The organism is Kitasatospora sp. NPDC001309 (assembly GCF_042896295.1).
Lineage (GTDB): Bacteria > Actinomycetota > Actinomycetes > Streptomycetales > Streptomycetaceae > Kitasatospora.
The window spans coordinates 393,423-448,035 of record NZ_JBIAXC010000001.1; the positions used below are offsets into that span (position 1 = coordinate 393,423).

Genomic DNA, 54,613 nt, shown 5'->3' on the forward strand with positions numbered 1-54,613 from the left:
GTGGCGATCACGGCGGCGGTGGTGCTGGGGATGCAGGGGTGCCTGCCGTTCCTGGAGTCGGACGAGCACCGGACGGTGGCGTACGGGGTGGCCGAGCCGGTCGGGGAGCTGGTGGTCGAGGGGGAGAACGGCGGGGTCGTGGTGACCGGCACCGGTGACTCGGTGCACGTCGTCGAGAAGCAGAGCTACCGGGGGTCCGCGCCGAAGAGCACCCACGAGGTGAAGGACGGCGTGCTGCGGCTGGGGTACTCCTGCGACTCCTGCGGGGTCGGGTACGAGGTGCAGGTGCCGGCCGGCACCAAGGTGCGGATCAAGGAGGAGAACGGCGGGGTGCGGTTGACGGGGCTGTCCGCCGAGGTGGAGGCCGCGGTGGAGAACGGCGGGGTCGAGGCCACCGGGCTGACCTCCCCGACGGCGCGCCTGAGCGCGACCAACGGCGGCGTGCGGGCCGACTTCGCGGCGGCGCCGTCGGCGCTGGAGGCCCGGGTCGGCAACGGCGGGGTGCGGCTGCGGGTGCCGTCCGGGGAGGCGTACGCGGTGGACGCGCAGGCGGGGTCGGGCGGGGCGGACGTCGGCGTCCCCTCGCGGCCGGGCGCGGCGCACAGCATCACGGCGCGGGCGGAGACCGGCGGTGTGACGGTCAGCGGTGTCTGACCGGGCGGTGTCCGATCGGGAGGCTCCCGGCCGGGCGGTGCCAGTGGTTCTGCCGGTAGGGCATGATCTTCTCCGCGGGGACGGGGTCCCCGGGTACGGGGGAGGTACGACGGTGGAGCGCGCGGCGCGTTGGCGGAGCCGGACGGCCGGGCTGAGCCCGTACGTGCTGGACACCTTCCTGGCGGTCTGCTCGGCGGCGGTGTCGGTCTGGTCGGTCTACAACGACGACACCGACTGGCCCTGGTGGGTGTACCCGCTGGCGGTGTCCACCGCGCTGTTCCTGCCCTGGCGGCGCAAGGTCTCGCTGCTGGGCCTGATCGCGGGCGCCGTTCCCTCGCTGGCGCTGTCGGTGGTGGCGCACTCGGCGAACCCGCAGGTACCGCTGTACGCGGTGATCGGGATGTACACCATCGCGGAGCGCTTCCCCGACCGGCAGCGCTGGCCGGTGCTGGCGGTCGTGGTGGTCGCCAATGTGATCGGCACCCATTCGCCGAACGGCGCGCTGTTCAGCGTGCTGACCTCGGGCGGTTCCTTCGTCTTCGGCGCCCTGGTGCGCACCCAGCGGGAGCTGGCCCGGATGCAGGCCGAGCGGGCGCGGGAGGCGGGGGTGCGGGCGGCCAGCGAGGCGGCCCGGGCGGTCGCCGAGGAGCGGGCCCGGATCGCCCGGGAGATGCACGACATCCTGGCGCACGCGGTGTCGTTGATGGTCATCCAGGCCGAGGCCGGGCCGCTGGTGGTGCGCGACAACCCGGACCGGGCGATCCGCGCCTTCGACACCATCGCCGACGCGGGCCGCGACGCGATGGTGCAACTGCGGCGGGTGCTCGGTGTGTTGAAGGACCCGGAGGCGGAGCGGGAGCTGGCGCCGCAGCCCCGGCTGGCCGAACTCGCCGACGTGGCCGAGCGGGTGCGCGGGACGGGCCTGCGGGTGGACCTCGAACTCGCGGACGGGCTGGGCGGGTTGCCCGCCGACGTGGAGGCGGCCGCGTACCGGATCGTGCAGGAGGCTCTGACCAACACGGTCAAGCACTCCGGGGCGGACCGGGTGGCGATCCGGGTGGGCCGGGCCGACGGGGTGCTGGAGGTGGTGGTCTCCGACAACGGTCGCGGGATGCCGCCGGCCGCCGACCGTACGGTGGCCGGCTGGTCCGGCGGGCGCGGGCTGGTCGGCATCCGCGAGCGGGCCGCGGCCTGCGGCGGCCGGGCCGAGGCCGGTCCGGGGCCGGAGGGCAGGGGTTTCCTGGTGAGTGTCCGGCTGCCGCTGGGGCCGACGGGCGTGGTGGAGAGGGTGGGCGGATGACGCCGATACGGGTGGTGGTCGCGGACGACCAGGAGCTGGTGCGGGCCGGGTTCGGGATGATCCTGGACGCCCAGCCGGACATCGAGGTGGTCGCCGAGGCCTGCGACGGCGCCGAGGCGGTCGAGGCGGTGCGCGCGCACAACCCGGACGTGCTGCTGCTGGACGTCCGGATGCCGGTGATGGACGGCCTGGAGGCGGCCCGCCGGGTGTGCGAGGAGTTCCCGGCCACCAAGGTGATCATGCTGACCACCTTCGACATCGACGACTACGTCTTCGACGCGCTGTACGCGGGCGCCAGCGGCTTCCTGTTGAAGGACGTCCGCCGGGACGACCTGGCGCACGGGGTGCGCATGGTGGCCTCGGGCGAGGCGCTGCTCGCGCCCTCGGTGACCAAGCGGCTGATCGGCGAGTTCGCGGCCCGCCGCCCGGGCGGCCGGGAGCGGGCGGTGCGGCCGCCGTCCAAGCTGCTGGAGCAGCTGACCCTGCGCGAGCAGGAGACGCTGCAGCTGATCGCGCGCGGGCTGTCCAACGCGGAGATCGCGGCCGAGTTGGTGGTCAGCGAGCACACCGTGAAGACCCACGTCAGCAATGTGCTGAGCAAGCTCGGACTGCGCGACCGGGTGCACGCGGTGGTGTTCGCGTACGAGGCCGGGGCGGTGGTGGCGGGGGAGTCCTGAGGGGACTCCCCCTTGCGGGGGAGGGGCCGGTTTCGCCGGTACGGGCGATCCGCGACGAGGGGTCGGGCCGGGAGGCTCTGCGGTGTCGGAACGGACCACGGACACCGCAGGAGATCGTCAGATGAACGCCATCCGGAACACCCGCCTCACCGCTTACGCCGCCGTCGGCGCCCCCGCCCTGATGGCCCTGTACGGCGGCATCCGCCTGGTGCCCGGCTCCCGCGAGCCGGGCCTCGGCTGGACGCTCGGCCACACCGCGATGTTCGCCGGGCTGCTGCTGTTCGCCCCGGTCTTCCTCGCGCTGCGCCGACTGCTCGCCCCGCGCGGCACCACCGCCGGGCGGCTGGCCGCGAACGCCGCGCTGGGGACGGCGTTCGCGGGCCTGGCGGCCTCGCTGGCGCAGATCGGGATCGACCTGTGCGTCGGCCTGGCCGCGGCGGACAAGGCCGAGCAGTCGAGGCTGTTCGACCGGGTGCAGTCCGTCCCCGGGGTGCTCCCCGCCGTCTACCAGGTCGGCCCGCTGCTGTTCTACGTCGGCCTGCTGGCCCTGCTGGTCGCCGCCTCGGTCGGCGCGGCCCGGACGCTGCGCTGGTGGAGCCCGATGCTGATGCTGGTCGGCACCGTCGCCTCGGCGGCCGACCTGGCCTTCATCCCGCTGGCCGCCGCCTGCTACCTGGTGGCGCTGTCCCCGCTGGTGCGGACCGGCGCCGCCCCTGCCCTGGCGCTGGCCTGACCGTCCGGTGGCCCGGTGGCCCGGTGGCCCGTCGGCCCGTCGGCCCGTCAGCTCATCCGGAAGACCGGTCCGCGCGGGGTGAAGGGCAGTCCGGCTCCGCGCGGGACGAGGAAGGCGTGCTCCCGGCGCAGCCGCAGCACGTCGCACATGCCGTCGGTGATCACCAGGACCGGCGCCCCGGGCGGGAAGTCCTCGGCCCGCTCCAGCAGGTCGATGCCCGGCTGGAGGACGGTGCCGCCGCGCCCGTGCACCCGCAGCCGCCCGGCGATCTCCTCGACCGGGAGGTACCCGGCGTCGTGCGGGGCGGCGTCGCAGTGCACCACCCGGGCGGCCGGGACGTCCCGGGCGGCGGCGTAGGAGGCGATCGCGCCGAGGGCCTTGCCGAGCAGCGTCCGGTCCATCGAGCCGGAGGTGTCCAGGACCACCCCGAAGGTGCAGCGCGGCACCTCCTCCTCGGGGTGGTAGCGGCCGGCCCGGGGGATGTCCGGGGTGGCGGACTGCCGGCGGGCCGGGCGGGAGTAGCTGCGCACCGGCTCCGGGCGCGGCACGAACTCGTCGAACCAGCGCGCCAGTCGCGCGTCCCAGGGGAGCGGCGGGTGGGCGAGCGCGCGGATCTCCTCGACCAACCCGGCCGGGAGCAGCCCGCGTTCACGGCCGTGCAGCTCGAAGCCCTGCTGGAGGCCGCGCCGGTAGAAGTCGTCCAGGTCGACGTAGTCCCGCGGCGGCCCCAGCGGCTCGCCGAGGATGTCCGGGCGGTTCTTCCCGGCGAGGGTGGCGAGCCGGCGGATCCGGCGCTGGTCGCGGGCGATCCGGTCGTACACCTCCTCGGCCGACAGGCCCTTCAGCTGCGGGTCGTGCAGCAGCCCGTCGGGCATCTCGCCGACGTTCATCTCCAGCAGCCAGCCGTTGATGACGTAGTCGGCGGCGACGTTGAACAGGAACGGGTCCCGCCCGCCGCGGCGCTCGCCGTGCCGCAGGGCGGCGTGCAGGATCTCGTGGCCGAGGATGAACCGCCACTCCTCGTCGGAGTGGTGGCGCAGCGGGTTCACGTAGATCTCGGCGGCCTCGGCGTTGACGGCGGCGACGGCGATGCCGTGCGCCCGGGCGAGTTCGGCGTCGGCGACGACGGTGAGGCCGGCCGCGATGCCGCCGAGCAGCGGGTACGAGGAGACGAACCAGTTGAGCGCCCGGTTCCAGGGCCGTTCGGGCAGGCGCTCGCCGGTCTCGGCGTCGATCCGGCCGCCGGCCCGGTCCATCGCGGCGGACATGGTGCGGGTGAGGGCGGCCGCGAAGGCCGCCGGCCAGTCCTCGCGGGCCCGGCCGTGCCCGCGCCACTCGACCAGCAGCTGGTCGCAGTCGGCGGTGCCGGCCGTCCCGGCGGTGCCGGGCAGGGGCAGGCCGTCGCGGCGCCAGCGCTCGGCCAGCTCCTCCTCGTCCCCGCCCGGGTACTCCTGCGGGAGGGTGACCGGGGCGCGGCCGACCGGGAAGGTGGCGAGGAAGCGGTTGACCACGGCGCAGCGGGCGGCGACCTGGTACGGGTCGGGCTGGGTGCGGGTGCCGCGGTCGCCCGGGAGGTGGCCGAAGCCGAGGTGCAGCAGGCCGTGCGCCAGCACCCAGGCCCACTCCTCGGGTTCGGCCCGGCGGCGCGGGTTGACGTGCAGGGTGCCGTCGGAGTCGGCCACCGCCCAGCCGTCGGGCGGGGCCGTGGTGCACTCCTCGGAGCGGCAGACGTCGGCCCGCAGGGCGGCGAGGGCCGGGTTGCCGCGCAGCAGCCGGACGCCCTCCTCGAAGGCCACGGTGCCCGGGTCGGGCTTCTTCGCGGCGGCCTTGGCCGGCCGCTTCACCGGCGGGCCTCGACCAGTCGGGGCATGTCCCGGGCGGCCTCGATCAGGAACCAGGAGGGCAGTACCGGGTTGCCGTCCGCGCCGTCCGCGATCACCGTCTGGGCGACCTCCACCGAGATCTCGGCCAGCTGCACCAGCAGCGACTTGGCCCGGAAGGCGGTCTGCCGCTGCGCCCCGGAGGCGTGCTCCTTGCTGGCGGGCAGTTCCTTGACCAGCCGGCCGCGGAAGGCGTCGGCCAGGTAGTAGAGCAGGTCGCGGTCCTCCAGCCGGTGCGGCCAGCGGGCGTCGCCCTTGAGGATCGCCTCCAGGCCGTAGGAGTTGCGGACGATCTTCGCGTAGCCGCAGAAGGCGATCGCGTGCTGCGGGGTGAGCAGCCCGTACGTGACCACCTTGAGGGTCTCCTCGTCCAGGGTGGGGCCGAAGGAGTTCAGCGCGTCGGAGAGCATGTGCCAGGCGCGCGGGGTGGAGAACGGCTCCTCGGTCTTGGGCGGGGCGGACCACAGGTGGTCCGGCCGGTCGGTGAGGTGGTCGAGGATCCAGGGGTGGATCCCGGCGCCGGCCGCCCAGCGCAGCCAGTCCTCGGCGCTGGCCCGCAGGTGGACGTGGACCATGCGGTTGACCAGCGCGGAGGCCATCGGGCGGGCGAGCGCGCCGTCGGTGGCGCGGTTCCCGGCGCCGATCACGATGGAGCCGGGCGGCAGCTCGTAGGAGCCGATCCGGCGGTCCAGGATCAGCGAGTAGAAGGCCTTCTGGACGTCCGGCGAGGCCGCGTTGAGCTCGTCCAGGAACAGGCAGTACGGCTCGTCGCGGGCGATCTGCTCGGGCGGGCAGAACCGGGAGCGGCCCTCGGGGGTGAGCTGCGGGACGCCGATCAGGTCCTCCGGGGCGAGCTGGGTGCCGACCAGGCTCACGCACTCCAGGCCGAGCGACTCGGCGAACGCCCTGACCAGGGAGGACTTCCCGATCCCGGGGGCGCCCCAGAGGAACACCGGGCGGACGGTGGCCAGGCCGAGCAACAGCTCGGGGATCTGGGCGGGCGAGACGCTGACTGCTCCCTGCACGGGGCTCCTTCACGGCAACGGTGGGTGACCGGCCCAGTGTGCGGCGGGAGTTGACGGCGCGCATCCGGATTTTCGGTGGCTGCCGTGCCCCGCCGCCCGTACCGTCCGGGGTATGAACGCGAAGCGCCCCCTGATCGCCGTGCTCACCGGCGCGGGCATCTCGACCGACTCCGGCATCCCCGACTACCGCGGCCCGCAGGGGCTGTGGCGCAAGGACCCGTCGGCCGAGGAACTGGTCACCATCGGCCCGTACCGGGACGACACGAAGGTGCGCGCGCGGGCCTGGCGGATGCGGCTGGAGACGGCCGGGCTGGCCGCCGAGCCGAACGCCGGGCACCGGGCGCTGGTCGACCTGGAGCGCTCCGGGCTGCCGCTGCGGGTGCTCACCCAGAACATCGACGGGCTGCACCAGCGGGCCGGCCTGACCGCCCGCAAGGTGCTCGAACTGCATGGCAACGCCCGGGAGACCCAGTGCCTGAGCTGCCGGGTGGTCGGGTCGATGGCGCAGGCGCTGGCCCGGGTCGAGGCGGGGGAGCCGGACCCGGCCTGCCGGGAGTGCGGCGGCATCCTCAAGCCGCGGATCGTGATGTTCGGCGAGAACCTGGACCAGGAGGTGCTCGGCCAGGCCGACTCCGTCGCCCGGGCCTGCGAGGTCTTCGTCGCGATCGGCACCAGCCTCCAGGTGTTCCCGGTCGCCGGGCTGCCGTACAACGCGGTGCGGAGCGGCGCGAAGCTGATCATCGTGAACGCCGAGGAGACCCCGTACGACGCGGCCGCGGCCGAGGTGATCCGGGAGCCGATCTCCCGGGCGCTGCCGAAGCTGGTGCGCCGGCTGGTGCTGGAAGGGGCGTAAGGACCCTTTACGGACGTACCGGATGCATACGATGATCTTCCCGGCTTCCCCTCACGGCCTGGAGTGATCGAGCGATGACGACGACGGCGAAGTTCGACCCCTGGTCGGCGGAGTTCGTGGCCCACCCGTACGACGCGTACGCCGAACTGCGCGAGCACGCGCCGGTGACGTACCACGAGCCGACGAACCAGTGGCTGGTCTCCCGCCACGAGGACGTCAGCGCCCTGCTGCGCGACCGGCGGCTCGGCCGCACCTACACCCACCGGTTCAGCCACCAGGAGTTCGGCCGCCCCGAACCCGACCCGGCGCACGAGCCCTTCCACACCCTCAACGACCACGGGCTGCTCGACCTGGAGGCCCCCGACCACACCCGGATCCGCCGGCTGGTCTCCAAGGCCTTCACCCCGCGCATGGTCGAAGGGCTGCGGCCGACCGTCCGGCGGCTGGCCGGGGAACTCGTCGACGACCTGCTCGCGGCCGGCGGCGGCGACCTGATCTCCGCCGTCGCCGAGCCGCTGCCGGTCGCCGTGATCGCCGAGATGCTCGGCGTGCCGGAGGGCGACCGGCACCTGCTGCGCCCCTGGTCCGCCGACATCACCGGGATGTTCGAGCTCAACCCGAGCGAGGAGGCCGCCCGCCGGGCCGTCACCGCCAGCACCGAGTTCTCCGACTACCTGCGCGCCCTGATCCGCGAGCGCCGGGGGAACCCGGGCACCGACCTGATCAGCGCGCTGATCCAGGCCCAGGAGGGCTCCGACGCGCTCAGCGAGCAGGAGATGGTCTCCACCTGCGTGCTGCTGCTCAACGCCGGCCACGAGGCGACCGTCAACACCACCGGCAACGGCTGGTGGGCGCTGTTCCGCCACCCCGGCGAACTCGCCCGGCTGCGCGGCTCGGTGGACGCCCTGCTGCCCACCGCCGTCGAGGAACTGATGCGCTGGGACACCCCGCTGCAGATGTTCGAGCGCTGGGTGCTGGAGGACATCGAGGTCCGCGGGGTCACCGTGCCGCGCGGCGCCGAGATCGCCCTGCTCTTCGGCTCCGCCAACCGCGACCCGGAGCGCTTCGCCGACCCCGACCGCCTCGACCTCGGCCGCACCGACAACCCGCACGTCACCTTCGGCGCCGGAATCCATTTCTGTCTGGGCGCCCCCCTTGCCAGACTGGAGCTCACCGAGTCCTACGGCACGCTGCTGCGCCGGGCCCCGGGCCTGCGGCTGGTCCGCGAGCCCGAGTGGAACCCCGGCTACGTGATCCGCGGGCTCAAGGAGCTGTTGGTCGACGTGTGACGGGAAGCGGGGGAGAAGGCCGTGGGCAAGGCGACGGGGGCACTGCTGGGGCTGGCGATCGGCGACGCGATGGGCCGGCTGACCGAGTTCCAGGACGTCGAGCGGATCGCCGCCGACCACCCGGACTGGCGGCGACTCCCGCTGCCGCGGAAGGCGTTGGTCACCGACGACACCCAGATGACGCTCGCCCTCGCCCGCGGCCTGCGCACCGCTCTGGCCCGCGGGCCCCTGACGCCGCTGCGGCTGGCGCGCCCGGTCCGCGAGGAGTTCGTCGACTGGTGGCGCTCCCCGTCGAACAACCGCGCCCCCGGCATGACCTGCCTGCGCGCCTGCGAGCGGCTCAGCCACGACGAGTACCGCTGGCAGCAGGCCAGCGACGTGGGCTCCAAGGGCTGCGGCGCCAACATGCGGGTCGCCCCGCTCGGCCTGATCCGCGACCTGGACGCCCGGCAGCTCTCCGGCGCCGCCCAACTCCAGTCCGCGCTCACCCACGGCCACCCGACCGCGCTCGCCGCCAGCGACCTCACCGCCTACGCCGTGCGCAAGCTCGCCGAGGGCGTCCCGCCCGCCGGACTGCCCGCCGTGCTGCGGGCGTACGCGCTGGCCGGCCGCGAGCGCTACGACGAGTTCTGGCTCGGCGACCTCGCCGACCACTGGTACGGCGCCTCCCCGCAGGCCGTCATCGCCCGCGGCTGGGACGACTGCCTCACGGTCCTCGACCAGCTGGACGCCGCCCTCGCCGCCCCCGACGTCGAGGCCGACCCCTGCCTGGCCACCGGCGAGGGCTGGGTCGCCGAGGAGGCCTTCGGCACCGGCCTGCTCTGCTTCCTGCTGCTGCCCGACGACCCGGTGGCCGCCGTCCGCCGGGCCGCCTACTCCAGCGGCGACTCCGACTCGCTCGCCTGCCTGACCGGTGCCTTCGCCGGCGCCCACCACGGCGAGGCGGTCTGGCCCGCGGAGTGGGTCGAGCGGATCGAGCACCGGGACGAACTGCTGGAGTTCGGCGCGCTCTGGGACTGAGCCGGAACCGGGCGGAGGGGTGCCGCGTCGAAGGGCCATGACGAACAGCAGCAGCGGAACCCGTCGTCGCCCGCCCCGCCGCCCCGCGGCACTGCTCCTCGCCGCCGCGCTCGCCGCACCGCTGGTCAGCGGCTGCGGCAGCACCGGCCCCGGCACCGCCGCCACCGGGGAGCAGCGGGCCTCCGCGCCGGCCACCCGGCCTGCCGTCGACCAGGCCTCGGTGGCCGCCACCGCCAAGGCCACCGACGCCTTCGGCCTGGACCTCCTGCACACCCTCACCGCGAAGCCGGACACCGCCGGGCAGAACCTGGTGGTCTCGCCGTCCGGGCTGTCCACCGTGCTCGCCATGCTGCTGCCCGGCGCGCGCGGTGCCACCGCCGAGGAACTCGCCAAGGCCCTGCACACCGACCTCGACCCGAAGCAGTACGCCCTCGCCGTCGGCGCCCTCGACCGGCCCGTCCCGGCCACCGACGGACCCACCCTGCGCCGCAGCGACCAGGTCTGGACCCAGCAGGGCTTCGCGGTGAAGCCCGACTACCTGGCCACGCTCGCCACCGCCTTCGACGCCGGGGTGCGCACCACCGACTTCGGCAAGGACCCGAACGGCTCCCGCGAGGCCGTCAACTCCGCCGTGGAGAAGGCCACCGAGGGGCAGATCAAGGACCTCTTCGCACCGAACACGATCAACGCCGACACCCGGCTGGTCCTCACCGACGCGCTCTACCTCAAGGCGAAGTGGGCCTCGGCGTTCAAGCCCGGGCAGACCGCGGACCGCCCGTTCCACAAGCTCGACGGATCCGCCCCGGCCGTCCCGTCGATGAGCCAGGCCGGTGAGTTCAAGTACGCGGACGGCTCCGGCGGGATCGTCGGCGAGCCCTGGCAGGCCGTGGAACTCCCGTACCAGGGCGGCGGTCTGGCGATGGACCTGATCGTCCCCGCGCAGGGCGGTTTCGCCGCCTTCGCCAAGGGGCTGGACCAGCCCCAGCTCGACCGGATCCTCGGCGCCCTCGCCGAACGGCCGGTCGACCTCCAGCTGCCGCGCTTCCACTTCGACACCTCGAACGAGCTGAGCCCCGCGCTGCGCTCGCTCGGCGTCCACTCGGTCTTCGACCGGGCCGACCTCGGCGGCATCGCCGACCAGCCGCCGCTCGTCGTCAGCACGGTGGTGCAGAAGGCCACCGTCCAGGTCGACGAGGAGGGGACGGTCGCGGCGGCCGGCAGCGGCGTCGGGATCGGCGTCGCGGCGGCGCCCGCCCCGGACCGGCCCGTCCAGCTGCACATCGACCGGCCGTTCCTGTTCCTGATCCGGGACACCGCCACCGGGCGGCCGCTGTTCCTCGGCCAGGTCGCCGACCCCGGGGCGAGCTGAGGAGCGTCCGGCTACCAGGCGGGGTAGCGCCCGCCGAGCGCCGGGTGGCCCGGGTCGCGGCTGCCGAACAGCACCAGCAGGTCGTCCGCGACCGTCAGCAGTTCGGCCCGCCCCTCGACCGCCCCGACCCAGTCGGCGGGCAGCGCCGAGGCGCCGTACGCGGCCCCGACCAGGTTGCCGCAGACCGCGCCGGTGGAGTCGCTGTCCCCGGAGTGGTTCACCGACAGCAGCAGCGCGGTGCGCACCGGATCGGGGTCGAGGGTGGCCGCCAGCAGCGAGTGCACCGCGATGGCCAGGCACTCCTCGGCGATCCAGCCGAGCCCGACCCGCTCCACGGTGTCCGCCGAGGGCTCGGCCTCCTGGGCCAGCCGGACCGCCCGGGCCAGCGCCTGCACGGTCTCCTTGGACTTCGGCAGCTCGCGGATCTGCTCCACCGTCTCGCCGACCGCCGCCCACGGCTCCGTCCCGGCCGCCAACCGCTCGACCAGCGCCGCGAAGGCGCCCGCGGCGAGGTAGCCGGTCGGGTGCCCGTGGGTGAGCTGGGCGCACTGCACGGCCAGCCCGAAGGACTGCTCCGCCCCGAGCCGGGCCAGCCCGAACGGCGCCGCGCGCATCACCGAACCGCAGCCCTTGGAGCCGGGGTTGATCGGCCCCGGGCTCCCGATCGGGGCCGGCGCCTCGAACACCGGGTGCTCGGACACCCCGCTCAGGCAGGCGTTGCCCGGCGCCCGCCGCGCGTACAGGAACGGCCGGCCGAGCAGCCAGCCGTCGTACGGGCGCGGCTGCGGCTCGGTGTCCGGGGCGCCCTGGTACTGGGTCCGCAGCCAGCGCCGGTACGCGCCGTGCACCGCCTCCGGCACCGAGCCGCCGCCGCCGGACCAGCCGCGGACGAAGCCGCGGATCAGGCCCTCCGCGGTGAACAGCGTCATCTGGGTGTCGTCGGTGACCTCCACCGACCCGGCGCTCCCGGACGGCAGCGCGGTCACGCCCTGCGGACCGAACCGCTCGCGGATCTGGTGGAGCTGCTGGAACTCCACCGGCCAGCCCAGGGCGTCGCCGATCGCGCCGCCGAGCAGCGCGCCGCGCACCCGGTCCCGGTATCCGGACTCCGCTGTCGACTCCGTCACGTCGGATCCCCCTTCGTTCGTGGCGGGTCGTTTCTATCAGGCGGGCGGCCGGTTGTGGATCTCGCCCCGCCCGTGCAGGGCGGCGCGGTCGGCCGCGGCCCGCCCGGCCGCCCAGCCCTCGCCGTCGCTGACCCGGACCCGCTGGGAGACCAGCTTCGGGAACAGCCGGCCGACCTCGTCGTCCACCGCCGCCGAGCGGGCGGCCAGCGCGGGCAGCAGCCGCTCGTCGGGCAGCAGCTGCTCCTCGGTGCCGTCCTCGCGCAGGTGGCGGCCGGCCGCGGCGGCGCTGGTGGCCCGCTCGGTGGCGGCGGTCAGCCGCTCGCGGATCCGGGCCGCGTACGCCACCAGGAAGGACTGCCGGAACGCCTTGCTGCGCGAGTCCTTGCCGGACCCGGCCTTGTTGAGCGCGTGGGTGGCCTGCACCAGCAGCGAGGTGTAGAGCAGTTCGACGCCGTCCAGGTCCCCGTCGAAGCCGATCACGGTGCAGAAGCCGAACTCCTTGGCCCACACCACCCGGCACCGGTTGGCCGCCGCGACCGCGTCCAGCAGCATCGTCTTGGGCCCCTCGTACGGGTTGTCCACGCCGATCCGCAGCGCCGCCGGGGTGTTCCGGTCGGCCCCGGCGGCGGCCAGCAGCGCGTCGTCGATGCTGTGCTGGGCCATCAGCTGCTGGGCCTTGGCGGTCAGCGCCTCGGCCTCCTCCGGGAACTCGGTGGACTCGGCCTTGGCCAGCAGGGCCCGGATCCGGGCCAGCATCCGCGGCTCCCCGGCCGACGACCCGGGATGCTGCGGCCCGGCCGGGCGCCGCACCGGCCCCTGCTGCCCGGGGGCGGGGCCGACCGGGGCGATCGGGGGCAGTCGGCCCCAGCTGCGCAGCAGCTCCAGCAGGGCGGTGGCGAGCGCGAAGCGGTCCAGCCGGTGGCGGTGGGCGAAGGCGCCGAGGTACTGCTCGTCGGCGGGCCACCAGACCTCGGCCTCCAGCTCGCGCAGCTGCTCCTGCCAGCGCCGGTCCAGGGCGGCGGCGGGGTGGCGGCGGGCCTCGGCGGCGATCAGGTCCACCGCGAGGGCCAGGTGGACGGGCTTGAGCCCGCGCCGTACGACCCGCACCAGGTCGGCCGGGCGCCAGCCGGCGGACCAGCAGCGGCCCACCGCGGTGTCCGCGTACCCGAGCACCGACCGGCTGACCGCCGGCCACTGCCCGGCCGAGGCGGCCAGCAGCGAGGCCCCGGTGTCCAGGGCGAGGTCCAGCCCCTCGTCGGGGGCGGTGAGCACCGAGCGCACCGCCTGCTCCAGCAGCGGCCCGGCGTTCCCGTCGCCCTGCTGCGCGCGCTTGCCCACGGTGTGTCCCTGCTCTCCTCGACGGCCCCGCCCCTCCGGCCCATGATGCCGGAGCGGCCGGGCAGACCTAGCTACCGTTCGATGGCCTTGGCCATGATCTCCGGCACACGCTCCAGCAGCCGGGGGGCCGCCAGCCGGATGCCGAGGGTGGCGACCAGGGCGCCGTAGGCCGGGCCGAGCAGCAGCAGCGGCCAGCTCGGCCCGTCCGAGAGCAGCGCCCAGAGCAGGTAGCCGCCGACCGGCAGGGAGAGCACCGCGACGCCGAGCATCGAGCCGAACTGGTTGAGCAGGATCAGCCCGCCCTGCCCGGGGGCGGCGTTGCGCATCGGGTTGCTGTCGGCGGGCATGGTGTACGGCGCGAGCACGCTGAACACCGAGCCGAGCGCGATGCCGCCGCCGAGCACTGCCAGCGCGAGGCCGAGGGCGGACGGCAGCCCGCTCCAGTCGCCGGTGACGGCGGCCAGCACCAGCCCGAGCACCACGGTGACCGGCAGGGCGTACGACAGCACCGCGTACGCCCGGCCGCGCAGCTCGTCCCGGGCATCGGCCGGGGTGCGCAGGGTGGCGGCGACCATCCAGAACGCCGAGCCGTCCATGCCGAACAGGTTGAGCATCTGCAGCCCGAGGAAGGTCCCGGTCATCGCCAGCAGGTAGACGCTCGACCAGCCCTGCACCACCGACAGCAGGCAGATCACCAGCGTCATCCCGACGCTGGTGAACAGCGCGGCCTTGGCCCGCGGCTCGCGCCAGGCGTACCGCAGGTGGCGCTGCATCACCGCGCCGGTGCGGCCCTCCGGCAGGAAGCGCCAGCCGCGGGCGCTCTGCACCCCGCGGGCCACCTCCAGGGTGGAGGAGTCGGCGGTGACCATCAGCTCCTGGAGGCTGCCCCGCCACCAGCGCAGCAGCAGGACGAGCAGCGCACCGGCCGCGGCGAGCTGGAGCAGCGCCGCCCCGTACTCGCCCGCGCCGACGCTGCGGGGGGCGTCCACGGCGCTGACCGGCGGGATCCAGCGCAGCACCGCGGCGATCGGCCTGAGCGGGCCGAGGTCGATGTCCTGGCCGTGCTGCCGGCCGAAGATGCTCTGCGAGCCGACGTTGGCGCCCTGGACGAGCAGGGCGAAGGCCAGCCCGCCGAAGATCGCGAAGTCCTTGCCGCGCCGGCTGGAGAGCATCCGGGCGTTCCCGGCCGCGACCGCCCGGGACAGCGTGACCAGGCAGAGCAGGGCGAGCGGCACGGCGACCACCGCGGTGGCGGCCGCGGCGCCGCCGGTGGCGCCGGACAGCACCGCGCCGGTCACCAGCACCAGGCTGATCAGCGGGCCGGGCCCGATCAGCGAGGCCAGCAGCGAACCGCGCAGCAGCGGGCCGGGCCGCAGCGGCAGCATGGTGAGCCGGGTCGGGTCGGCGCTCTCGTCGCTGGAGAACAGGAACAGCGGCAGCGCGGCCCAGCCCAGGGTGAGCACGCCGGCCAGCATCACCCCGGTGTTGCCGGAGCCCTCGTAGCGACCGTTGAGCATCGCCATGCCGAAGGCGATCAGGCCCGCGAAGCCCAGGCCGAGGACGCCGCCGAGGACGTACACGGCCGCCCGGCCCCGGCTGCGGCGCAGCCCGTTGCGCAGCAGCCGCAGCTTGAGCGCGACCAGGCCGCGGACCACCGTCCGGTCGTCGGGCACGGCGGTGACGGGCGCGGTGGCGGCGGTCACCGGGTGTCCCCGGTGCGTCCGCCGCCCAGCCAGCCGAGGGCCTGGCCGTCGTCCTCGCGGACGCCGATCAGCTCCAGGAAGGCCGCGTGCAGGCTGCGTCCGCCGCGGACGGCGTCCAGCGGGCCCTGGGCGATCACCCGGCCCGCGTTGACCACGGCGACCCAGTCGCAGAGCTGCTCGACCAGCTCCATCACGTGGCTGGAGAAGACCACGGTGGAGCCGGCCGCCGCGTACCGCTTGAGCACGCCGCGGATGGTCTGGGCGGAGACCGGGTCGACGCCCTCGAAGGGCTCGTCCAGGAACAGCACGTCGGGGTTGTGCAGCAGCGCGGCGGCCAGCCCGATCTTCTTGCGCATGCCGGTGGAGTAGTCGGCGACCAGCTTGTCGGCGTCCCGGCCGAGGTCCAGGACGGCCAGCAGTTCCTCGGCGCGGCGGTCCACCTCGGCGCCGGGCAGGCCGCGCAGCCGGCCGGTGTACTGGAGCAGTTCGCGCCCGCTGAGCCGCTCGAACATCCGCAGGCCCTCGGGCAGGATGCCGATCCGGGCCTTGACCGTGACCGGGTCGGCCCAGACGTCGGTGCCGTGCACCAGCACGGTGCCCTGGTCGGGCCGGAGCAGGCCGGTGGCCATGGACAGCGTGGTGGTCTTGCCGGCGCCGTTCGGCCCGACCAGGCCGATGAACGACCCGGCCGGGAGCTCCAGGCTGAGCCCGGCGACGGCGGCCTGGGTGCCGAAGTGCTTCCACAGTCCCTGGATGCTGACGGCGGACGGGGTGCCCGGTCCGGGCCGGCCGTCGGCGGTCGGTTCGGAGGGCGACGGTTCTGACGCCTGCATGGCGGCCTTCTGTCTCTGGTCGTGGGTGGACGCGCGGTGGCGGGGCGCTCCGGAGCCAGCCTGGCACCGGTCCGACGGGCTGTCGCCCGCTTTGAGCATCCCCTGAGCCTGTCCGCCGAACGGGTGAGGCGCGCCGCCCGGCGACGGTCTCCGGGAGCTGCCGGTCCGATTCGGCAACTACTCAGTTCCCCGGTTCGTCCTGCACTATGAGGACCAGTGAGCGCGCGGGGGTGCCGCGGCGCCCGGGAGGTGGCGGATGTCCGTTCAACCGTGGGGCGAGTCCCGCCCCACCGACCGGTACGGCCGGAATGCGGCCGGCTGGCAGGCCGCGCCGACCCCGCAGTCGGTGATGCGGGCCAGCCACGCCGACCGGGACCGGACGGTGGACGTGTTGAAGGCCGGGTTCGCCGAGGGGCGGCTGTCCGTCGAGGAGTACGGGCAGCGCCACGAGGCGGCGGCACGGGCGGTGACCTACGGCGAGCTGGCCGCGCTGGTGGCCGACCTGCCGTCCGGGCCGATGGCGGCGCCGTTGCAGGCCGCGCAGCCCGTCCCGGCGACCTTCCTGGTGCCGCCGCCGGTGCCGCAGGCCCGGCCCACCAGCGTGCTGGCGGTGGTCTCCCTGGTGTGCGGCCTGACCGGCTTCCTGGCGTTGCCGGTGGTGCCTGCGGTGATCACCGGCCACCTCGCCCGCCGGCAGATCCGCGAGCGCAACATGGACGGGGACTGGGCGGCGGTGCTGGGCCTGGTGCTCGGCTACCTGGGCGGCGCCTTCTGGCTGCTGGTGATCATGTTGGGCATCGCCTCCTAGGTCGCCTAGGCCGCCCCGGCGGCCCCGGCTGCCCCGCTGGCGGGTGCCCGCCGACTGTGGTAGAGCGGGTGGGGACCGGCCCGACACCGGCCGGTCGCGTACGGGACACCGGGGCGACACCCGGCCGAAGGCCGCGACCTGCGGCGTTGCATTTGTTTTGACCGAGCCCCATGCGCTAGGTACGCTCTGACCTTGTGCCTGGGGTGTCCCCGGGTCCTTGTGCGTGCATGCACACCGGTCGCCGCGCCGAGCCGGAGCGCCTCAAAGCGCGCCGCGCGTAGAGCGCCGTCGCTGTACATCAGCCATGGGATTCCGTGTCGGAAAAAGCCCAACACACCCGACCGCGTGGGTCGACCACGGGGTTGTGTGCAAGGGAGACACCGCAGGTTAGTTCCACCAAGCCTTGGCACACAGAAAACGGAGAAACGGTGCCTACGATCCAGCAGCTGGTCCGAAAGGGCCGGCAGGACAAGGTCGAGAAGAACAAGACTCCCGCGCTGAAGGGCTCCCCGCAGCGCCGTGGGGTCTGCACGCGTGTGTACACGACCACCCCGAAGAAGCCGAACTCGGCGCTTCGTAAGGTCGCCCGTGTGCGCCTCACCAGCGGGATCGAGGTCACCGCTTACATCCCGGGCGAGGGCCACAACCTGCAGGAGCACTCCATCGTGCTGGTGCGCGGTGGTCGTGTGAAGGACCTTCCTGGTGTCCGCTACAAGATCATCCGCGGTTCGCTCGACACCCAGGGTGTCAAGAACCGCAAGCAGGCTCGCAGCCGCTACGGCGCCAAGAAGGAGAAGTAAGAATGCCTCGTAAGGGCCCCGCCCCGAAGCGCCCGGTCATCATCGACCCGGTCTACGGCTCCCCTGTCGTCACCCAGCTGGTCAACAAGATCCTGCTGCACGGCAAGCGCTCCACCGCCGAGCGGATCGTCTACGGCGCCCTCGAGGGCGTCCGTGAGAAGACCGGCTCGGACCCGGTCGTCGCGCTGAAGCGTGCGCTGGAGAACGTCAAGCCGGCCCTCGAGGTCAAGTCCCGCCGTGTCGGTGGCGCGACCTACCAGGTTCCGGTCGAGGTCCGTCCGGGCCGCGCCAGCACCCTGGCGCTGCGCTGGATGGTCGGTTACTCCCGCGCCCGTCGCGAGAAGACCATGACCGAGCGCCTGATGAACGAGATCCTCGACGCCAGCAACGGCCTGGGCGCTTCCGTGAAGCGTCGCGAGGACACCCACAAGATGGCCGAGTCCAACAAGGCCTTCGCGCACTACCGCTGGTAGTCCGTACCCCGTCACTAGACAGAGAGAGAACGAGCCACCATGGCTGCAACCTCCCTTGACCTCGCCAAGGTCCGCAACATCGGGATCATGGCGCACATCGACGCGGGCAAGACCACCACCACCGAGCGGATCCTGTTCTACACCGGCGTGTCGTACAAGATCGGTGAGGTCCACGATGGCGCTGCCACCATGGACTGGATGGAGCAGGAGCAGGAGCGCGGCATCACGATCACGTCGGCCGCGACGACCTGTCACTGGACCGTCGACGATGCCGACCACACCATCAACATCATCGACACCCCGGGTCACGTCGACTTCACCGTCGAGGTGGAGCGTTCGCTGCGCGTCCTCGACGGTGCCGTGACGGTGTTCGACGGTGTCGCCGGTGTCGAGCCCCAGTCCGAGACCGTGTGGCGGCAGGCTGACCGCTACGGCGTCCCGCGCATCTGCTTCATCAACAAGCTGGACCGCACGGGCGCGAACTTCTTCTTCTGCGTCGACACCATCGTGGAGCGCCTCGGCGCCACCCCGCTGGTGATGCAGCTCCCGATCGGTGCCGAGGCGGACTTCCAGGGCGTTGTCGACCTGGTCCGCATGAAGGCGCTGATCTGGTCGGCCGAGGCCGCCAAGGGCGAGATGTACGACATCGTCGACATCCCGGCCGAGCTGCAGGAGCAGGCGGACGAGTACCGCGAGACGCTGATCGACACCGTCTCCAACGTCAGCGACGAGATCATGGAGCTCGCCCTGGAGGGCGAGGAGATCCCGGTCGAGCTGCTGCAGGACGCGATCCGCAAGGGCACCCTGAACTCGGACTTCACCCCGATCTTCTGCGGTACCGCCTTCAAGAACAAGGGCGTTCAGCCCCTGCTCGACGCGGTCGTCAAGTACCTGCCGTCCCCGCTGGACATCGAGTCCGTCGAGGGCACGAAGCCGAACGACCCGGAGACCAAGATCTCCCGCAAGGCTTCGGACGACGAGCCGCTGGCCGCGCTGGCGTTCAAGATCATGTCCGACCCGCACCTGGGCAAGCTCACCTTCGTCCGGATCTACTCCGGCCGCCTGGAGTCCGGCACCTCGGTGCTGAACGCCGTCAAGGGCAAGAAGGAGCGCATCGGCAAGATCTACCGCATGCACGCGAACAAGCGTGAGGAGATCGAGTCGGTGGGCGCCGGCGACATCGTCGCCGTCATGGGCCTCAAGCAGACCACCACCGGTGAGACGCTGTCCGACGAGAAGAGCCCGGTCATCCTGGAGTCCATGGACTTCCCGGCCCCGGTCATCCGCGTCGCGATCGAGCCCAAGTCCAAGGGTGACCAGGAGAAGCTGGGTGTCGCCATCCAGCGTCTCGCCGAGGAGGACCCGTCCTTCCAGGTCAACACGGACGAGGAGACCGGCCAGACCATCATCGCGGGTATGGGCGAGCTGCACCTCGAGGTGCTGGTCGACCGTATGAAGCGTGAGTTCAAGGTCGAGGCCAACGTCGGCAAGCCGCAGGTCGCGTACCGCGAGACGATCCGTCAGGCCGTCGAGCGCATCGACTACACCCACAAGAAGCAGACCGGTGGTTCCGGTCAGTTCGCCAAGGTGCAGATCGCGATCGAGCCGCTCGAGCAGGCCGAGGGCTACGAGTTCGTCAACAAGGTCACCGGTGGCCGCGTCCCGCGGGAGTACATCCCGTCGGTCGACGCCGGTTGCCAGGAGGCCATGGAGTTCGGCATCCTCGCCGGCTACCCGCTCCAGGGTGTCCGCGTGAGCCTGCTCGACGGCCAGTCGCACGACGTCGACTCCTCCGAGCTCGCGTTCAAGATCGCCGGTTCGATGGCCTTCAAGGAAGGCGCGAGGAAGGCCAAGCCGGTCCTCCTCGAGCCGATGATGGCCGTCGAGGTCACCACGCCCGAGGACTACATGGGCGACGTGATCGGCGACATCAACTCTCGCCGTGGCCAGATCCGGTCCATGGACGAGCGTCACGGTGCCCGCGTCGTCTCGGCGCTGGTGCCCCTCTCCGAGATGTTCGGCTACGTCGGTGACCTGCGCAGCAAGACCTCTGGTCGCGCGAGCTACTCGATGCAGTTCGACTCGTACGCCGAGGTCCCCAAGGCCGTGGCTGAGGAGATCATCGCCAAGTCCAAGGGCGAGTGACCTCCCGATATTCGGGATGATTCACACCCCTTAGGCTCTTAGGAGGCGACCTGGGAGGATCCGTCCGGATCCTCCCAGGGCCTCCGGCCCCCAACCACGGGGCGGCGAGAGGTGCTTCGGGCACCCAGGCCGGGCCCGTATCAAAGACCAACTGACGTCAGCACGGCGTACAGGAACTGTCCTCAGGAGGACTCAGTGGCCAAGGCGAAGTTCGAGCGGACGAAGCCCCACGTCAACATCGGCACCATCGGTCACATCGACCACGGCAAGACCACGCTGACCGCGGCCATCACCAAGGTGCTGCACGACGCGTACCCGGAGATCAACCCCTTCACGCCGTTCGACCAGATCGACAAGGCCCCGGAGGAGCGTCAGCGCGGTATCACCATCTCGATCGCGCACGTCGAGTACCAGACCGAGGCGCGCCACTACGCCCACGTCGACTGCCCGGGTCACGCGGACTACATCAAGAACATGATCACCGGTGCCGCCCAGATGGACGGCGCCATCCTGGTGGTCGCCGCCACCGACGGCCCGATGCCGCAGACCAAGGAGCACGTCCTCCTGGCCCGCCAGGTCGGCGTCCCGTACATCGTCGTCGCCCTGAACAAGGCCGACATGGTGGACGACGAGGAGATCCTGGAGCTCGTCGAGCTCGAGGTCCGCGAGCTGCTCTCCGAGTACGAGTTCCCGGGCGACGACCTGCCGGTCGTCCGCGTCTCCGCGCTGAAGGCCCTCGAGGGCGACGCCGAGTGGGGCCAGAAGCTCCTCGGCCTCATGCACGCGGTCGACGAGAGCATCCCGACCCCGGCCCGCGCCGTGGACCAGCCGTTCCTGATGCCGATCGAGGACGTCTTCACGATCACCGGTCGTGGCACCGTCGTCACCGGTCGTATCGAGCGTGGCATCCTCAAGGTCAACGAGACTGTCGACATCATCGGCATCAAGGAGACCAAGACCACCACCACGGTCACCGGCATCGAGATGTTCCGCAAGCTGCTCGACGAGGGCCAGGCCGGTGAGAACGTCGGTCTGCTGCTCCGTGGCATCAAGCGCGAGGACGTCGAGCGCGGCCAGGTCATCATCAAGCCGGGTTCGGTCACGCCGCACACCGACTTCGAGGCTCAGTCCTACATCCTGTCGAAGGACGAGGGTGGCCGCCACACCCCGTTCTTCAACAACTACCGCCCGCAGTTCTACTTCCGTACCACGGACGTGACCGGCGTCGTGACCCTCCCCGAGGGCACCGAGATGGTCATGCCGGGCGACAACACCGCCATGACCGTCGCGCTGATCCAGCCGATCGCCATGGAGGAGGGCCTCAAGTTCGCCATCCGTGAGGGTGGCCGCACCGTCGGCGCCGGCCAGGTCACCAAGATCATCAAGTAATTGGTGCTCTGACCTGCCTGCCCCGTCAGGCTCGTCCGAAGGGCCCCACGCACCTTGCGGTGCGTGGGGCCCTTCGGCGTACAGAGCCTGTCTTCGAACTCCCGTCGACAGGCCCTCACCCCGCGCTCACCTGGGCGCACTTCCTCTCACGGGCAGCTCATGGCCGACTGTTATGGTCGGCTCACCATCCAGTCCCGCCGTCGCGGAAAGTGGGATCCATCGCATGTCTACGGCACCGCTGTTGTCCGTCGTGATGCCGATCTACAACGAGCAGGAGGCGCTCCCGCTCACCGTCGAGCGACTGCGCCCGATCCTGGACGGGCTGGGGGTCGACTACGAGGTCGTCGGCGTGGACGACGGCAGCCGGGACGCCACCCCCGTGCTGATGCAGAAGATCCGGCAGGACTGGTCGGAGTTCCGCATTGTCCGCTTCGCCCGCAACTCCGGGCACCAGGCCGCGCTCACCGCGGGCATCCACCGGGCCATCGGCGACTACGTGGTCAGCATCGACGCCGACCTCCAGGACCCGCCGGAGAAGATCCCGGAGATGCTCGACCTGGCCCGCGAACAGGGCCTCGACGTGGTCTACGGCGTGCGCGGGGACCGCGGCACCGACACCGCCTTCAAGCGCCGCAGCGCGGGCGCGTACTACTGGCTGATGCGCCGGCTGGTCGGCAAGCGGATGCCCAACCAGGCCGGCGACTTCCGGCTGCTCAGCCGGGCCGCCGTGGACGCCCTCAAGCAGCTGCCCGAGCACCAGCCGGTCTACCGGCTGCTGGTGCCGTGGCTCGGCTTCCCCAGCGGCGAGGTCGTCTACGTCCGCGAGGAGCGGGTCGCCGGCGGCACCCACTACCCGCTGTCCAAGATGGTGCGGCTCGCGCTGGACAGCATCACCAACTTCTCCGCCGCCCCGCTGCGGCTGGCCACCTACCTCGGCCTGGTCAGCTTCGTGGTCTGCATCGCGCTGGGGATCCACGCCACCGTCTCGTACGCGCTCGGCTCGACGGTGCCGGGCTGGTCCTCGCTGTTCATCGGGATGCTCTTCCTCGGCGGGGTGCAGCTGATCTGCGTCGGGCTGCTGGGGGAGTACGTGGGCCGGATCTACTCGGCGGTGCAGAACCGCCCGACCTACTTCGTCGGCTACGACTCGGCCGAGGACGACGACGAGCGGGGCCGGGGCCGGTGACGCTCACCGAGGAGCCGGTCGGGCCCGCCTCCGGGGCCCGCCGCCAGCTGCCGTCCTTCCTGGTCATCGGCGTCCTCAGCACCGTCTTCTACCTGGGGCTGTTCGTCGTCGCGCGGCGGTTCACCGACCCGCAGGCGGCCAACCTGATCGCCCTGGCGGTCAGCGCGGTGGCGAACACGGCCGCCAACCGGCGCTTCACCTTCGGGGTGGTCGGTTCGCAGGGGATGGTCCGCCACCAGCTGCAGGGCGCCGTCGCCTTCCTGATCGGGCTCGGCCTCAGCTCCGGGGTGCTCGCCCTGCTCGACCGGGTGGTGCCGGACGCCTCCCGGCCGGTGGAGGTCGGCGGGCTGGTCGTCGCCAACGGGCTGGCCACGGTCGCCCGGTTCGTCCTGTTGAAGGTCTGGGTCTTCCGGGGCGGATCCGCCGGGCCTTCCGCACCGTCCGGCTCCTGATCCGCCGACGGCCGCCCGGGACGGTCCGCAGGTGGTCCGCGGGCGGTCCGGGCGCCCCCTGAACCGACCGGCGTTCCGGTGCCCTCGGTATGCTGGGCCCTCGTAGCCTGCCGCAGACGGTAGATGAAGTCCGGACCCGGTAGGGGGAGACGGGCGGCAGGGACTTGACCGGAGGGGCACGGCACCGTGTCGACCGTACACAGCTCGCCCGACAGCGGGCTCCAGAGTCTGACCGCGCCGCCGGGGCCGCCGGACCCATCCACCGACGTACGGCCGCGGCGTAACCCGCTGGTGCTGGCCGGCGCGCTCGCCCTGTCCTGGCTGGTGCCAGCCGGTCTGGTCGCGCTGCACCTGGGCGTGGTGCTGCTGCCGTTGCTCCTGCTCGCGGTGGCGGCGGTGATCCGGGTCGGCGGGGTGCTGCTCGACCGGCTCTTCGTCGCCGGACTCGTGCTGGCCGGCTCGGTGCTGACCTTCGGCCTGCTCTTCTCGCTGTGGCCCTGGGGCCTGTCGCCGGTCGCCACCAGCGGCCTGATGTTCACCGTGCTGACGACGGCCGCCTGGGTCGCCAGGCGCGCCCCCCGCCTGCCGCTGCGTTTCCGCTGGTCCGACCTGCTGGTGGTGGGCACCTTCGGCGGGTTCTGGCACTACCTGTACCACCCGATCGCCGGGACGTCGGCGGCGGAGCGGGTCGCCTACCTCGCGACCGCCGAGGACCGGCTCGCCCACTTCTCCTTCTTCTCCGGCATCCAGGGCGTGGGCGGCTACAACTTCTTCCACCAGGAAGCGGCCAGGGCGTACCTGATCCCGCCGTCCGAGGTGACCTACCCGCAGGGCTCGCACTTCCTGCTGGCCTGGACCGACACGCTGGTCCACTCCGCCGCCGGCCCCGGCGACATGCTCCAGACCATGAACCGGTACCTCCTCTACCTGCTGGTCGCGTACGCGCTGTTCTGCACCGCGCTGGTCTGGGCGGCCCGGTGGGTCGGCGGGCCCCGGCTGCGTGGCTGGCGGGCGGCGGCGGTGTGCGCCACGGTCGGCTCGATCATGTTCGCGAGCAACTACTTCGACCTGCTGGTCCACGGCTTCGACTCGACCTTCATCGGTCTGCTGCTGATCGCGCTCTCGCTGGCGGTGCTGATCCGGCCGGCGACGGGCCGCACCGAGTTCGTCCTGGCCGCCTCGGCCGGGCTGATCTCCGTCACCTACACCTACAACATCTACGGCGCGTTCGTGGGCGTGGCGCTGCTGGGTGCGCTGGTGGTGCACCGGCGCAGGTTCGCCGGCCGGTGGTGGTGGACCCTCGGCGCGCTGGCGTGCGCGCTGGGCGTGGCCGCGCTGCCGAGCGTCCTGTCCGTCCTGGGCAACCTGAACGTGGCCGACGCCTCGAACATGAGCGGGCCGAGCGTCGCCGCGGACCGCTCGATCCTGATCGGCGGCGGGCTGCTCGGCCTGCTGGTGGCGGCCATGCCGCGCAACCGCCGGACCGCCACCGGCCAGGCGCACCTCGCGGTGCTGCTCGGCACCGGCGGCCTGCTCACTGTCTTCGCCGCGTACCAGCTGCACAGCATCGGGCGGTACTCGTACTACTTCCACAAGATGACGGCCGTGGGCGTCGTGGTCGCGCTGATCTCGATCGGCGCCGTCGGGACCGTCCTGCGCACGTCGTCCCGGGGGAGCGGGCGCACCCTGGCCCGGCGCCTGAACGAGCTGGTGCTCTCCGGGCTGGCCGTCGCCGCCGCGCTCAGCCTCTTCGCCAACGTGCAGTGGGGCTTCCTGGCCACCAAGGACAACCCGTCCGCCTGGTCCGGCAACCCGCTGGTGGCCTGGGGGCGCGGTGAGTACGAGAGCGACATTGGCCCCAAGGGGATCGACGGCCTGGCCCCGCTGCGCGACACCGGCGGCCCGGTGATCGCCCTCGTCTCCAACGACGACTACAAGAACCTCAAGGCGACCTGGCTGGCCTCCCTGCTCAACCGGCGGGGCGGCGACATGAAGGCGCTGTACGACATCCACTGGGTGGACATCGGCGGGCCGGAGGTGAAGGAGGCGGACTACCAGCGGTCCTTCGGTCGGCTCAAGGGCGCGATCGAGCAGCTCCCCGCGCCGCACCCGCCGGTGACCATCCTGACCGCCGACCAGTCCGTGGGCGACCGGATCAAGCGGGACCTGGCCAAGCAGGGCCTGACCGTCAAGGTCCTGAGCGATCCGGGACTGCTCTGGACCCAGCCGTGGGGCCGCACCTTCCCCGGGGTCTGAGGCGTCCTCGGAGACGGGGTCCGTGCGCAGAAAGCGTTCACGGCCACCCGCTACTATTCACAGCAATCGCACGGCCCGGCCGGCCTCGTGCGGAGACGTGTGGCAAGGCCGGCCGGTGAGTTCGGTGGTCATGTGATGAAGAACCCGATCGCCAGGCTGCTCGGGGTACTTCCCCCGGGCGCCCGGCTCGTGGTCGGTGGCACGGTGGTGCTCGGGGCTTCCGCGTACGTCTACATGGCGCTCGTGGGCTACAGCCTGAGCGCCGTGGGCAAGGCCAACGTGTCGATGCTCTGGGTCATCGTGATGTCCGTGGGGTGGGGCCTCTTCCAGCCCGTCGAGCTCGAACTGACCCGTCTGGTGGCCGCCCGGAAGGTCGCCGGACACGGAGCGCTGCCCGCGGTACGGCGGATGCTGCTGCTCGCCCTGGCGATCCTGGTCGCGGCCTGTGCGGTGCTGGCGGTCGCCGCCCGCCCGATCGCCGACCTGCTGTTCAGCGGGGACAAGGCCCTGGTGGTCGCCCTGGCCGGCGGCCTGGCCGGCCTCGCGGTGAGTTCGGTCGCCCGCGGTGCCCTGGCCGGCCTCGGTCTGTTCGGCCCGTACGGCAGCCAGCTGGCCGTCGACGGCGGGTTGCGCATCGGCCTGGCCGCAGTGGCCGCGGCGGCCGGCCTGCACTCGGCGCTGGTCTTCGGTCTGATCCTCTTCGTCTCCCCGCTGGCTGCCTCGCTGATCGGTCTGCGCGGCATCCTCGCCGACCGCACTCCGGGCCCGGAGGTGTCCTGGAAGCAGCTGACCGGCGGCCTCGGCCTGCTGATCGCCTCGGTGATGCTCAGTCAGCTGGTCGTCAACGCGACGGTGATCTGTGTCCGTCTGCTCTCGCCGAAGCACTCCGAGGCGTCCGACGCGCTGGTCTTCGCGGTCTCCCAGGCCGTGGTGATGGCCCGTGCCCCGTTGTTCGCCTACAGCGCCCTGCAGGCCTCGATGGTCTCCGCGCTCTCCGGCGCCGCCACGGCCGGTGACCACGCCGAGTTCCGCAAGGTGCTGACCCGCACCACCGCGATCGTCGCCGCGATGTGCATCGGCGGCGGACTGCCGGTGATCGTGCTCGGGTCCATGCTCAACCCGCTGCTCTTCAACGCCAAGGACGTGCTCGGCCCGCTGGACTTCACCTGGCTGGTCCTCGGGACGCTCTGCTACGTCCTCGCGACGGTCTTCGGGCAGGCGTTGATGTCGAGCTCCCAGCACCGCCGCCAGCTGGTCGGTTGGACCGCCGGTTCCGTAGCATTGGTGGCTGTCGCGCTCGCTCCGGGCGCCGTCGGCCTCCGCGCGGAGCTCGCGTACCTGGCCGGCTCACTGGTCAGCGCCGTCCTGATGCTGTGGTCGCTGTACCACGCGTTCCCCTCCCGCCCCGTCGCCGCCCCGGCCGACCGGTCCGCAGCAGAGCCGCTGCGGACCTCCTGAGGGTGCGGGGCCCGATGCGATCCACCACCGATAGACAGACCCGAGGCACGGGCCGCCGTGCCGTTCGCCAAGCATGGAGCACCTGTGTCCGAGTATGACAACGTCTGGCTGGTGATCCCGGCCTACAACGAAGGCCAGGTGATCGCCGAGGTCGTGGAGGGGGCGCGCAAGACCTTCCCGAACATCGTGGTGATCGACGACGGCTGCACCGACGACACCGCCCAGCACGTCATGACGACCGGCGCGCACCTGGTGCGGCACCCGGTCAACCTGGGGCAGGGCGCCGCGCTCCAGACCGGCCTGAAGTACGCCCTGGAGCAGGAGGGCGCCGAGTACTTCGCGACCTTCGACGCGGACGGCCAGCACCAGACCGCCGACGTCGAGAAGATGGTGGCGCTGCTGCGCGAGGGCGAGGCCGACATCGTGCTCGGCTCCCGCTTCATCGAGCAGACCGGCCAGGTGCCGTGGATCAAGCGGGTGGTGCTCCGCACCGCCGCCGCGGTCAGCCCGACCGCCCGCAAGCTCAAGCTGACCGACGCGCACAACGGCCTGCGGGTGATGAACCGCGAGGCGGCCAGCCGGATCAAGATCACCATGAACGGCATGGCGCACGCCTCGGAGATCGTCTCCTTCCTCGCCGGCTCGGACCTGCGGGTCGCCGAGCTGCCGGTGGACATCCTCTACACCGACTACTCGCGCGCCAAGGGCCAGTCCCTGATCAACGGCGTGAACATCCTCTTCGACATCTCGCTGCGGGAGCGTAACGGCCGATGAACCACCTCTGGATCCAGCTCATCCTCGTCCTGGCCGCCGTGGCCATGGCGCTCGTGTTCGTCTGGCGCTGGGACAAGGCCAACACCCGGGCGTGGAAGCGCATCGCCTTCACGCTGTTCGTGATCGTCAACGTCGTCGCGATCCTGTGGCCGACCGGCGTGACCAAGCTGGCCACCGCCCTGGGCGTCGGCCGCGGTACCGACCTGGTGCTCTACCTGATGGTCATCGCCATGGGCTTCCTGACCCTCAACACCTACCTGCGCTTCCGTTCGCTGGAGAAGAAGCTCACCGACCTGGCCCGCACCGTGGCCATCACCGAGGGCGTGCGGCACAACAACGACCGGCTCAACGCCCCGGTCGGCTCCGACCACTGAGGCGCACCTCGCGAACGGCCGAGGGCCGGCACCCCGACGGGGTGCCGGCCCTCGGCCGTTGCCGCAGGGCGCGGGATCAGCCCTGGGGCCGGCCGGCCGGAGGCTTCGGGGCCCGCGGGTACGGGTTGTCCTTCTGGCAGCTCAGCACCTGGTACTCGGGCTTCTGCTGGTTCTCCTGGTCCTTCTTGACCTTCTCGGCCTGGTCGTAGACGGCCGGGACACCGGCGTCGATGCAGTCCTTGGCGGCGACGTACGGCGAGCAGTTGCCGTCCAGGCCGCGCAGGTGCTGGGCGGTGTTGGCGAAGTTGCCGGTGCTGTCGATGCGCGAGCTGGGCTCGGGCATGTAGCGGCTGCCGGTGGACGAGCCGGCCATGCCGAACAGCAGGCCGAGCGCGCAGAGCGCGGCGAGGGCGTACCGGCGCGGCGCACGGGCGGTCGGGGTCGACCGGCTCTCGGAGCCGGTCCGCTGGCGGCGCTCCAGGAAGCGCTCGGTGCCGAGGAACAGCGCCAGGCCGGTGAGCACGATGAAGCAGTACAGCAGCTGCTGGTTGGTGCGCGGGTAGAGCATCACCGCCTGGTTCTCGAACATGTGGGCGGCGTACCAGTAGCGCATCAGGAAGGCGCTGGCCGCGGCCGCGGCGGTCGCCAGCACCACGGAGTTGCGCGGGCCGACCACGACGGCGGCGGCGCCGCCGATCAGCAGCACGATGGCGAACAGACCGACGCCGCCGATCTCGCCGGGCTGCGGCCAGGCTCCCAGCCCGAGGCCGCCGGGCACGTCGCTGCCCCACATCATGAAGTAGCTGGGCTCGGTGTAGACGTCGAAGTAGCAATACCGGTCGACGGCGCCGCCCGCCGAGGAGAGGAACTTGGTGAGGTAGAAGCCGGCGACCGCGACGAAGGTGAGGACGGTCGCGCCGATCAGCATCAGGGCCGTGACGAAGGCGCCGGTGCCGTGGGTGCGCCACTGGCGGACGAGCAGGACGACGCCCATCAGCATCAGACCGGCCGCCGACCAGACGAACCAGCCCGAGTACAGCAGGAACAGCAGGCCGAGCACGGCCCCGACGACGGCCCCCAGACCCACGGCCCGGCCGCGGCTGAGCAGTTGGGAGCGCTGGATCAGCTGGAGCAGCTTCGCCAGCACCGGCAGCAGCCCGACCAGGACGATCGTGGTGTAGGGCTTGTACGGGTCGGCCAGCGGCAGCGAGGCGGTGACCCCGATGCCCAGGGCCCACAGCGGGGGGAGGATCAGCCGCCAGGCGACGTAGGCCGTCGGCCCCAGCAGCGCGATGAACACCAGGCTGACCATCTTCAGCGCGTGGCCCGGGTCGCCGTCCGTGAAGTGCTCGGTGTACCAGCCGAGCAGGTGCGGGAAGAGCGGCGGGTAGGTGTCGTCGATCGGCTGGCCGTGGATCAGGTTGAAGGCCCAGCCCTGGAGGACTCCGGCGTCACCGCCCTGGCCGCCGAGCGGCCACGGGGTGCCGCGCAGTGCGAGCGCGACGGCGCCGGCCAGCACACCGCTGGAGAGTCCGGCGAATATCGCGGCACCGAATTGCACCGGAAGTATCGACCAGCGGCGCATGATGACCATCAGTGCCCCGACGGTTACTCCCATCGAGATCAGCAGAATGAGCTGGAGAGCGGCCAGACCGCTGACCTGACCGACACGAACCATCGGATCGATGTGGATGAATCGGGTCGCCCAGGTCATGAACATGGCGGCTGTGATCCCGATGACACCCTCGACCGCCACCCACCACGCTGAACTCTCGCGCCGGTACATCCGTTGGGGCAGAGGGGGGATCAATGGCTGTTCGGGCGACCGCTGAGGCCTGTCGGCACGGTGCGGAACGCTGATGGTCATCCTGGGAGGCCCTTCAGAACCCGGCTGTACGGGAGTTGGCATGTCGCACCGAAGATATCCTAGGGATCCTCGCCCGGCCCGCTCCGGTAGACGGGATTTAAATCGGCGAAAATCCGGACATTGCCAACTCCAATTCATTGCGGGGCCGTTCGGCGGATGTAATTCCGTTGCCCGGACTTTCCGATCGGCGACGTACGCGAACCCCGCGGGCGGTTCCGCGAGTTGGTTTCCCGCCCGGACCGGCCGACGCACCGGGGCGGCGGAACTGGTTGACTTGGCCCGTCCGGCGGCCGCGGCCGGGGCACCGAAGCATGATCCAGGACCAGGAGGTGCGGCGCCGTCATGAGCGTCGATTTCGTCATCCCGTACTACGGCGACCCGGAGTACCTGTTCGCCACCATCGACAGCATCCGGGCGCAGCACCAGCAGGACTGGCGGCTGACCGTGGTGGACGACCAGTACCCGGGCAACCGGGCGCTGGAGTACATCGAGGGCCTGGACGACGAGCGGATCCGCTACGTCCGCAACGAGGAGCGGCTGGGGCCCAACGGCAACACCTACAAGGCGTCGACCCTGGCCGAGCGCGAGTTCGTCTCGATGATGGGCGCCGACGACCTGCTGGAGCCGAACTACCTGGACGTCGTCCTGGAGCGGATGAAGGCCGACCCGAAGGCGATCGCGGTCCAGCCGGGCGTCAAGGTGATGGACAGCGACGGGAACCTGGTGCCGTCGCTCGGCATCGGTGACAAGGTCAAGCGCCGGATCGCCGCCCCGGCCCGCAAGGCCGGCCTGATCAGCGGCGAGGACGCGGTGAAGAGCCTGCTGTCCGGGAACTGGCTGTACACCCCGTCGCTGCTGTACCGGCAGTCCGCGCTGTCGAAGATCCCGTACCGCCCGGACATCGACGCCGTGCACGACCTGGCGTTCATGGTCGACATGCTGATGGAGGGCGGCAACCTGCTGGTCGACGAGCGCGAGGTGTTCCGCTACCGCCGCCACCAGGCCAGCGACTCCTCGAACCGGGTCAAGGACGGCAAGCGCTTCGACGAGGAGCTCCAGTACTACACCCTGATCGCCAAGGAGCTGCGGGCCAAGGGCTGGAACGCCGCGGCCCGCTCGGCCGACCTCCACCTCTCCTCCCGGCTGCACGCCCTGATGGTCGCCGCCGGGCGCCTCGGCGCGGGTGACTTCGCCCACGCCGGCGCCATGGTCGGCCGCGCCGTCCGCAGCAGCTGACCAGGCCCGGAGCCGGTCGTCGAGGGCCCGGGCCCGGAGCCCCGGCTCCGGGGCGGGCGCTTATCATGTCGGCGACCCCGACCGCCGACCCACCACGCCACTCCATGCCGCACACCGGACGTGGCCACGTACGGAAGTGACTGACATGACTGATCTGGCCACCAGCCCGGTCGGCGACTCCGAAGCGGAGCCGCAACGGCCCGAGCGAGCGGCCGAGCCCCTCCTCGGGCGGATGGACGGCCTGCTGGCGCGGCCCTGGGCAGTCCGCTCGGCCGAGGCCCTGGTCTCGATCGTGGCGGCGTTCGCCTTCGCGCTGCTCTGCACCCGCATCAACGTCAACCCGCTCAACCGGGTCGGCCAGGTCAGCGGTCTGGCGATGCTGCAGAAGTACGCCGCGATCGTCGGCCTGCCGATCCTGGCGGTGCTGCTCTACACCGCGTACCGGGGCAGCCTGGCCCGCTACCAGTTGGTGCAGCGGCTGGTCTGCGCGGCCGTGGCCGGCCTGGCCACCGGCGCGGTCGCCGGCGGCATCGTGGTGGCGCTGAACGGCACCCAGTGGGGCCTCGGCGGCCAGGAGGGCGACCCGGGCAACCTGATCGGCATGGCCAACGGCATGCTGACCGGCCACGGCCTGCCCGGCGTCTACCCGCCCGGGTTCCCGGCGGTGCTGGCGCTCTGGTCGAAGCTGTTCTACGGCGGCGTCGGTGGCGGCGGCTACGCACTGAAGGACGTCCAGCTGATCTGCACCGCGCTGGTCGGCCCGATGGCGTACTTGTCCTGGCGGCTGCTGTTGCGCCCGTTCTGGGCGCTGCTGATCGCCGTCCCGTCCGCGATCCTGTTCCTGGACCCGATCCGGCCGTACAGCCACGTCACCATGCTGGTGATGGTCCCGATGCTGGCCGCGGCCCTGCGCGAACTGCGCCGGGCGCACCGGCTGAGCACCCGCTCCACGGTGCTGCGCGGGGTCGGGTTCGGCGTCTCGTTCGGCCTGATGTTCCTCTGGTACTCGGGCTGGTTCGTCTGGGCCGCGCCGGGCGTGTTCGTGCTCGCGCTGTTCCTCGTGCCGTGGCGCAAGGGCGCCGCCCGGATCAAGCCGGTGCTGCTGTTCCTGGCCGCGACCCTGATCAGCGCCGGCGTGGTCGGCGCTCCGCTGCTGTACCAGCTGGTGCGGCTGGGCGCCGAGGCCAAGGACCGGTACGCGTACCTCTCGGTCTACCTCGACCCGGCGTACGTCATGGGCTGGGCCTCGGACCGTGCGGGCGACCTGAACTACCACGACTTCCCGTGGCGCGGTGAGCTCGCCGGGCAGAGCGCCTACACCCTGATGCTGCTGGCCGGCGTCGCGCTGGCGCTCGGCCTCGGGCTGCGCAGCATCGTGGTGCGCACCACGGCGGCGACCCTGGTCAGCGCCTGGCTGCTGCGCTTCTACTTCGCCTCGCAGCTGGCCCACGCCAAGGCCGTCCAGCTGTTCCCGCGCACCACCTGGATCATCCTGTACGCGCTGATGATCCTGGCTGTGCTCGGCCTGATGTTCGCCGTCCAGCGCGGTACGGCCTGGCTGCGGACGGTGCAGCGGGTCGGCACCGACGGCGGGCCCGCGCCGCTGACCCTGCGCCCGGCGGTCACCGGCCGGCTGGTCGCGGGGGCGGTCTGCGCGGTGGCGCTGTTCGGCACCATGGCGGCCTCCTGGTCGGTGGACCGCTACATGCCGACCACCGACTCGCGGTACCTCCCGAGCACCGGGTCCCAGCAGGTCGACATGGGCATCGACGCCTGGCGCGCGCACATCCTGGTCAACCGCAACGGCAAGTGCCCCAAGTTCGACCCGGCCGGGCAGAACGACTGCGCCAAGGTCAACATGAACCTCAGGGAGTACAACAACGAGCCCGACAAGGGCCGGCTGTGGTGCGCCAACGTGAGCGGCGAGGACTGGGCGACGGTCTGCGGCACCAAGCGTCCGTGGTGACGCGACCCGGCGGCGTCCGCCGCCGGGGATGACGGTCACCTGATCGGGGCCGGTGAGGTACGCCTCACCGGCCCCGATTGGCATCCGGGCTGCTCCATGTGGCAGTATGTCCAAGTTGCTCGGTTGAGTGCCGATGCTGCGCGCCTCCCGCCGGGAGGACTGGAAGCGAGTCCCATGTACTCGTCGTTCCCGTGATGGCCGTCAAGCGTGAGTTCTACGCCACGGCAGCTGCGGGGCGAAAGTACGGGAATCTTCCGGGAAGCGTGTGCGGGGCCTCGGCCCGGCCACCCCCACCCCGAAAGTTTGAAACCGACGAAGTACTTCGCCGGTTTTTTGCAAGCGCGAGTGCGACACGCCCGAGCGCGGGGGTCGGAGGAGGGTCGTGCAGTGACTAAGGACAAAGGACTACTGAGTAGCCATGGCGGGACAGAAGATCCGCATCCGGCTCAAGGCCTACGACCACGAGGTCATCGATTCCTCGGCGAAGAAGATCGTCGAGACGGTGATCCGTACTGGTGCGCAGGTCGCAGGCCCGGTGCCGCTGCCCACTGAGAAGAACGTGTACTGCGTCATCCGCTCGCCGCACAAGTACAAGGACTCGCGCGAGCACTTCGAGATGCGCACTCACAAGCGTCTGATCGACATCCTCGACCCCACGCCGAAGACGGTTGACTCGCTCATGCGTCTCGACCTGCCGGCTGGCGTCGACATCGAGATCAAGCTCTGAGAGGCGCACCGAAGATGGCTAAGCAGATTAAGGGCATCCTGGGCGAGAAGCTCGGCATGACCCAGGTCTGGGACGAGAACAACCGGGTCGTTCCGGTGACCGTCGTCAAGGCTGGGCCCAATGTCGTGACCCAGGTCCACACCGCCGACAGCCCGGCCGGCTACGACGCCGTCCAGATCGGCTTCGGCGAGATCGACCCCCGCAAGGTGAACAAGCCCCTCGCGGGCCACTTCGCCAAGGCCGGTGTCACCCCCCGTCGCCACCTGGTCGAGCTCCGTACCTCGGACGCCTCCGAGTACACCCTGGGCCAGGAGATCACCGCCGAGCTGTTCGAGGCGGGTGTCAAGGTCGACGTGACCGGCACCTCCAAGGGCAAGGGCTTCGCCGGTGTCATGAAGCGCCACAACTTCCGGGGCCTCGGCGCCGGTCACGGTGTGCAGCGCAAGCACCGCTCGCCCGGCTCGATCGGTGGCTGCGCCACCCCGGGTCGCGTGTTCAAGGGCGTGAGGATGGCCGGCCGGATGGGCCACGAGCGTGTGACCACCCAGAACCTGACCATCCATGCCGTTGACGCGGAGAAGGGGCTGCTCCTGATCAAGGGCGCAATCCCGGGCCCGAACGGCGGCCTCATCCTCGTCCGCACCGCGGCGAAGGGGCTGTGAGGATATGAGCACCATTGACATCCTGTCGCCCTCGGGTGACAAGACCGGCAGCCTCGAGCTGCCGGCCGAGATCTTCGACGCGAAGGTCAGCGTTCCGCTGATGCACCAGGTCGTCGTGGCGCAGCTCGCTGCGGCCCGTCAGGGCACCCACAAGACCAAGACTCGCGCCGAGGTCCGCGGTGGCGGCAAGAAGCCGTACCGCCAGAAGGGCACCGGCCGCGCCCGTCAGGGCTCGACCCGTGCGCCGCAGTTCGCCGGCGGTGGCGTCGTGCACGGTCCCGTGCCGCGTGACTACTCGCAGCGGACCCCGAAGAAGATGATCGCCGCCGCCCTGCGCGGTGCGCTCACCGACCGGGCCCGCCACAACCGCATTCACGTCATCACCGACGTGACCGCGACCGAGGCGCCGTCGACCAAGGCCGCCAAGGGCCTGTTCGGCAAGATCACCGAGCGCAAGAACGTCCTCCTGGTCGTCGAGCGTTCGGACGAGCTGGGCCTCAAGTCCGCTCGCAACCTGCCGAACGTCCACATCCTGGACGCCGGTCAGCTGAACACCTACGACGTGCTCGTCTCCGACGATGTGGTCTTCACCCAGGCCGCCTTCGAGCGTTTCGTGGCCGGTCCGGCCGCGTCCGCCAAGGCCGTGGCTGCTGAGGGCGAGCTCGAAGGGAGCGCCGCCTGATGGCTGCAGAGATCACGAGCAAGACGTTCACGGACCCCCGTGACGTCCTGGTGAAGCCGGTCATCTCGGAGAAGAGCTACTCGCTCCTCGACGAGAACAAGTACACGTTCGTCGTGTCGCCCGGTGCCAACAAGACCCAGATCAAGCAGGCCGTCGAGGCGGTCTTCTCGGTCAAGGTCGAGTCCGTCAACACGCTCAACCGTCAGGGCAAGCGCAAGCGCTCCAAGACGGGCTTTGGCAAGCGCAAGGACACCAAGCGCGCCATCGTGACGCTGGCTGAGGGCAACCGCATCGACATCTTCGGTGGTCCGGTCTCCTAACGGGGATCGTGATCGTCGATAAGGACGAGGACGAGAGAGCCAAATGGGCATCCGCAAGTACAAGCCGACTACGCCGGGCCGTCGTGGCTCCAGCGTGGCCGACTTCGTAGAGATCACGCGGTCCACCCCGGAGAAGTCGCTGGTTCGCCCCCTGCACAGCAAGGGCGGCCGTAACAACGCCGGTCGGATCACCGTTCGCCACCAGGGTGGCGGCCACAAGCGCGCCTACCGCGTGATCGACTTCCGTCGTCACGACAAGGACGGCGTGCCGGCGAAGGTCGCGCACATCGAGTACGACCCGAACCGCACCGCGCGCATCGCGCTCCTGCACTACCTGGACGGCGAGAAGCGCTACATCATCGCGCCGCGTGGCATCGCGCAGGGTGACCGGATTGAGAACGGCCCTGGCGCCGACATCAAGCCGGGCAACAACCTGCCGCTGCGCAACATCCCGGTCGGTACCACCATCCACGCGGTGGAGCTGCGTCCCGGCGGCGGTGCCAAGCTGGCCCGCTCCGCGGGCTCCGGCATCCAGCTGCTGGCGCGTGAGGGCAAGATGGCGCACCTGCGCATGCCCTCCGGTGAGATCCGCCTGGTCGACGCGCGCTGCCGCGCCACCGTCGGCGAGGTCGGCAACGCCGAGCAGTCGAACATCAACTGGGGCAAGGCCGGCCGTATGCGCTGGAAGGGCGTCCGCCCGACCGTGCGTGGTGTCGCCATGAACCCGATCGACCACCCGCACGGTGGTGGTGAGGGTAAGACCTCTGGTGGCCGCCACCCGGTCTCGCCGTGGGGCCAGAAGGAGGGTCGCACCCGTCGCCCGAAGAAGGCGTCGGACGCTCTCATCGTGCGCCGCCGCAAGACCAACAAGAAGCGCTAGGAGCAGGTCAGATGCCGCGCAGTCTCAAGAAGGGCCCCTTCATCGACGGCCACCTTCTCAAGAAGGTGGACGCTCAGAACGAGGCGGGTACCCAGAACGTCATCAAGACCTGGTCCCGTCGCTCCGTGATCTTCCCGGCCATGCTCGGCCACACGATCGCGGTGCACGATGGCCGTAAGCACGTCCCGGTGTTCGTCACCGAGTCGATGGTCGGCCACAAGCTCGGCGAGTTCGCGCCGACGCGTACCTTCCGCGGTCACGTCAAGGACGACCGCAAGTCGAAGCGTCGCTAGTCGCCAGCGAGATTACCGACTCAATGACTTACACCAGCAAGGGGACAACCATGGAAGCCAGGGCCCAGGCGCGGTACATCCGCGTCACGCCCATGAAGGCCCGCCGCGTGGTGGACCTCATCCGTGGCCTGCCGGCCACGGAGGCCCAGGCCGTCCTGCGTTTCGCTCCGCAGGCCGCCACCGTGCCGGTCGGCAAGGTGCTCGACAGCGCCATCGCCAACGCCGCGCACAACTACAACCACTCCAACGTGGACGACCTCGTCATCAGCGAGGCGTACGTTGACGAGGGTCCGACCCTGAAGCGGTTCCGTCCGCGTGCGCAGGGTCGTGCCTACCGGATCCGCAAGCGGACCAGCCACATCACCGTGGTCGTCAGCAGCAAGGAAGGGACCCGGTAATGGGCCAGAAGGTTAACCCGCACGGGTTCCGCCTCGGCATCAGCACGGACTTCAAGTCCCGCTGGTACGCCGACAAGCTGTACAAGGACTACGTCAAGGAAGACGTTGCCATTCGTCGCATGATGACGAAGGGCATGGAGCGCGCCGGCATCTCCAAGGTCGAGATCGAGCGCACCCGCGACCGCGTCCGCGTTGACATCCACACCGCCCGTCCCGGCATCGTCATCGGGCGTCGTGGCACCGAGGCCGACCGCATCCGCGGCGACCTCGAGAAGCTGACCGGCAAGCAGGTCCAGCTGAACATCCTCGAGGTCAAGAACCCCGAGCTGGACGCCCAGCTCGTGGCTCAGGGCGTCGCGGAGCAGCTGTCCTCCCGCGTCTCCTTCCGTCGTGCCATGCGCAAGTCGATGCAGGGCACCATGAAGTCCGGCGCCAAGGGCATCAAGGTCCAGTGCTCCGGTCGTCTCGGCGGCGCCGAGATGAGCCGTTCGGAGTTCTACCGCGAGGGCCGTGTGCCGCTGCACACCCTGCGCGCGAACGTCGACTACGGCTTCTTCGAGGCCAAGACCACCTTCGGCCGCATCGGTGTGAAGGTCTGGATCTACAAGGGCGACGTCAAGAACATCGCCGAGGTCCGCGCTGAGAACGCCGCTGCCCGCTCGGGCAACCGCCCGGCCCGTCCCGAGGGTGGTCGTCCCGCCCGCGGTGGCGAGCGCCGTGGTGGCGAGCGCGGTGGCCGTGGCCGTCGCCCCGCCGCTGCCGAGGCCCCCGCGGCCGCGGCCGCCGAGGCTCCGGCTGCCGAGAACACCGGAACGGAGGCCTGACCCCAATGCTGATCCCCCGTAGGGTCAAGCACCGCAAGCAGCACCACCCGAAGCGCCGCGGCGCTGCCAAGGGTGGCACCGAGCTCGCGTTCGGCGAGTACGGCATCCAGGCCGTCACCCCGGCCTATGTGACGAACCGGCAGATCGAGTCCGCTCGTATCGCCGTCACCCGTCACATCAAGCGTGGCGGCAAGGTCTGGATCAACATCTACCCGGACCGCCCGCTCACCAAGAAGCCGGCCGAGACCCGCATGGGTTCCGGTAAGGGTTCGCCCGAGTGGTGGATCGCGAACGTGCACCCGGGTCGGGTCATGTTCGAGCTGTCGTACCCCAACGAGAAGGTGGCTCGTGAGGCGCTGACCCGCGCAGCTCACAAGCTCCCGATGAAGTGCCGGATCATCCGGCGCGAGGCAGGTGAGAGCTGATGTCGGCCGGCACCAAGGCTGCTGACCTCCGCGAGCTGGACAACGAGGGTCTCGTTGCCAAGCTCCGTGAGGCCAAGGAGGAGCTGTTCAACCTCCGCTTCCAGGCGGCGACCGGGCAGCTCGACAACCACGGACGGCTCAAGCTCGTCCGTAAGGACATCGCGCGGATCTACACCCTGATGCGCGAGCGCGAGCTGGGCATCGAGACGGTGGAGAGCGCCTGATGACTGAGAACACCAACGAGACGCGCGGTTTCCGCAAGACCCGTGAGGGTCTCGTCGTCAGCGACAAGATGGACAAGACCGTCGTCGTCGCCGTCGAGGACCGCGTCAAGCACGCTCTGTACGGCAAGGTCATCCGCCGTACGAACAAGCTGAAGGCGCACGACGAGGCGAACGCCTGCGGCATCGGCGACCGGGTGCTCCTCGCGGAGACCCGCCCGCTGTCCGCGACGAAGCGCTGGCGCGTCGTCGAGATCCTCGAGAAGGCCAAGTAACGAAGTTGATGCGGTACGGCCGTATGTGCACCAGGTCCCTCGCGGGCGCTGGTGTGAGCAGCGGCCGGTCCGTCAGCTCTCGTTGACGATCAGGAGAAAGCTGTGATCCAGCAGGAGTCGCGACTGCGTGTCGCCGACAACACGGGCGCGAAGGAAATCCTTTGCATCCGCGTTCTCGGTGGTTCCGGTCGCCGCTACGCCGGTATCGGGGACGTCATCGTCGCGACCGTCAAGGACGCGATCCCCGGCGGTTCGGTCAAGAAGGGTGACGTCGTCAAGTGCGTCGTCGTCCGTACCGTGAAGTCGCGTCGTCGTCCGGATGGCTCGTACATCCGCTTCGACGAGAACGCCGCGGTCGTTCTGAAGAACACCGATGGTGACCCCCGTGGCACCCGCATCTTCGGCCCGGTGGGCCGCGAGCTGCGTGACAAGAAGTTCATGAAGATCATCTCGCTTGCGCCGGAGGTGCTCTAACTCATGGCGAACAGCATGAAGATCAAGAAGGGTGACCTGGTCCAGGTCATCACCGGCAAGGACAAGGGCAAGCAGGGCAAGGTCATCCAGGCCATGCCGGCTGAGAACAAGGTCCTGGTCGAGGGTGTCAACCGGGTCAAGAAGCACACCAAGCCGGGTCCGGGCACTCAGGGTGGCATCGTCACCGTCGAGGCCCCGGTGCACGTCTCCAACGTCCAGCTGGTCGTGGAGAAGGACGGCAAGAAGGTCGTCACCCGCGTTGGCTACCGCTTCGACGACGAGGGCAACAAGATCCGCGTTGCCAAGCGAACCGGTGAGGACATCTGATGTCTGAGACGTCTGTTGAGAAGGTGACCCCCCGCCTCAAGGAGCGTTACAACTCCGAGATCAAGGGTCAGCTGCAGGAGCAGTTCTCGTACGAGAACGTCATGCTGACGCCCGGCCTGGTCAAGGTCGTCGTCAACATGGGTGTCGGCGAGGCCGCCCGTGACAGCAAGCTGATCGAGGGCGCGATCCGCGACCTGACCGCGATCACCGGTCAGAAGCCGGCCGTGACCAAGGCTCGTAAGTCCATCGCGCAGTTCAAGCTGCGCGAGGGCCAGCCGATCGGCACCCACGTCACCCTCCGTGGTGACCGCATGTGGGAGTTCCTGGACCGTCTGGTTTCGCTGGCCCTGCCGCGAATCCGTGACTTCCGTGGCCTCTCCCCGAAGCAGTTCGACGGCCGTGGCAACTACACCTTCGGTCTGACCGAGCAGGTCATGTTCCACGAGATCGACCAGGACAAGGTCGACCGTCAGCGCGGTATGGACATCACCGTCGTGACCACCGCCCAGACCGACGACGAGGGCCGGGCGCTCCTGCGCGCTCTGGGCTTCCCGTTCAAGGAGGCGTAACACATGGCGAAGAAGTCCCTCATCGCGAAGGCCGAGCGGAAGCCGAAGTTCGGCGTCCGGGCCTACACCCGGTGCCAGCGCTGCGGCCGTCCGCACTCGGTGTACCGCAAGTTCGGCCTGTGCCGTGTCTGCCTTCGTGAGATGGCGCACCGCGGCGAGCTGCCGGGCGTGACCAAGAGCTCCTGGTAACCAGGACCTCGCGGTAACGCCATAGCGAAGCAGGTGTGCCCGACCCCACAGAGCCCCTTTTTGGGGCTGCGTACGGAATCCCGTAGGGTAGTGAGGTCGGGCCCCCTGTCGCGGTAGCTCCATAGCTGCCGTCGACCCTCTTCGGAGGGCTCGCACCCAGTCTTACGACGCCGCAGGTCCCCTGCGTCTGTGCCCCTGCCGCACTCCCCGGAGTGCGGCAGGGGGACCTGGCGCGGAGAAACCACGGCGAGAGAGGCCTGAGGCCATCATGACCATGACCGACCCCATCGCAGACATGCTCACGCGTCTGCGTAACGCTAACTCGGCGTACCACGACTCTGTGGCGATGCCGGCCAGCAAGATCAAGGCGCACGTCGCCCAGATCCTGCAGCAGGAGGGGTACATCTCCTCCTACAAGGTTGAGGAGCCCGCTGAGGGCGAGGTCGGCAAGAAGCTGACCATCGAGCTCAAGTTCGGTCCCAACCGTGAGCGCTCGATCGCTGGCATCAAGCGGATCAGCAAGCCGGGCCTGCGGGTCTACGCAAAGTCCACCAACCTGCCGAAGGTGCTCGGCGGCCTGGGCGTGGCGATCATCTCCACGTCCTCGGGTCTCCTCACCGACAAGCAGGCTGCCAAGAAGGGCGTAGGCGGAGAAGTTCTCGCCTACGTCTGGTAATTCGGGAAACGGAGGTACAGCAATGTCGCGCATTGGACGGCTGCCCATCCCGGTTCCCGCCGGCGTGGACGTCACCATCGATGGCCAGGCGGTCTCGGTGAAGGGCCCCAAGGGCTCCCTCACCCACGTTGTCGCCGCGCCGATCGAGATCGGTAAGGGCGAGGACGGCAACCTGGTCGTCACCCGCCCCAACGACGAGCGTCAGTCGAAGGCCCTGCACGGCCTTTCCCGCACGCTGGTGGCGAACATGATCACCGGCGTGACCGCGGGCTACCGCAAGTCGCTGGAGATCAGCGGTGTCGGCTACCGAGTTCTGGCGAAGGGCTCCGACATGGAGTTCCAGCTGGGCTACAGCCACCCGATTCTGGTCGAGGCCCCCGAGGGCATTTCCTTCGTCGTCGAGTCGGCCACCAAGTTCCACGTGGACGGCATCGACAAGCAGAAGGTCGGCGAGGTCGCCGCGAAGATCCGCAAGCTGCGCAAGCCCGACCCGTACAAGGCCAAGGGCGTCAAGTACGCGGGCGAGGTCATCCGCCGCAAGGTCGGAAAGAGTGGTAAGTAAGCGATGAGCGTCTCTGTCAAGATCGGCAAGGGCAACGCCTACAAGAGCGCCGCTCGCAAGCGCCGCGCGATCCGCGTTCGCAAGCGCGTCGTCGGCACCGAGGTGCGTCCGCGCCTCGTCGTGACGCGCTCGAACCGTCACATGGTCGCCCAGGTCATCGACGACGCCAAGGGTCACACCCTGGCGTCGGCGTCCACCCTCGACGTGTCCATCAAGGGCGCCGAGGGCGACAAGACCGAGCTGGCCAAGAAGGTCGGGAGCCTGGTCGCCGAGCGCGCCAAGGCTGCCGGCATCGAGGCGGTCGTCTTCGACCGCGCGGGCAACCGGTACGCCGGCCGCATCGCCGCCCTGGCGGACGCGGCTCGCGAGGCCGGGCTCGACTTCTAAGCCGCTCGTCGACTCAGTCGACGGACGTAATCGAGAGAGGTAATTCCAATGGCTGGACCCCAGCGCCGCGGTAGCGGCGCCGGCGGTGGCACCGGCGGTGGCGAGCGGCGCGACCGTAAGCGTGACGACCGGGGCAACGCCCCCGCCGTCGAGAAGACCGCTTACGTCGAGCGCGTTGTCGCGATCAACCGTGTCGCCAAGGTTGTCAAGGGTGGTCGTCGTTTCAGCTTCACCGCGCTGGTCGTGGTGGGCGACGGTGACGGCACCGTGGGTGTCGGTTACGGGAAGGCGAAGGAGGTTCCGGCCGCCATCGCCAAGGGTGTTGAGGAGGCCAAGAAGAACTTCTTCAAGGTCCCCCGTATCCAGGGCACCATCCCGCACCCGATCCAGGGTGAGAAGGCCGCCGGCGTCGTGCTGCTGAAGCCCGCCGCCCCCGGTACCGGTGTTATCGCCGGTGGTCCGGTGCGCGCCGTCCTGGAGTGCGCCGGCATTCACGACATCCTGTCGAAGTCGCTCGGCTCGGACAACGCGATCAACATCGTGCACGCCACCGTGGCTGCTCTGAAGGGCCTCGTGCGCCCCGAGGAGATCGCCGCCCGTCGTGGCCTGCCGCTGGAGGACGTGGCCCCCGCCGCTCTGCTGCGGGCGCGTGCTGCAGGGGTGAGCGCCTGATGGCTCGCCTGAAGATCACGCAGACCAAGTCGTACATCGGCAGCAAGCAGAATCACCGTGACACCCTGCGTTCGCTTGGTCTCAAGCGCATGCACGACGTCGTGGTGAAGGAGGACCGTCCCGAGATCCGCGGGATGGCCCACACGGTCCGTCACCTGGTGACGGTTGAGGAGGTGGACTGATCATGGGCGACAACCCGATCAAGATCCACAACCTGCGTCCCGCCCCGGGTGCCAAGACCGACAAGATCCGCGTGGGTCGTGGTGAGGGCTCCAAGGGTAAGACCGCCGGTCGTGGTACCAAGGGCACCAAGGCCCGCTACCAGGTTCCGCAGCGCTTCGAGGGTGGCCAGATGCCCCTCCACATGCGCCTGCCGAAGCTGAAGGGCTTCAAGAACCCGTTCAAGATCACGTTCCAGGTCGTCAACCTCGACAAGCTGGCCGAGCTCTACCCGCAGGGTGGCGCCGTCACGGTCGAGGACCTGGTCGCCAAGGGCGCGGTTCGCAAGAACTCCCTCGTCAAGGTGCTCGGCACCGGCGAGGTCTCGGTTGCGCTGCAGGTGACGGTCGACGCCGTCTCCGGCTCGGCCGCCGAGAAGATCAAGGCCGCCGGCGGTACGGTCACCGAGCTCGTCTGAGCCCGCTGAACCCGCCGACAACCGGCTTCGAGCCCCGCACCTCCTTCGGGAGGTGCGGGGCTCGTGCTTTTACCCCGGCTTTCACTCCGGGGCCGAAATCAGCCGGTACCGGGCCTCGTTCTTTTGTGTGGCAAAACCGGGCATCCCGTACCCCCGTGAGTGGGGGAGGGACGGTACGCGCTTCTTTCGAGTGGCCGCGCACTGTTAGAGTCCGTGGAGTTCCCTTGTAGGCTGCGCGTAGGCTCGCCTGTGCCGTCTGTACGGGGGCCCGTACCGCAAAAACTCCCCATTCAGGACCGACCCTCCCGCCGACGACGTGCGGGAGGCGCAGGAGGCACCGTGCTCAGTGCGTTCGCGCGGGCGTTCCAGACGCCCGACCTGCGCAAGAAGCTGCTGTTCACGCTGGGCATCATGGTGCTGTTCCGGCTGGGCTCGCACATTCCGATTCCGGGCGTGAGCTTCACGGCCGTGAACGAGTGCATCAAGGACACCAAGAACAACGGCCTCTTCGGACTCGTCAACCTGTTCAGCGGTGGCGCGCTCCTCCAGCTGACGATCTTCGCGCTCGGCATCATGCCGTACATCACCGCGAGCATCATCCTCCAGCTCCTCACCGTCGTGATCCCGCGACTCGAGGCGTTGAAGAAGGAGGGCCAGGCCGGCACCGCGAAGATCACCCAGTACACCCGCTACCTGACCATCGCGCTCGCCGTGCTCCAGGGCACCGGCATCGTGGCGACGGCCTCCAGCGGTGCGCTGTTCTCCGGCTGCCCGGTGGGCAACCAGATCGTGCCGGACACCTCGGTGTTCCGGATCGCCGTCATGGTGCTCACGATGACGGCCGGCACCACGGTCATCATGTGGCTGGGCGAGCTGATCACCGACCGCGGCATCGGCAACGGCATGTCGCTGCTGATCTTCACCTCGATCGCCGCGCAGTTCCCGACCTCGATGTGGGCCATCAAGCAGTCCGGCACCATCGGCGGCGGCTGGGTCGAGTTCCTCTCCGTGGTCGCGGTCGGCGTCATCGTTGTGATGCTGGTCATCTTCGTCGAGCAGGCGCAGCGCCGGATCCCGGTCCAGTACGCGAAGCGGATGATCGGCCGCCGGGCCTTCGGCGGCACCTCGACCTACATCCCGCTCAAGGTGAACCAGGCCGGTGTCATCCCGGTCATCTTCGCCTCGTCGCTGCTGTACATCCCGGCGCTGGTGGTCCAGCTGACCAACAGCCAGTCGGGCTGGGCGGTGTGGGTCAAGCAGAACTTCGTCAAGGGTGACCACCCGATCTACATGGCCACCTACTTCCTGCTGATCGTCTTCTTCGCCTTCTTCTACGTCGCCATCTCCTTCAACCCCGAAGAAGTTGCCGACAATATGAAGAAGTATGGTGGCTTCATCCCGGGCATCCGGGCCGGCCGTCCGACGGCCGAGTACCTGAACTACGTGCTGACCCGAATCACGTGGCCGGGTTCGCTCTACCTGGGCCTGATCGCGTTGATCCCGATGATCGCCCTGGTCGCCTTCGGACAGCAGACCAACTTCCCGTTCGGCGGCACCAGCGTGCTCATCGTCGTCGGCGTCGGACTCGAAACTGTGAAGCAGATCGAGAGCCAGCTCCAGCAGCGCAATTACGAAGGGTTCCTCCGCTGATGCGTATCGTCCTCGTTGGTCCTCCCGGGGCCGGGAAGGGTACTCAGGCGCACCTGCTCGCCAAGACCCTGTCCATCCCCCACATCTCCACCGGCGACCTGTTCCGCGCCAACATCGGTCAGGGCACCCCGCTGGGGCTCGAGGCCAAGGGCTACATGGACGCGGGTCGCCTGGTACCGGATGAGGTCACCATCGGGATGGCCAAGGACCGCATGCTGCAGGCCGACGCGGCCAACGGCTTCCTGCTCGACGGCTTCCCCCGCAACCTGGGCCAGGCCAAGGCGCTCGACGAGTTCCTCGCCGAGCAGGGCATCGTGCTGGACGGCGTGCTGGACCTGGAGGTCCCCGAGGACGAGGTGGTGCGCCGGATCGCCGGCCGCCGCCTGTGCCGCAAGAACGGCAGCCACGTGTTCCACGTCGCGTACAACCCGCCGAAGGAGGAGGGTGTCTGCGACGAGTGCGGTGGCGAGCTGTACCAGCGCTCGGACGACACCGAGGAAGCGGTGCGCACGCGCCTGGAGGTCTACCACACGGAGACCGAGCCGATCATCGACTACTACGTCCAGCAGGGCCTGGTGGCGACGATCTCGGCCCTCGGCAAGGTGGACGAGGTCACCCAGCGCGCGATCGAGGCGCTGAAGAAGAACGGCTGAGTTCGCTCGGCGAGGTACGCGTGACGGCCGGGTCGCCCGTGGAGCGGGCGGCCCGGCCGTTTTCGACGTCGTACGGTGGTAGGCAGTGGTAATCCGGACTTGGAAGGCGTGACCTGATGGTGGAGATCAAGACCCCCGAGCAGATCGCGAAGATGCGGGCGGCCGGGCTGGTCGTCGCCGAGGCGCTCAAGGCCTGTCGCGAGGCGGTCGCTCCCGGGGTGACCACCCAGGAGCTCAACGACATCGCCGACAAGGTCATCACCGACCACGGTGCCACCTCGAACTTCCGCGCCCACCACGGCGGCCTGTGGTTCCCGGGCGTGATCTGCGCCTCGGTGAACAACGAGGTCGTGCACGGCATCCCGGGCGAGCGGGTGCTGCAGGAGGGCGACATCATCTCGATCGACTGCGGCGCCATCCTGGACGGCTGGCACGGCGACTCGGCGATCACCGTCGCGGTCGGCGAGGTCCGCCCCGAGGTCGAGATGCTCAGCCGGGTGACCGAGGGCTCGATGTGGGCCGGCATCGCCCAGATGAAGAAGAACAACCGCCTGGTGGACGTCTCCAAGGCGATCGAGGGCTACATCCGGCGCCAGCCGCTGCCGCCCAAGGGCAAGTGGGGCATCACCGAGGGCTACGGCGGCCACGGCATCGGCACCGCGATGCACATGGAGCCGCACGTGCTGAACTACGTCGAGCGCGGCCGCGGCAAAGGCCCGAAGCTGGTGCCGGGCACCGTGCTGGCGATCGAGCCGATGGTCTCGCTCGGCACCCCGCACACCGCGGTGCTGGAGGACGACTGGACGGTCGTCACCAACGACGGCACCTGGGCCTCGCACTGGGAGCACTCGGTGGCCGTCACCGAGGAGGGCCCGCTGGTGCTGACCGCCTTCGACGGCGGCCGGGCCGAGCTCGCCAAGCTGGGCATCACCGCAGCTCCGGACCCGCTGGCGTAGTCGCCCGGGCGGTCAACTGCCGCTGCTGACAAGGGATCAGAGCCCTGGAGGTTTGGACCTCCAGGGCTTTTGTCCTATTTTTAACGGCTGGCAGTGGCAGTTACTGGCCCAGTGGCTTACGAGCGAGCAGGAGAGCGCAGTGCTCAAGGGATTCCGCGACTTCATGATGCGCGGCAACGTCATCGACATGGCCGTCGGTGTGGTCATCGGTGCCGCGTTCACCGCGGTGGTGACCGGCTTCGTGTCCGCCTTCCTCACCCCGCTGGTCGGCGTGGTGGTCGGCGCGGCCGGCGACTTCAGCTCGTACACGGCGGAGATCGGCGGGGTGAAGTTCCCGTACGGCCAGTTCCTGAACGTGCTGATCGCCTTCTTCATGACCGCCGCGGTGCTGTACTTCTGCGTGGTGCTGCCGATCACCAAGGCCACCGCCCGCTACCTGCCGAAGAAGCCGAAGGTCGCGAAGCGCCCGTGCCCCGAGTGCCTGACCGAGATCCCCGAGGCCGCCCGCCGCTGCTCGGCCTGCACCGCCCACGTCGACCCGCTGGCCGTCCCCACCGGGGTCTGACGGGGCCCGTGTGACGGCGGACTCCTTCCGGTACCCCCGTTTTGGACCCCCGGGACGCGCTGGCGTAGGATGGACCGTCGGCTCACTCGTAGCGTGCTTCAGCACGCCCTCTTCCCCTCGGGGGCGGGGTGAACCCAGGTTCGCACGAGCGTTCCGCATACGGTAGCCGGTCCCGGAAGGTGGATCTCGCAGTTCATGGCTAAGAAGCAAGGCGCCATTGAGATCGAGGGCACCGTGATCGAGTCTCTTCCGAACGCGATGTTCAAGGTCGAGCTGCAGAACGGTCACAAGGTCCTCGCGCACATCAGTGGCAAGATGCGCATGCACTACATCCGCATCCTGCCGGACGACCGGGTGGTCGTGGAGCTCAGCCCCTACGACCTCACGCGCGGCCGGATCGTCTACCGCTACAAGTAAGAACGTCAGATCTAGACCCGGAGAACCTGAACATGAAGGTCAAGCCGAGCGTCAAGAAGATCTGCGACAAGTGCAAGGTGATCCGCCGTCACGGCCGGGTCATGGTGATCTGCGACAACCTGCGCCACAAGCAGCGCCAGGGCTGATCTCCCTCCCGCATTTCTCGTAGTACTTCGCGCGACGCGAAAACGTCATACGCGGGTCACCCGATCCGTCCCGGACGGGACGGACTGCCGCCCCCGGTCAGAGGCCGGGGCTCCCTCACCGTGAGGTGTCGGAGTAGGTGCCCGTCAGACCTCTGAAGAACCACAGGAGCCTTGAATGGCACGCCTCGCCGGCGTTGATCTCCCCCGTGAGAAGCGGATCGAGATCGCCCTTACGTACGTGTACGGCATCGGCCGTACCCGCGCCCAGCAGACCCTCGCCGAGACCGGCGTCAACCCGGATGTCCGCGTTCGCGACATCACTGAGGACGACCTGGTCAAGCTGAGCCAGTACATCGACGCCAACTACACGGTCGAGGGTGACCTCCGCCGTGAGGTGGCCGCCGACATCCGCCGCAAGGTCGAGATCGGCTGCTACGAGGGTCTGCGTCACCGCCGTGGCCTGCCGGTCCGCGGCCAGCGCACCCACACCAACGCGCGTACCCGCAAGGGCCCGCGTCGCGCGATCGCCGGCAAGAAGAAGCCGGGCAAGAAGTAGTCCGTCCCGTCACCGGACATCCCTCCGGCCCGCGGGTCAGCGGACCGACCACCTCAGTAGGAGAACAGACTTATGCCCCCCAAGGGTCGTCAGGCTGCCGGCGCGAAGAAGATCCGCCGCAAGGAAAAGAAGAACGTCGCTCACGGCCACGCGCACATCAAGAGCACGTTCAACAACACCATCGTTTCGATCACCGACCCCGCGGGCAACGTGATCTCCTGGGCCTCCGCCGGCCACGTCGGCTTCAAGGGCTCGCGCAAGTCCACCCCGTTCGCCGCGCAGATGGCCGCCGAGGCCGCTGCCCGTCGCGCGCAGGAGCACGGCATGCGCAAGGTCGACGTCTTCGTGAAGGGTCCGGGCTCCGGCCGCGAGACCGCGATCCGTTCGCTCCAGGCCACCGGCCTGGAGGTCGGCTCGATCCAGGACGTCACCCCCACCCCGCACAACGGCTGCCGTCCGCCGAAGCGCCGCCGCGTCTGACGCAGCGCCTTCGGGCACGCGGGTAACGCTTTAAACCACGTACGGGGTCCTGTTTTCTGCGGGACCCCGTACGCTTGGTCCTGTCGGCATCAAATAGTGGGTGCCGAAGACAACTGGAGGAACACCCCCCATGCTTATCGCTCAGCGCCCCTCGCTGACCGAAGAGGTCGTCGACGAGTTCCGCTCGCGGTTCGTGATCGAGCCGCTGGAGCCGGGCTTCGGCTACACCCTCGGCAACTCCCTGCGCCGCACGCTCCTGTCGTCGATCCCGGGTGCCGCTGTCACCAGCATCCGCATCGACGGCGTCCTGCACGAGTTCACCACCGTGCCGGGCGTCAAGGAGGACGTGACCGACCTCATCCTCAACATCAAGCAGCTGGTCGTCTCCTCGGAGCACGACGAGCCGGTCGTGATGTACCTGCGCAAGCAGGGCCCGGGCGTCGTGACCGCCGCCGACATCGCCCCGCCGGCGGGTGTCGAGGTGCACAACCCCGAGCTGGTCCTCGCCACGCTGAACGGCAAGGGCAAGCTGGAGATGGAGCTGACCGTCGAGCGCGGTCGCGGCTACGTCTCCGCCGTCCAGAACAAGGCCTCCGGCCAGGAGATCGGCCGCATCCCGGTCGACTCGATCTACAGCCCCGTGCTGAAGGTCACCTACAAGGTCGAGGCCACCCGTGTCGAGCAGCGGACCGACTTCGACAAGCTGATCGTCGACGTCGAGACCAAGCCCGCCATGCGTCCGCGCGACGCCATGGCCTCGGCCGGCAAGACCCTGGTGGAGCTGTTCGGCCTCGCCCGCGAGCTGAACATCGACGCCGAGGGCATCGACATGGGCCCGTCCCCGACGGACGCCGCCCTGGCCGCCGACCTGGCGCTGCCGATCGAGGAGCTGGAGCTCACCGTTCGGTCGTACAACTGCCTCAAGCGCGAGGGCATCCACACCGTGGGTGAGCTCGTCGCCCGCTCCGAGGCCGACCTGCTCGACATCCGCAACTTCGGTGCGAAGTCGATCGACGAGGTCAAGGCGAAGCTGGCCGGCATGGGCCTGGCCCTCAAGGACAGCCCGCCCGGGTTCGACCCGACCGCCGCCGCCGACGCCTTCGGCGCCGACGACCTGGACGACGCGGGTTACGCGGAGACCGAGCAGTACTAAGAGATTTGGCCGCGGGGGCGGTTCCACGGAGCCGCCCCCGTCGTCATGGCAAGTCGTACCGGCAACAGTGCCGGTACGCCCGCTGCGGTACCTGGTACGGCCGTAGTCGGAGATCCAAGGAGTCACCATGCCGCGTCCCACCAAGGGTGCCCGCCTCGGCGGCGGCCCGCACCACGAGCCGCTGCTGCTCGCCGGTCTGTGCCGGGAGCTGTTCCAGTACGGCCGCATCACCACGACCGAGGCCAAGGCCCGTCGGATGCGCCCGCTGGCGGAGAAGCTGATCACCAAGGCGAAGAAGGGCGACATCCACAACCGTCGCCTGGTGCGCAAGACCATCACCGACATCTCGGTGCTGCACACCCTCTTCACCGAGATCGCGCCGCGCTACGAGAACCGCCCGGGTGGTTACACCCGTATCACCAAGATCGGTCCCCGTCGTGGCGACAACGCCCCGATGGCCGTGATCGAGCTGGTCGAGGCGCTGACCGTCGCGCAGACCGCCGTCGGCGAGGCCGAGGGCGCCACCAAGCGTGCCGTCAAGGAGGCCGACCAGGCCGCCGCCGTCGAGACCAAGGCCGACGAGGCCGAGGCCGCCGAGCAGGCCTGACACCTCCAGGTGTGATGCGGGCCCGCTCTCCCAGCGATGGGGGAGCGGGCCCGTTCCTTATTCGTAGGAGCAGGAGCAAGTGGTCAACGATTGCGCCGAGCAGCCACCGGTGAAGGACGGCCCGGCCGAGGGCCGCGTCCGGGTCCGGCTCGACCTCGCCTACCAGGGCGCCGAGTTCTCCGGCTGGGCCCGCCAGAAGGGCGGCCGCCGGACGGTCCAGGAGGAGATCGAGACCGCGCTGCAGGTCGTCACCCGCAGCCCGGAGCTGTTCCCGCTGACCGTGGCCGGCCGCACCGACGCCGGCGTCCACGCCCGCGGCCAGGTCGCCCACGTCGACCTGCCGGCCGAGCTGTGGGAGGCGCACCGGGAGAAGCTGCTGCGCCGGCTGGCCGGCCGGCTGCCCGGGGACGTCCGGATCTACCGGGTCGGGGAGGCGCCGGCCGGGTTCGACGCCCGCTTCTCGGCGATCTGGCGCCGCTACGCCTACCGGGTCGCCGACCACCCCGGCGGGGTCGACCCGCTGCTGCGCGGGCACGTGCTGTGGCACGACCGGCCGCTGGACGTGGACCGGATGAACGAGGCCGCGAAGCTGCTGCTCGGCGAGCACGACTTCGCCGCGTACTGCAAGAAGCGCGAGGGCGCCACCACCATCCGGACCCTGCTGGAACTGCACTGGGACCGCGTCCCGGTGGACGGCTACGCCAGCCAGGAGGGCAGCCTCGCGGTCGCCACCGTGCGGGCCGACGCCTTCTGCCACAACATGGTCCGGGCGCTGGTCGGCGCGATGCTGCTGGTCGGCGACGGGCACCGGCCGGTGGAGTTCCCCGGCGAGGTGCTGGCCGGCGGGGTGCGCAACTCGGCCGTCAACGTGATCCGGCCGTACGGGCTCACGCTGGAGGAGGTCGGCTACCCGCCGGACGACCAGCTCGCCGAGCGGAACCGGCAGGCGCGGCGGATGCGCACGCTGCCCGGGCAGCCGGCCGTCGCGTAATCCGTTTTGGCCCGGGGCGTCCGCTTGGGACAATCGCTCCCATGGGACACGTCGAGATTTCGCACCTGGAGTACTACCTGCCGGACGGGCGGGTGCTGTTCGACGACGCGTCCTTCCGGGTCGGCGAGGGCGCCGCGGTCGCGCTGGTCGGCGCCAACGGCGCCGGCAAGACCACCCTGCTGCGCATGATCGCGGGGGACATCCAGCCGCACGGCGGCACGGTGACGATCAGCGGCGGGCTCGGCGTGATGCGCCAGTTCGTCGGCACCACCGGCCGCGAGGACCAGAGCGCCACCCCGGGGGCCCTGCCGGCCGACGCCTCGGTGCGCGACCTGCTGGTCTCGGTCGCCCCCGAGCGGATCGCCGTGGCCGCCCGCGCGGTGGACGCCGCCGAGCTGGCGATGATCGCCCAGGACGACGAGAAGACGCAGATGGCCTACGCCCAGGCGCTCTCCGACTGGGCGGACGTCGGCGGCTACGACTACGAGACCGACTGGGACGTCTGCACCATGGCGGCCCTCGGGATGCCCTTCGACAAGGCCCAGTGGCGCGGCCTGAACACCCTCTCCGGCGGCGAGCAGAAGCGGCTGGTGCTGGAGGCGCTGCTGCGCGGCCCCGAAGAGGTGCTGCTGCTCGACGAGCCGGACAACTACCTGGACGTACCGGCCAAGCGCTGGCTGGAGGAGGCCCTCAAGGCCACCTCGAAGACCGTCCTGTTCATCTCGCACGACCGTGAGCTGCTCTCCAGGTCCGCGGACAAGATCATCAGCGTCGAGTCCGGTGCCGCCGGAAGCAGCGTCTGGGTGCACGGCGGCGGCTTCGACAGCTTCCACGAGGCCCGCAAGGACCGCTTCGCGCGGTTCGAGGAACTGGGCCGCCGGTGGGACGAGGAGCACGCCAAGCTCAAGAAGCTGGTCGTCACCCTGCGCCAGGCCGCCTCCGTCAGCCACGCGCTCGCCACCCGCTACGCGGCCGCCCAGACCCGGCTGAAGAAGTTCGAGGAGGCCGGCCGCCCGGAGGAGCCCCCGCGCGAGCAGAGCATCACCATGCGGCTCAAGGGCGGGCGCACCGGCATGCGGTCCTTCACCCTGGAGCGGCTGGGGCTCACCGGCCTGATGCAGCCCTTCGACCTGGAGGTCTTCTACGGCGAGCGGGTCGCCGTGCTGGGCGCCAACGGGGCCGGCAAGTCGCACCTGCTGCGGCTGCTCGCGGGGGACACCACGGTCGAGCACACCGGCGACTGGAAGCTCGGCGCCCGGGTCGTCCCCGGCCACTTCCGGCAGACCCACGCCCATCCGGAGCTGTTCGGCCGCACCGTGCGCTCGATCATCGAGGAGGAGCACGCGCTCAGCCGCGGCGCCGCGATGGGCGCGCTGCGCCGGTACGAGCTGGACCGCCAGGAGGAGCAGAAGTTCGAGTCGCTGTCCGGCGGACAGCAGGCCCGGCTGATGATCCTCAAGCTCGAACTCTCCGGCGTGACGGCCCTGTTGCTCGACGAGCCGACCGACAACCTGGACCTGGAGAGCGCCGAGGCGCTGCAGACCGGGCTGGAGGCCTTCGAGGGCACGGTGCTGTGCGTCACCCACGACCGCTGGTTCGCCAAGACCTTCGACCGCTTCCTGGTCTTCGGCGCGGACGGGAAGGTCTTCGAGTCGTCCGAACCGGTCTGGGACGTCACCCGGGTGGAGCGCGAACGCTGAGTGACGGCGGGGTGGGCGGCCGGCGATTTTTGACCGCTCCCCGCCCGCCCGGTAACCTGGACGCTTGATGTGCGTATTGGCTCGCTCTATCTCACGTGAGAGGTCGGTACGCCGGAGACATCAGGTCGACGACCAGCGGTCACCCTTGAATTGCGTCCAAGGCTGATCAGGCTGCTCTTCCGTCCGGGTGCTCCTGTCAGGACTCACTCACTGAAAAGCGAAGGCTACGACCGTGCGTACGTACAGCCCCAAGCCCGGCGACGTCCAGCGTCAGTGGCACGTCATCGACGCGACCGACGTCGTGCTGGGCCGCCTGGCCTCCCAGGCCGCCAACCTCCTCCGGGGCAAGCACAAGGCGATCTACGCGCCGCACGTTGACACTGGTGACTTCGTCATCATCATCAACGCCGACAAGGTGCACCTGTCCGGTAACAAGAAGACCCAGAAGCTGGCCTACCGCCACTCGGGCTTCCCGGGCGGTCTGCGCTCGGTGCGCTACGACGACCTGCTGGCGAACAACCCGGAGAAGGCCGTCGAGAAGGCCATCAAGGGCATGATCCCCAAGAACAGCCTGGGCCGCCAGATGCTCTCCAAGCTGAAGGTCTACTCGGGCGACCAGCACCCCCACGCTGCCCAGCAGCCGGTGCCGTTCGAGATCACCCAGGTCGCGCAGTAATTCGGCCACCAAGCCCCCCAACACTGAAAAGAGCTGAGGAACATCGTGGCCGAGACCACTGAAACCCTTGAGGTCGACTTCGACGAGGCCGTTGAGGCCGTCGAGGGCGAGTACACCTCCGAGGAGAGCTACACCTCCGAGTCCCTGGCCGGCCGCTTCGGCGAGGCCACCCCGGGCGCCGGCCTCGGCCGTCGCAAGGAGGCGATCGCCCGCGTGCGCATCGTCCCCGGCACCGGCCAGTGGAAGATCAACGGTCGCACCCTCGAGGGTTACTTCCCGAACAAGGTGCACCAGCAGACCGTGAACGAGCCCTTCAAGCTCCTCGAGCTGGACGGCCGTTACGACGTCGTCGCCCGCATCAGCGGTGGCGGCGTCTCCGGCCAGGCCTACGCGCTGCGCCTCGGCGTCGCCCGTGCCCTGAACGAGGCCGACGTGGACAACAACCGCGCCGCCCTCAAGAAGGCCGGCTTCCTGATGCGTGACGCCCGTGCCGTCGAGCGCAAGAAGGCCGGTCTCAAGAAGGCCCGCAAGGCGCCGCAGTACAGCAAGCGCTAATCGCGTCCCCGGGGGTGCGTACCGCCCTGGCGGCGCACCCCCTGGTTGCGCAAACCGTCGCCCCGGAGTACCTCGTGTACTCCGGGGCGACGTGTTCCCCGGCTAACGTGCGGCGGCCGGGATCAACGGTGGGTTCCGAGCATGGTGATGGAGGACGGGACAGTGGGACGACTCTTCGGTACGGACGGCGTACGCGGTGTGGCCAACGAGGGCCTGACGGCGGAGCTGGCGCTCGGCCTGTCGGTCGCGGCCTCCCACGTGCTCGGCGAGGCCGGCGCGTTCGACGGGCACCGGCCGGTCGCGGTGGTCGGCCGTGACCCCCG

At 70.3% G+C, this 54,613-nt stretch carries 64 protein-coding genes (2 of these 64 only partly in view); 57 read left to right on the forward strand and 7 right to left on the reverse strand.

What is annotated here, in order from left to right; translation table 11 throughout:
* The 4 genes from ACFY2K_RS01870 to ACFY2K_RS01885 all read left to right on the forward strand — a co-directional run.
* A protein-coding gene (locus tag ACFY2K_RS01870) for a DUF4097 family beta strand repeat-containing protein (protein ID WP_380521278.1) crosses the window boundary here: on the forward strand, positions 1-654 show its 3' portion. It extends 21 nt beyond the left edge of the window; the window shows 654 of its 675 coding nt (coding positions 22-675); its start codon lies off the left edge, out of view; its stop codon occupies positions 652-654.
* Positions 655-766: 112 nt separating this feature from the next.
* Positions 767-1,954, forward strand: a complete 1,188-nt coding sequence (locus tag ACFY2K_RS01875) for a sensor histidine kinase (protein WP_387709202.1) — start codon at positions 767-769, stop codon at positions 1,952-1,954.
* Entirely contained in the window at positions 1,951-2,631 is a 681-nt protein-coding gene (locus tag ACFY2K_RS01880) for a response regulator (protein ID WP_380521274.1), read from the forward strand. The genes ACFY2K_RS01875 and ACFY2K_RS01880 overlap by 4 nt, the downstream gene beginning before the upstream one ends.
* Positions 2,632-2,752: 121 nt before the next feature.
* Positions 2,753-3,364 carry a hypothetical protein gene (locus tag ACFY2K_RS01885; RefSeq protein ID WP_387709204.1) on the forward strand — a complete coding sequence of 204 codons (612 nt, stop codon included), beginning with the start codon at positions 2,753-2,755 and terminating at the stop codon, positions 3,362-3,364.
* 47 nt (positions 3,365-3,411) lie between these two features.
* On the opposite strand, the gene ACFY2K_RS01890 is transcribed toward ACFY2K_RS01885, so the two are convergent.
* Together ACFY2K_RS01890 and ACFY2K_RS01895 are read right to left on the reverse strand one after the other, a co-directional pair.
* Entirely contained in the window at positions 3,412-5,208 is a 1,797-nt protein-coding gene (locus ACFY2K_RS01890; RefSeq protein WP_380586104.1) for a hypothetical protein, read from the reverse strand.
* Positions 5,205-6,269: an ATP-binding protein gene (locus ACFY2K_RS01895; protein ID WP_375882031.1), complete on the reverse strand. Its 1,065-nt coding sequence runs from the start codon at positions 6,267-6,269 to the stop codon at positions 5,205-5,207. Before ACFY2K_RS01895 ends, ACFY2K_RS01890 begins: the two co-directional genes overlap by 4 nt.
* 112 nt (positions 6,270-6,381) lie before the next feature.
* On the opposite strand from ACFY2K_RS01895, the gene ACFY2K_RS01900 reads away from it, so the two are divergent.
* From ACFY2K_RS01900 to ACFY2K_RS01915, 4 genes are all read left to right on the forward strand, one after another.
* Entirely contained in the window at positions 6,382-7,122 is a 741-nt protein-coding gene (locus tag ACFY2K_RS01900; protein WP_387709206.1) for an NAD-dependent deacetylase, read from the forward strand.
* A gap of 74 nt (positions 7,123-7,196) precedes the next feature.
* Positions 7,197-8,411 carry a cytochrome P450 gene (locus ACFY2K_RS01905; RefSeq protein WP_375882036.1) on the forward strand — a complete coding sequence of 405 codons (1,215 nt, stop codon included), beginning with the start codon at positions 7,197-7,199 and terminating at the stop codon, positions 8,409-8,411.
* A gap of 21 nt (positions 8,412-8,432) precedes the next feature.
* Complete coding sequence (locus tag ACFY2K_RS01910) at positions 8,433-9,431, forward strand: ADP-ribosylglycohydrolase family protein (protein WP_380521265.1); 999 nt, start codon at positions 8,433-8,435, stop codon at positions 9,429-9,431.
* A gap of 37 nt (positions 9,432-9,468) precedes the next feature.
* Entirely contained in the window at positions 9,469-10,800 is a 1,332-nt protein-coding gene (locus ACFY2K_RS01915) for a serpin family protein (protein ID WP_380640074.1), read from the forward strand.
* Positions 10,801-10,811: 11 nt separating this feature from the next.
* Here the strand turns inward: ACFY2K_RS01915 and ACFY2K_RS01920 are convergent, their stop codons facing one another.
* The 4 genes from ACFY2K_RS01920 to ACFY2K_RS01935 all read right to left on the reverse strand — a co-directional run bounded on the left by ACFY2K_RS01920 (position 10,812) and on the right by ACFY2K_RS01935 (position 15,801).
* Positions 10,812-11,927: an ADP-ribosylglycohydrolase family protein gene (locus ACFY2K_RS01920; RefSeq protein ID WP_380521261.1), complete on the reverse strand. Its 1,116-nt coding sequence runs from the start codon at positions 11,925-11,927 to the stop codon at positions 10,812-10,814.
* A 36-nt stretch (positions 11,928-11,963) separates the two neighbouring features.
* The gene (locus ACFY2K_RS01925) at positions 11,964-13,265 is read right to left on the reverse strand and encodes a DUF2786 domain-containing protein (protein ID WP_380586095.1); all 1,302 of its coding nucleotides are present in this window, start codon (positions 13,263-13,265) and stop codon (positions 11,964-11,966) included.
* Between the two features lie 71 nt (positions 13,266-13,336).
* Positions 13,337-14,968 carry a transporter gene (locus tag ACFY2K_RS01930; RefSeq protein ID WP_380521257.1) on the reverse strand — a complete coding sequence of 544 codons (1,632 nt, stop codon included), beginning with the start codon at positions 14,966-14,968 and terminating at the stop codon, positions 13,337-13,339.
* Positions 14,965-15,801, reverse strand: coding sequence for an ABC transporter ATP-binding protein (locus ACFY2K_RS01935; protein WP_387709208.1), 837 nt, complete (start codon positions 15,799-15,801; stop codon positions 14,965-14,967). The genes ACFY2K_RS01930 and ACFY2K_RS01935 overlap by 4 nt, the downstream gene beginning before the upstream one ends.
* A gap of 256 nt (positions 15,802-16,057) precedes the next feature.
* On the opposite strand from ACFY2K_RS01935, the gene ACFY2K_RS01940 reads away from it, so the two are divergent.
* The 11 genes from ACFY2K_RS01940 to ACFY2K_RS01990 all read left to right on the forward strand — a co-directional run bounded on the left by ACFY2K_RS01940 (position 16,058) and on the right by ACFY2K_RS01990 (position 27,916).
* Positions 16,058-16,609, forward strand: coding sequence for a DUF1707 and DUF4190 domain-containing protein (locus ACFY2K_RS01940; protein ID WP_380521254.1), 552 nt, complete (start codon positions 16,058-16,060; stop codon positions 16,607-16,609).
* A 428-nt stretch (positions 16,610-17,037) separates the two neighbouring features.
* Positions 17,038-17,409: a 30S ribosomal protein S12 gene (gene rpsL / locus ACFY2K_RS01945; RefSeq protein ID WP_014144289.1), complete on the forward strand. Its 372-nt coding sequence runs from the start codon at positions 17,038-17,040 to the stop codon at positions 17,407-17,409.
* Positions 17,410-17,411: 2 nt separating this feature from the next.
* Positions 17,412-17,882, forward strand: a complete 471-nt coding sequence (rpsG, locus tag ACFY2K_RS01950) for a 30S ribosomal protein S7 (protein WP_148644378.1) — start codon at positions 17,412-17,414, stop codon at positions 17,880-17,882.
* A 39-nt stretch (positions 17,883-17,921) separates the two neighbouring features.
* A complete protein-coding gene (gene fusA / locus ACFY2K_RS01955) occupies positions 17,922-20,027 on the forward strand; it encodes an elongation factor G (protein ID WP_380521252.1) in 2,106 nt (701 codons plus the stop codon).
* A 195-nt stretch (positions 20,028-20,222) separates the two neighbouring features.
* Positions 20,223-21,416, forward strand: a complete 1,194-nt coding sequence (gene tuf / locus ACFY2K_RS01960; RefSeq protein WP_375882058.1) for an elongation factor Tu — start codon at positions 20,223-20,225, stop codon at positions 21,414-21,416.
* A 223-nt stretch (positions 21,417-21,639) separates the two neighbouring features.
* Complete coding sequence (locus tag ACFY2K_RS01965; RefSeq protein ID WP_380521249.1) at positions 21,640-22,602, forward strand: glycosyltransferase family 2 protein; 963 nt, start codon at positions 21,640-21,642, stop codon at positions 22,600-22,602.
* Positions 22,599-23,054, forward strand: a complete 456-nt coding sequence (locus ACFY2K_RS01970; RefSeq protein ID WP_387709210.1) for a GtrA family protein — start codon at positions 22,599-22,601, stop codon at positions 23,052-23,054. The genes ACFY2K_RS01965 and ACFY2K_RS01970 overlap by 4 nt, the downstream gene beginning before the upstream one ends.
* 186 nt (positions 23,055-23,240) lie before the next feature.
* Positions 23,241-25,310: a hypothetical protein gene (locus ACFY2K_RS01975; RefSeq protein WP_387709212.1), complete on the forward strand. Its 2,070-nt coding sequence runs from the start codon at positions 23,241-23,243 to the stop codon at positions 25,308-25,310.
* A 135-nt stretch (positions 25,311-25,445) separates the two neighbouring features.
* Positions 25,446-26,768, forward strand: a complete 1,323-nt coding sequence (locus ACFY2K_RS01980; protein ID WP_387709213.1) for a hypothetical protein — start codon at positions 25,446-25,448, stop codon at positions 26,766-26,768.
* Between the two features lie 84 nt (positions 26,769-26,852).
* Positions 26,853-27,542, forward strand: coding sequence for a glycosyltransferase family 2 protein (locus tag ACFY2K_RS01985; RefSeq protein WP_380398897.1), 690 nt, complete (start codon positions 26,853-26,855; stop codon positions 27,540-27,542).
* Positions 27,539-27,916, forward strand: coding sequence for a DUF2304 domain-containing protein (locus ACFY2K_RS01990; protein WP_380398895.1), 378 nt, complete (start codon positions 27,539-27,541; stop codon positions 27,914-27,916). The genes ACFY2K_RS01985 and ACFY2K_RS01990 overlap by 4 nt, the downstream gene beginning before the upstream one ends.
* A gap of 76 nt (positions 27,917-27,992) precedes the next feature.
* Here ACFY2K_RS01990 and ACFY2K_RS01995 read toward each other — a convergent pair whose 3' ends face one another.
* On the reverse strand, positions 27,993-29,534 hold the full coding sequence (locus ACFY2K_RS01995; RefSeq protein WP_387709215.1) for a hypothetical protein: 1,542 nt from the start codon (positions 29,532-29,534) through the stop codon (positions 27,993-27,995).
* Between the two features lie 591 nt (positions 29,535-30,125).
* Here ACFY2K_RS01995 and ACFY2K_RS02000 point away from each other — a divergent pair.
* The 38 genes from ACFY2K_RS02000 to glmM all read left to right on the forward strand — a co-directional run.
* Positions 30,126-31,019, forward strand: a complete 894-nt coding sequence (locus ACFY2K_RS02000) for a glycosyltransferase family 2 protein (RefSeq protein WP_375882072.1) — start codon at positions 30,126-30,128, stop codon at positions 31,017-31,019.
* Positions 31,020-31,164: 145 nt separating this feature from the next.
* Positions 31,165-32,985: a hypothetical protein gene (locus tag ACFY2K_RS02005; protein ID WP_387709217.1), complete on the forward strand. Its 1,821-nt coding sequence runs from the start codon at positions 31,165-31,167 to the stop codon at positions 32,983-32,985.
* Positions 32,986-33,403: 418 nt separating this feature from the next.
* Positions 33,404-33,712, forward strand: a complete 309-nt coding sequence (gene rpsJ, locus ACFY2K_RS02010; protein ID WP_012785157.1) for a 30S ribosomal protein S10 — start codon at positions 33,404-33,406, stop codon at positions 33,710-33,712.
* 14 nt (positions 33,713-33,726) lie between these two features.
* Entirely contained in the window at positions 33,727-34,374 is a 648-nt protein-coding gene (gene rplC, locus ACFY2K_RS02015) for a 50S ribosomal protein L3 (RefSeq protein ID WP_350503569.1), read from the forward strand.
* Positions 34,375-34,378: 4 nt separating this feature from the next.
* Positions 34,379-35,056, forward strand: coding sequence for a 50S ribosomal protein L4 (rplD, locus tag ACFY2K_RS02020; protein WP_375882076.1), 678 nt, complete (start codon positions 34,379-34,381; stop codon positions 35,054-35,056).
* Positions 35,056-35,376: a 50S ribosomal protein L23 gene (gene rplW, locus ACFY2K_RS02025; RefSeq protein ID WP_063348967.1), complete on the forward strand. Its 321-nt coding sequence runs from the start codon at positions 35,056-35,058 to the stop codon at positions 35,374-35,376. The genes rplD and rplW overlap by 1 nt, the downstream gene beginning before the upstream one ends.
* 43 nt (positions 35,377-35,419) lie before the next feature.
* A complete protein-coding gene (gene rplB, locus ACFY2K_RS02030; protein ID WP_375882079.1) occupies positions 35,420-36,256 on the forward strand; it encodes a 50S ribosomal protein L2 in 837 nt (278 codons plus the stop codon).
* An 11-nt stretch (positions 36,257-36,267) separates the two neighbouring features.
* Positions 36,268-36,549: a 30S ribosomal protein S19 gene (gene rpsS, locus ACFY2K_RS02035; RefSeq protein ID WP_030055821.1), complete on the forward strand. Its 282-nt coding sequence runs from the start codon at positions 36,268-36,270 to the stop codon at positions 36,547-36,549.
* Between the two features lie 50 nt (positions 36,550-36,599).
* Positions 36,600-36,947: a 50S ribosomal protein L22 gene (gene rplV / locus ACFY2K_RS02040; protein ID WP_030055822.1), complete on the forward strand. Its 348-nt coding sequence runs from the start codon at positions 36,600-36,602 to the stop codon at positions 36,945-36,947.
* A complete protein-coding gene (gene rpsC, locus ACFY2K_RS02045) occupies positions 36,947-37,771 on the forward strand; it encodes a 30S ribosomal protein S3 (RefSeq protein ID WP_188301636.1) in 825 nt (274 codons plus the stop codon). Before rplV ends, rpsC begins: the two co-directional genes overlap by 1 nt.
* A gap of 5 nt (positions 37,772-37,776) precedes the next feature.
* On the forward strand, positions 37,777-38,196 hold the full coding sequence (rplP, locus tag ACFY2K_RS02050) for a 50S ribosomal protein L16 (protein WP_030055824.1): 420 nt from the start codon (positions 37,777-37,779) through the stop codon (positions 38,194-38,196).
* Positions 38,196-38,420 (forward strand): 50S ribosomal protein L29, encoded by a 225-nt coding sequence (gene rpmC / locus ACFY2K_RS02055; RefSeq protein ID WP_049649042.1) that lies wholly within the window; start codon positions 38,196-38,198, stop codon positions 38,418-38,420. Before rplP ends, rpmC begins: the two co-directional genes overlap by 1 nt.
* Positions 38,420-38,692, forward strand: coding sequence for a 30S ribosomal protein S17 (rpsQ, locus tag ACFY2K_RS02060; protein ID WP_030055826.1), 273 nt, complete (start codon positions 38,420-38,422; stop codon positions 38,690-38,692). Before rpmC ends, rpsQ begins: the two co-directional genes overlap by 1 nt.
* A gap of 102 nt (positions 38,693-38,794) precedes the next feature.
* Positions 38,795-39,166, forward strand: coding sequence for a 50S ribosomal protein L14 (gene rplN, locus ACFY2K_RS02065; RefSeq protein ID WP_030393301.1), 372 nt, complete (start codon positions 38,795-38,797; stop codon positions 39,164-39,166).
* Between the two features lie 15 nt (positions 39,167-39,181).
* Positions 39,182-39,493: a 50S ribosomal protein L24 gene (gene rplX, locus ACFY2K_RS02070; protein ID WP_030232484.1), complete on the forward strand. Its 312-nt coding sequence runs from the start codon at positions 39,182-39,184 to the stop codon at positions 39,491-39,493.
* Positions 39,493-40,062: a 50S ribosomal protein L5 gene (gene rplE / locus ACFY2K_RS02075; RefSeq protein WP_030300393.1), complete on the forward strand. Its 570-nt coding sequence runs from the start codon at positions 39,493-39,495 to the stop codon at positions 40,060-40,062. The genes rplX and rplE overlap by 1 nt, the downstream gene beginning before the upstream one ends.
* A gap of 3 nt (positions 40,063-40,065) precedes the next feature.
* On the forward strand, positions 40,066-40,251 hold the full coding sequence (locus ACFY2K_RS02080) for a type Z 30S ribosomal protein S14 (protein WP_030393303.1): 186 nt from the start codon (positions 40,066-40,068) through the stop codon (positions 40,249-40,251).
* Between the two features lie 268 nt (positions 40,252-40,519).
* Positions 40,520-40,927, forward strand: a complete 408-nt coding sequence (gene rpsH / locus ACFY2K_RS02085; protein ID WP_030280781.1) for a 30S ribosomal protein S8 — start codon at positions 40,520-40,522, stop codon at positions 40,925-40,927.
* Between the two features lie 22 nt (positions 40,928-40,949).
* Complete coding sequence (gene rplF, locus ACFY2K_RS02090; RefSeq protein WP_375882084.1) at positions 40,950-41,489, forward strand: 50S ribosomal protein L6; 540 nt, start codon at positions 40,950-40,952, stop codon at positions 41,487-41,489.
* Positions 41,490-41,492: 3 nt separating this feature from the next.
* Positions 41,493-41,876, forward strand: a complete 384-nt coding sequence (gene rplR, locus ACFY2K_RS02095) for a 50S ribosomal protein L18 (RefSeq protein ID WP_030232494.1) — start codon at positions 41,493-41,495, stop codon at positions 41,874-41,876.
* 48 nt (positions 41,877-41,924) lie between these two features.
* Positions 41,925-42,548 carry a 30S ribosomal protein S5 gene (rpsE, locus tag ACFY2K_RS02100; RefSeq protein ID WP_030055834.1) on the forward strand — a complete coding sequence of 208 codons (624 nt, stop codon included), beginning with the start codon at positions 41,925-41,927 and terminating at the stop codon, positions 42,546-42,548.
* On the forward strand, positions 42,548-42,730 hold the full coding sequence (rpmD, locus tag ACFY2K_RS02105) for a 50S ribosomal protein L30 (protein WP_030055835.1): 183 nt from the start codon (positions 42,548-42,550) through the stop codon (positions 42,728-42,730). The genes rpsE and rpmD overlap by 1 nt, the downstream gene beginning before the upstream one ends.
* A 2-nt stretch (positions 42,731-42,732) precedes the next feature.
* Positions 42,733-43,185, forward strand: coding sequence for a 50S ribosomal protein L15 (gene rplO / locus ACFY2K_RS02110; protein WP_375882087.1), 453 nt, complete (start codon positions 42,733-42,735; stop codon positions 43,183-43,185).
* Positions 43,186-43,524: 339 nt separating this feature from the next.
* On the forward strand, positions 43,525-44,835 hold the full coding sequence (gene secY / locus ACFY2K_RS02115; RefSeq protein WP_375882088.1) for a preprotein translocase subunit SecY: 1,311 nt from the start codon (positions 43,525-43,527) through the stop codon (positions 44,833-44,835).
* The gene (locus tag ACFY2K_RS02120) at positions 44,835-45,488 is read left to right on the forward strand and encodes an adenylate kinase (RefSeq protein ID WP_380397400.1); all 654 of its coding nucleotides are present in this window, start codon (positions 44,835-44,837) and stop codon (positions 45,486-45,488) included. The genes secY and ACFY2K_RS02120 overlap by 1 nt, the downstream gene beginning before the upstream one ends.
* A gap of 116 nt (positions 45,489-45,604) precedes the next feature.
* On the forward strand, positions 45,605-46,444 hold the full coding sequence (map, locus tag ACFY2K_RS02125; RefSeq protein WP_380521233.1) for a type I methionyl aminopeptidase: 840 nt from the start codon (positions 45,605-45,607) through the stop codon (positions 46,442-46,444).
* Positions 46,445-46,583: 139 nt separating this feature from the next.
* On the forward strand, positions 46,584-47,009 hold the full coding sequence (mscL, locus tag ACFY2K_RS02130) for a large conductance mechanosensitive channel protein MscL (protein ID WP_375882094.1): 426 nt from the start codon (positions 46,584-46,586) through the stop codon (positions 47,007-47,009).
* A gap of 195 nt (positions 47,010-47,204) precedes the next feature.
* Positions 47,205-47,426, forward strand: coding sequence for a translation initiation factor IF-1 (gene infA, locus ACFY2K_RS02135; protein ID WP_003956442.1), 222 nt, complete (start codon positions 47,205-47,207; stop codon positions 47,424-47,426).
* 32 nt (positions 47,427-47,458) lie between these two features.
* Positions 47,459-47,572 (forward strand): 50S ribosomal protein L36, encoded by a 114-nt coding sequence (gene rpmJ, locus ACFY2K_RS02140; protein ID WP_003956441.1) that lies wholly within the window; start codon positions 47,459-47,461, stop codon positions 47,570-47,572.
* Between the two features lie 175 nt (positions 47,573-47,747).
* Positions 47,748-48,128 carry a 30S ribosomal protein S13 gene (gene rpsM / locus ACFY2K_RS02145; RefSeq protein ID WP_316523629.1) on the forward strand — a complete coding sequence of 127 codons (381 nt, stop codon included), beginning with the start codon at positions 47,748-47,750 and terminating at the stop codon, positions 48,126-48,128.
* Positions 48,129-48,200: 72 nt separating this feature from the next.
* The gene (gene rpsK / locus ACFY2K_RS02150) at positions 48,201-48,608 is read left to right on the forward strand and encodes a 30S ribosomal protein S11 (protein WP_030232513.1); all 408 of its coding nucleotides are present in this window, start codon (positions 48,201-48,203) and stop codon (positions 48,606-48,608) included.
* Between the two features lie 130 nt (positions 48,609-48,738).
* Positions 48,739-49,761 (forward strand): DNA-directed RNA polymerase subunit alpha, encoded by a 1,023-nt coding sequence (locus ACFY2K_RS02155; protein ID WP_030055844.1) that lies wholly within the window; start codon positions 48,739-48,741, stop codon positions 49,759-49,761.
* Between the two features lie 127 nt (positions 49,762-49,888).
* Positions 49,889-50,368 carry a 50S ribosomal protein L17 gene (rplQ, locus tag ACFY2K_RS02160; protein WP_375882098.1) on the forward strand — a complete coding sequence of 160 codons (480 nt, stop codon included), beginning with the start codon at positions 49,889-49,891 and terminating at the stop codon, positions 50,366-50,368.
* A 79-nt stretch (positions 50,369-50,447) separates the two neighbouring features.
* Positions 50,448-51,359, forward strand: a complete 912-nt coding sequence (gene truA, locus ACFY2K_RS02165; RefSeq protein ID WP_380521230.1) for a tRNA pseudouridine(38-40) synthase TruA — start codon at positions 50,448-50,450, stop codon at positions 51,357-51,359.
* A 41-nt stretch (positions 51,360-51,400) separates the two neighbouring features.
* Positions 51,401-53,059, forward strand: coding sequence for an ABC-F family ATP-binding cassette domain-containing protein (locus ACFY2K_RS02170; RefSeq protein ID WP_380590007.1), 1,659 nt, complete (start codon positions 51,401-51,403; stop codon positions 53,057-53,059).
* 232 nt (positions 53,060-53,291) lie between these two features.
* A complete protein-coding gene (gene rplM, locus ACFY2K_RS02175; protein WP_030055846.1) occupies positions 53,292-53,735 on the forward strand; it encodes a 50S ribosomal protein L13 in 444 nt (147 codons plus the stop codon).
* Positions 53,736-53,780: 45 nt separating this feature from the next.
* Positions 53,781-54,290 (forward strand): 30S ribosomal protein S9, encoded by a 510-nt coding sequence (gene rpsI / locus ACFY2K_RS02180; protein ID WP_350503556.1) that lies wholly within the window; start codon positions 53,781-53,783, stop codon positions 54,288-54,290.
* A gap of 162 nt (positions 54,291-54,452) precedes the next feature.
* Positions 54,453-54,613, forward strand: partial view of a phosphoglucosamine mutase gene (gene glmM / locus ACFY2K_RS02185; RefSeq protein ID WP_375882106.1) — the 5' portion only. Its footprint extends 1,204 nt past the window's final position; 161 of the gene's 1,365 nt are visible here — the first part of the coding sequence; its start codon is at positions 54,453-54,455; its stop codon lies off the right edge, out of view.

What these genes read in the sequence shown, in the direction of transcription:
- ACFY2K_RS01905 (WP_375882036.1), top strand. Translation starts at nt 7,197, where the DNA reads ATGACGACGACGGCGAAGTTCGACCCCTGGTCGGCGGAGTTCGTGGCC.
- ACFY2K_RS01880 (WP_380521274.1), top strand. Translation starts at nt 1,951, where the DNA reads ATGACGCCGATACGGGTGGTGGTCGCGGACGACCAGGAGCTGGTGCGG.
- rplX (WP_030232484.1), top strand. Translation starts at nt 39,182, where the DNA reads ATGAAGATCAAGAAGGGTGACCTGGTCCAGGTCATCACCGGCAAGGAC.
- rplR (WP_030232494.1), top strand. Translation starts at nt 41,493, where the DNA reads ATGAGCGTCTCTGTCAAGATCGGCAAGGGCAACGCCTACAAGAGCGCC.
- ACFY2K_RS01935 (WP_387709208.1), bottom strand. Translation starts at nt 15,801, where the DNA reads ATGCAGGCGTCAGAACCGTCGCCCTCCGAACCGACCGCCGACGGCCGG.
- rpsJ (WP_012785157.1), top strand. Translation starts at nt 33,404, where the DNA reads ATGGCGGGACAGAAGATCCGCATCCGGCTCAAGGCCTACGACCACGAG.
- rplQ (WP_375882098.1), top strand. Translation starts at nt 49,889, where the DNA reads ATGCCGCGTCCCACCAAGGGTGCCCGCCTCGGCGGCGGCCCGCACCAC.
- ACFY2K_RS02155 (WP_030055844.1), top strand. Translation starts at nt 48,739, where the DNA reads ATGCTTATCGCTCAGCGCCCCTCGCTGACCGAAGAGGTCGTCGACGAG.
- rpsC (WP_188301636.1), top strand. Translation starts at nt 36,947, where the DNA reads ATGGGCCAGAAGGTTAACCCGCACGGGTTCCGCCTCGGCATCAGCACG.
- ACFY2K_RS02170 (WP_380590007.1), top strand. Translation starts at nt 51,401, where the DNA reads ATGGGACACGTCGAGATTTCGCACCTGGAGTACTACCTGCCGGACGGG.
- ACFY2K_RS01940 (WP_380521254.1), top strand. Translation starts at nt 16,058, where the DNA reads ATGTCCGTTCAACCGTGGGGCGAGTCCCGCCCCACCGACCGGTACGGC.
- rpmD (WP_030055835.1), top strand. Translation starts at nt 42,548, where the DNA reads ATGGCTCGCCTGAAGATCACGCAGACCAAGTCGTACATCGGCAGCAAG.
- rplO (WP_375882087.1), top strand. Translation starts at nt 42,733, where the DNA reads ATGGGCGACAACCCGATCAAGATCCACAACCTGCGTCCCGCCCCGGGT.
- ACFY2K_RS01885 (WP_387709204.1), top strand. Translation starts at nt 2,753, where the DNA reads ATGAACGCCATCCGGAACACCCGCCTCACCGCTTACGCCGCCGTCGGC.
- rplC (WP_350503569.1), top strand. Translation starts at nt 33,727, where the DNA reads ATGGCTAAGCAGATTAAGGGCATCCTGGGCGAGAAGCTCGGCATGACC.
- rpmC (WP_049649042.1), top strand. Translation starts at nt 38,196, where the DNA reads ATGTCGGCCGGCACCAAGGCTGCTGACCTCCGCGAGCTGGACAACGAG.
- rpsQ (WP_030055826.1), top strand. Translation starts at nt 38,420, where the DNA reads ATGACTGAGAACACCAACGAGACGCGCGGTTTCCGCAAGACCCGTGAG.
- ACFY2K_RS01965 (WP_380521249.1), top strand. Translation starts at nt 21,640, where the DNA reads ATGTCTACGGCACCGCTGTTGTCCGTCGTGATGCCGATCTACAACGAG.
- infA (WP_003956442.1), top strand. Translation starts at nt 47,205, where the DNA reads ATGGCTAAGAAGCAAGGCGCCATTGAGATCGAGGGCACCGTGATCGAG.
- ACFY2K_RS02080 (WP_030393303.1), top strand. Translation starts at nt 40,066, where the DNA reads ATGGCGAAGAAGTCCCTCATCGCGAAGGCCGAGCGGAAGCCGAAGTTC.
- ACFY2K_RS02005 (WP_387709217.1), top strand. Translation starts at nt 31,165, where the DNA reads ATGACTGATCTGGCCACCAGCCCGGTCGGCGACTCCGAAGCGGAGCCG.
- rpsE (WP_030055834.1), top strand. Translation starts at nt 41,925, where the DNA reads ATGGCTGGACCCCAGCGCCGCGGTAGCGGCGCCGGCGGTGGCACCGGC.
- rpsH (WP_030280781.1), top strand. Translation starts at nt 40,520, where the DNA reads ATGACCATGACCGACCCCATCGCAGACATGCTCACGCGTCTGCGTAAC.
- rpmJ (WP_003956441.1), top strand. Translation starts at nt 47,459, where the DNA reads ATGAAGGTCAAGCCGAGCGTCAAGAAGATCTGCGACAAGTGCAAGGTG.
- rplW (WP_063348967.1), top strand. Translation starts at nt 35,056, where the DNA reads ATGGCTGCAGAGATCACGAGCAAGACGTTCACGGACCCCCGTGACGTC.
- rplV (WP_030055822.1), top strand. Translation starts at nt 36,600, where the DNA reads ATGGAAGCCAGGGCCCAGGCGCGGTACATCCGCGTCACGCCCATGAAG.
- ACFY2K_RS01995 (WP_387709215.1), bottom strand. Translation starts at nt 29,534, where the DNA reads ATGGGAGTAACCGTCGGGGCACTGATGGTCATCATGCGCCGCTGGTCG.
- ACFY2K_RS01900 (WP_387709206.1), top strand. Translation starts at nt 6,382, where the DNA reads ATGAACGCGAAGCGCCCCCTGATCGCCGTGCTCACCGGCGCGGGCATC.
- ACFY2K_RS01990 (WP_380398895.1), top strand. Translation starts at nt 27,539, where the DNA reads ATGAACCACCTCTGGATCCAGCTCATCCTCGTCCTGGCCGCCGTGGCC.
- rplB (WP_375882079.1), top strand. Translation starts at nt 35,420, where the DNA reads ATGGGCATCCGCAAGTACAAGCCGACTACGCCGGGCCGTCGTGGCTCC.
- rpsG (WP_148644378.1), top strand. Translation starts at nt 17,412, where the DNA reads ATGCCTCGTAAGGGCCCCGCCCCGAAGCGCCCGGTCATCATCGACCCG.
- rpsS (WP_030055821.1), top strand. Translation starts at nt 36,268, where the DNA reads ATGCCGCGCAGTCTCAAGAAGGGCCCCTTCATCGACGGCCACCTTCTC.
- ACFY2K_RS01980 (WP_387709213.1), top strand. Translation starts at nt 25,446, where the DNA reads ATGAAGAACCCGATCGCCAGGCTGCTCGGGGTACTTCCCCCGGGCGCC.
- fusA (WP_380521252.1), top strand. Translation starts at nt 17,922, where the DNA reads ATGGCTGCAACCTCCCTTGACCTCGCCAAGGTCCGCAACATCGGGATC.
- rpsM (WP_316523629.1), top strand. Translation starts at nt 47,748, where the DNA reads ATGGCACGCCTCGCCGGCGTTGATCTCCCCCGTGAGAAGCGGATCGAG.
- rplP (WP_030055824.1), top strand. Translation starts at nt 37,777, where the DNA reads ATGCTGATCCCCCGTAGGGTCAAGCACCGCAAGCAGCACCACCCGAAG.
- rplE (WP_030300393.1), top strand. Translation starts at nt 39,493, where the DNA reads ATGTCTGAGACGTCTGTTGAGAAGGTGACCCCCCGCCTCAAGGAGCGT.
- map (WP_380521233.1), top strand. Translation starts at nt 45,605, where the DNA reads ATGGTGGAGATCAAGACCCCCGAGCAGATCGCGAAGATGCGGGCGGCC.
- ACFY2K_RS02120 (WP_380397400.1), top strand. Translation starts at nt 44,835, where the DNA reads ATGCGTATCGTCCTCGTTGGTCCTCCCGGGGCCGGGAAGGGTACTCAG.
- rplF (WP_375882084.1), top strand. Translation starts at nt 40,950, where the DNA reads ATGTCGCGCATTGGACGGCTGCCCATCCCGGTTCCCGCCGGCGTGGAC.
- rplD (WP_375882076.1), top strand. Translation starts at nt 34,379, where the DNA reads ATGAGCACCATTGACATCCTGTCGCCCTCGGGTGACAAGACCGGCAGC.
- ACFY2K_RS01915 (WP_380640074.1), top strand. Translation starts at nt 9,469, where the DNA reads ATGACGAACAGCAGCAGCGGAACCCGTCGTCGCCCGCCCCGCCGCCCC.
- ACFY2K_RS02000 (WP_375882072.1), top strand. Translation starts at nt 30,126, where the DNA reads ATGAGCGTCGATTTCGTCATCCCGTACTACGGCGACCCGGAGTACCTG.
- rpsK (WP_030232513.1), top strand. Translation starts at nt 48,201, where the DNA reads ATGCCCCCCAAGGGTCGTCAGGCTGCCGGCGCGAAGAAGATCCGCCGC.